Raw genomic sequence first — 57,671 nt, forward strand, 5'->3', positions numbered from 1 at the left:
GCGTACCAATACCGAGCGAGTCTTGGCCGAGATTTGGCAAGAGGTTTTGGGTGTCGAGCAGGTAGGCATCGAAGACGATTTCTTCGAATTGGGCGGACATTCCTTGTTGGCCACGCAACTGTACTTCCTTGTGCAAAAACGGATCGTGGCTACGATCGCGCTCAACGCGTTTTTGACCGAGCCGACGGTAGCCGCTCAAGCACGTTTGATTGATATGGGTGTTGGACAAACAATCGATTTTGATGCGGAATCCATATTGGACCCCACTATTGAACCGTTAGGATTCAATGTAATCGATTCCGCAACTGCTCGAACAATATTCTTGACCGGTGCGACCGGTTTTCTAGGCGTATTTTTATTGGCTGATCTACTGGAGCAGAGCCAAGCCAATATTTATTGTTTGGTCAGAGCGCAAGACGAACATCAAGCCTTGGTTCGCCTGCAACAGCAAGTTGGACTTTATGAATTGACTGATCGTATCGATTTTAACCGGATCATCGCGGTCTGTGGCGATTTGGCCAAACCAAATTTTGGTCTGTCGGAGAGTCGCTACAAGGAAATTTCCGAGCGCGGCGAGGTGATTTACCACAACGGTGCGCTCGTGAATTTTGTTCAGCCTTACCGAACATTGAAAGCTGCTAATGTGAAAGGAACCGAAGAAGTGTTGCGTTTGGCTTGCCAGGGCAGACCCAAGGCCATTCATTACGTGTCGACGGTCTCGGTATTTAGCGAGATACCTCGTCAAGTAACGGGTCACAAGGAAACTGACGAACCTGAACAGCGAGGGAATTTACCGAACGGTTACGCAGAAAGCAAATGGGTTGCTGAAAAATTGGTGGTTGCCGCAGCAGAGAGAGGTTTTCAAGTCAGAATTTACAGGCCTGCAATTGTAGCCGGAGACAGTCGCACTGGAGCATGGAATACAGGTGATTATTGGTGTCGCCTGATTAAAGGCTGTGTACAAATGGGTTATGCACCACGTGAGCGCATTCGCATAAACATGGCGCCGGTCGATTATATGAGTCGGTCAATAGTGGCGTTATCCCAGAAAGTCGATACCGTCGGCAATATTTTTCATTTGAATCTCCCCGAGTCGCCTTATTCCGATGAATGGCTGGATTTTTATACAAGCCTGGGTTACCGATTGCAGCGTATTCCATATCGCGATTGGTTGGAAAAAGTATTGGAGTTTGGGAGTTATAACCCTGAAGGTTTTGCGTTAGCGCCGCTATTGCCAATGTTTGCCGAGCAAATCCATGATGGACATACGCAATTGCCGGAGGATGGTATGCCTCAATATGACAGCCGAGCAACTCATAAGGTGTTGTCGGCATTGAACGTGGAGTATGAGTTGTTGGATCGTAAGATTATGGCTCGTTATCAAGACTACTTTGTCAGAAGAGGTTTTATGGTTGATCACTAATAGTGAAGAGTTGGCCCGACTAAAAATTATTTGAATGTACTGGGGAGATTGGCGAAAGAAATCGTCTACCAGATGGAGATATTGAAATGTTTGTTTTTTAACGATAAAACGGGTAGAACCATGAGAAAAAAAAGGAATATTGCAAAGGCTGTGACAACAGCCAGTTTTGATTTGGAGCGAGCGATAAAAAACTGTTTGGCTAGAAGTATTTGTGTGGGAACGGTAGCGCTAGCTATGCCGGCACTATCGGCAGATAAAGACAAGCAAATGCATTTTAATATTCAGGCCAACGATTTAGCCTCAGCATTGTTTGTGTATTCCGAAACTACAGGCGTTCAACTGAGTTACCCTCAAAAAATGGTATCCGGTATTAAGTCGTCGTCGGTTTCAGGCGACTACACTCCGGATCAGGCATTACAGAAGCTATTGGCGGGCTCCAATTTCACTTATCAATACACGGATAACGATACGGTAAAGCTAATTGAGGCACCGAAAGAGTTAAATACCGGCGAGATCACATTAAAACCTATAACTGTCGTTGGCACTGCTTCGGGAGAAAGCCCCAGCCTGACCACGCCTTCCATCGCCGAATCAAAGGCCAAGCTAAATCGTGTTCCAGGTGGAACAACGGTGCTTGATGGTGAACGAATAAAAGAAGGTTCGGCATTGTCGGTGAACGACGTATTTGCCAACGCACCCGGTGTGTATGTCGGTGACTACAGCACCGGATCGGCTGGCGGCTCGCGTATCTCCATTCGAGGTTCCGACGCCAATTCAATTATTTCTCCTATCCGCGGATTGAAAATACTTCGCAACGGCATGCCTTTTACCAGTGCAAATGGTGCTTCCGATACTGAAACGTTCAACTTGTACGCCATTGATCATGTCGACGTGTATCGGGGCGCCAATGCGCTTGAATATGGCGGCAGCAATCTTGGTGGGGCCATCAATCTGATAACCCCAACCGGCTATACAGCCGAAGGTGTGCGAGTCGGTATGAAATGGGGTACTTACGATTACGTCAATCCAACGTTTAGCGTTGGCAAAGTGTTCGACAACGGTTTCGATGTTTACGGTTCGTTCTCCTATCTAAGTACCGACACCACCCGAGATAACAACAAACAGGAGCAGTTCTATGGGCACGGCAATGTCGGTTACCGCTGGAACGAAAATCAAGAAACCCGTTTGTACTTCGATATTCAGAATCATAATTTTACAGGGCTGGATCCACTGACCAAACAGCAAATCGAGGACAACCCACAACAAAATGCCCAGAGTTTGTATGGGCCTAACTGGGCTTTGCCGAATGGCTTTCCGTTTTACCGGGTGGATTTGAAACATTCGATTCAGTTCGACAATGGCGACCACTTTGACGTTGGCGCTTATTACGGAAGCAGGCAGTTTAACTATCAATGGACAGGCGCTAGTCCTGTAGACCTTTGGCAAGACACCGGTTTTAACTGGCGGCACGAAATCAACGGCGAGCTATTGGACATGAAAAACCGGGTGGTTTGGGGCGGGTTGATGCAGTGGATGTTTGTCAACGACTGGAACTATTCTACGGTTAATCGCCAGCGCGGTCGGTTGTTAAATGCGGAGCGTGACAAATGGCTCAATGTGGAAGGTTATTTGGAAGATCAACTTAGCCTGACCGATACGTTCACCTTGGTTGCTGGCCTCCAGCTGAATTATCGTAAAGTCGATTATGAACGCTATGAAGGTTATGTGGTCAGCGCAGCCAGACCCAGCAATCAAGCTGATAAAGACTTTTTCGTCCCCAATCCAAAATTGGGATTCACTTGGCAAGCCACCAAGGAAGCCCAACTTTACGGCAACTTGAGCCGCAGTTCTGAACCACCACCATTGGCAGACTTGGCCAATTTGTTTTTAAAGCCTTCCAGGGACATCCAGACCGCCAGTACGGTGGAAATCGGCACAAGGGGCGTAACGGATCGGCTGAAATGGGATTTGGCCTTTTACCACTCCTGGGTTAACAACGAATATTTGATCGTTAGCAGCCCAACCGATCGCTCCGCGTTTACCGCGACCAATGCGGATAGCACGACGTTACATACAGGTATCGAGCTTGGGTTAGAGTCTAGTTTGCCTTTGAACGTGGTGACCAATGGCGACGAACTGCGTTTGACCGGTAATTACACTTGGAATAATTTCCGTTTTGACAACGACCGTGATTTGGGCAATAACAAAATACCCGGAATACCCGAGCATAACGCTAGACTGGAAGCAGTCTATAAACACCCCAGCGGTTTTTATATCGGCCCTAATGCACAAATTGTCAGCTCCAATTGGGCGGATTTTTCCAATACTTTGGCGGCTAAACCCTATGCATTACTTGGCGTTCGAGCCGGTTGGGACGACGGAAAACATTGGAAGTTGTTCATCGATGGCCGTAACTTGACTGATGAGCATTATGCTTCTTCGATTTGGGTGTTAGGCGACGCAGGTGGAGCAGATATGGCGCAGTTTAATCCGGGTGGTACTCGCTCCGTGATGGGTGGCGTTGAGTATCGGTTTTAACTTCGCTCACCGCGTACGTTGGGTTGGGGTGTACCCATCCGGGCATAACCCCAACGTTTTGGCCGGTACGATTTTTCAATATCAATCGCCGTTTTGTGGGTTTGTGTCCCGCTGTCGAAATTTGGTGGGTAATGGAAAAGCTGTCGTGTTGGGGGGGCGTGCCTCACCACCCAACCGTCTAAAACGCATTTTTCCGATAACCAAACCGTATATTCACGAATCTATGAGCTTTGACATCTCGCCATTCAAGCAGCTTGCAAGCGTGCAGAATTTATCCGCGTTGAAACGCCGTCGCCACTATTGGCTGACCGTCCATCTTTGGCTGGGGTTGACGTTGGGCCTGCTGCTGTCGATTTACGGTATCACCGGCAGCATCCTGGTGTTTTACGCCGAAATTGACGAATGGCTGCGCCCAGAGCTACTGCAAGTTACTCCGCCGGAAGAAGGTCAATATCGGCCTTTGTCTGAGATTTTCGAAGCTGGCAGAAATGCCATGCCACCGCAAGCTAGACACACTTTTGCAGTTTATCCGCGCAATGCTAACGCTGCATTTCTATTAAGATTCAGCTTAGCGCAGGAGGACGGTAACGAAGACCGCTGGTTAGTAGGCGTAGATCCGTACACCGCCAAGGTGACAAATAAGCATCTGCAATGGCGCGCGGGAGACTGGATGCCTAACGATTGCATCGAGTTTATTTTCGAACTGCATTACGCGCTGTTATTGCCCTGGCATATCAGCAGCCCGATTGTCGGATTATCGGCAGCCCTACTTATTGTGTCCATCTTGACCGGCCTGATCGTTTGGTGGCCATTGACCGGGCATTGGCGCAATGCTCTGACCTTCAAAGCCAAAGCCGGCAAGGTACGTTTCAATTACGACCTGCACAAGACCAGCGGTTTTTACACCGCGCTGATCATGATTCCGGTGTTGTTTTCCGGTATCTACATGGTATTGCCGCATAACGTGGCGCCGGTAATCGAGTTATTTTCGCCGGTGACCTACCGCTACTGGTTTCAATCCAAGCCACCGTCTCCCAATGCACCGGCCATCGGCATGGATGAGGCGGTCAGCATTGCGCTAAAACAATACCCGCATGGCAGGCCGCACTCGATCTATGGCGCGCCTAATCTGACTCAAACCTACACAGTTTGTCAAAATGGCGTCGATGCGGCGGGCAGTATGCTGCAACGTCGTTGCACGGTGATCGACCGCTATTCCGGAAAAATTCTGGATTTGGACGACCCCAGCCTGCCGACTGCAACCGCGGGTGAAATCTTCACCCACTGGCAATGGTCGCTGCATTCCGGTCAAGCATTTGGAATGACCGGGCGACTATTGGTATTCCTGTCGGGATTGCTTTGCCCATTTTTGTTTGTAACGGGGGTGGTGCGCTGGAGACATAAATGTAGAGCAAATCGTAAAACTATTTAAATTGCATTGAAAAAAAGATAATTCAATAAATTTTTTTAAAAAAAGAGGTTTTAAATAGATGAATGAGAGTTATTTTTCTAAAAAAGGAAAATATTGTATCGGGATTATCTGTTAGCAACCGAATACATTGGCTTACATAATAAATATGTTTATGGTGATAAAAAATGGTATATAAAATTGAATTTCATTAAAGTTGGCTGAATATAAATTATTTTCACATTATTTTGACTATATCCCTACATGGCGTAGATTCGTTCAAAATTTATGGCAAGTGAACTTCACCGGATTTCTGTGTTATTGCCCCCAAAAAAACGGCACCAGCGATTTCGCCATTAGTATCAAGTCGCATCCGAATGTGATGTTTCTGTTAGCTAAATAGACATTGTCTACTGATATTGAAAAATGGCGTTTGAATTACCGAATAGAACGACAAAAAATGCATTTTCTTCTCGAAATTATGTTGATCGTATTTTTAACGTTTCGAATTTAACATTTAACTATTGGAGATATATGTATCGTTAGTTTTATAAAAAATAAATAAGGTGTAATATTGTGGCGCAACTGAATGGCGGGAGATTATACAATGTATTCGAGTGAAAAATTACCATTACAGGTGGAGAGGGCTCATAAACCATCGTTTGAAGAGTTTAATAAATTATATGCGGAACCGGGTAAGCCCGTGTTGATAACAGGGGTTGTTTCCCAATGGAAAGCCTGCTCACTTTGGAACCCACAATATTTCAATTCGCTTGCTGGTGAGCGGGTAGTTCCTGTCAAGCGTATGCGCAATGGCGCCTACTTAGAAGCTCGCTCCGAATCGATGAAATTGGCAGATTATTTAGATATCGTTAATAAAGAACCAGTTGGTAATGAGCGAGTTTATTTAAGCGAGCAAAGTTTCGAGAGTACTTTGCCAGAAGTTGTTGGCGATTTCACGATTCCTGCTTACATTGATTCAAAAGAAATTGACATAGTTAGTTATATCGGTAGTAGTGTACATTCGCAAATTCACTTTCACCCTTTCGGAAAGGCGTTGCTGTGCCAAGTTACGGGACGCAAGCGGGTAAAGCTATTTGCTCCTGATCAAACCCCACTGCTTTACCAAAAATTGAATTTTAGCAAGATTGAAGGTGAGCCGGTAGATTTAGAAAAATATCCCTTGTATGAAAAGGCTGAATATTACGAATGCGAGGTCAATGCAGGAGAAATGCTATTTTTTCCAATTTACTGGTGGCATGGCGTTGAAACACCGGAATTCAGTACTGCGGTAGTTTTTTTTTGGGATGATCCTCGTAAGTTGAGATGGTTTCCGCCAGCTGGTATTCCATGGTTCTACGTACCGGTGTTTGAAATTCGCTCGTGGTTTTTCAAGGGAAATCGTATCTTAAAACGAATTTTAAAGTCAATTCGTGGATAGGCCCGACAGTTTATTGTGATGAAATAGAAATCAACCGTTATTACGGGCGATATCGGAATAATGACATTTTTTATACTTTCTATTCTTTAAATTTCGGTATTTGAATCCCCCTCAATCCTCTCGGCAATTGTTCCCGCATTGCTTTACTAGATACATCCCTTATCCAACAGGAGAGGAAATTAAAGGGCCAAAATTTGAAGTGCTATGGGTTATATAATTAACAGAGGATCTACCATGTATCAGTGTATTGCCTGCCGGGGAAATTTGATTGACGAATCGCCATCCATAAAAATTTGTTCTCATTGTGGAACCAGTTATCCCATTATTAATGGGATTAGTTTTTTTCTGTTGCCGGACCCTTTTTCATCGTTGCAAGGCTTTGTTATGGAAATGGAAGAAGCCAAGGCCGCACTTACAAAAATTAATCAAAGTCTGGAGGACTTTGAACGCTGTTCCGATACAGGTACATTTGAGCGCAGAATCCGCACGATTAAAGAAGGCATAGATGGAAACATACGCGTATTGGAAAAATCCTGCCAACCAATAATGGATTTTCTGCAAAATCGAACTCGTCAAGATAATGCGTTGGCGTGGAGTTCGGTAAAGTCCGGTTTTACGTTTCACGATATGTTGCCGTATTTTTACCAAGACTGGTTTGGAACGCCTGATTTTTCAGAAGTAAGAAAATTGTTTGCTAAAACCCTTGACGAGCACTGTAAAGATAGAGAGTCTGTTGCGGTATTGGGGGCGGGCGCCTGCGGCTTACTATATAATATTTCTGATAATTTTCAGGTATCTTATGGAGTGGACTTGTCTTTGCCAACTCTCTTAAGCGCTAAGATGCTTATTGAAGGGGAAGCCTTAACTTTCCATCTGCAAACGGCAGATTGGCATTATATTGAACTCGCTTCGCCGAAACCAACAGAAAACGACATTCGTTATATTGTTTCGGACGTAATGAACATGCCATTTGAGAGCGCTTCGTTATCTGTAGTAATTACCCAGTATATGCTGGATATCGCTAGCAATCCGAAACGCCTATCTGAGGAAATTTTTCGGGTGCTAAAACCTGATGGTATGTGGATTAATTTTTCAAACCCCTTTAGGGTTCTTGGGGATCCCGTTGAATTGGGTTGGCGAAAATTAAATGAATTACCTGATTTTTTTAAAAAGATGGGGTTTGAGCCAGTTAGCATGGAAATTGAACATTTTACCCTGCTCAATGTTGAAAAAATTTGCAATGAAACCGGAAATACTAAGCAATTGGTCCACTTTCTTACCTTAAGGAAAAGCCAAGATATTCCGGATTTTTCTAAAAATGAAAAATCGATTCAACGATTTTTCAAACAAAATGATAATATTTGGCATGAAATTCCTGAAATTGTTAAAGGGCGAGAGCTGGATTTTGTTAGGCGAAGGTCTTTCGATGAGCTAGGTCGTGTTAGAGAATCCTTAGAAATTAGTTTGGCAGGACATTTCTTCTCTATTCCATCCAATTTTGCTATGTTGTTGGAAACGATTTTTGAGTGCATCAATGGAAATAACAGTTTAAGAGAAATTTTTGCAGTTTTACAACAAAATAACATCGGTCTAAGTGAAGTAGAGTTTTTACAACTGATTTATACATTAAACATCCAGCATTATCTGATCAAGTTATAGATATGTCTTCACATTCAATAATTGGATGAAATTACAGAGTGCTATTAATATGAAATATCGTCTCTGTCTTTATGAATAATACGGTTTTATCCGCAATATGCGAATAATATTTAGTCCCAAAGACTTTTTGTAATTATCAAAGCAATAGTGACTTTAGGTGTTATGGGAATTGCCGCGATTGTGATTGGTGTTGTACACCTAATTCAAAGTACTGAATATTTTGTATGGTTATTGACTTATGGCTTGAAGAGTTATCAGTTACAGATGAGGAATACCAATATTATTGGTCGTTGCTAGGCAAAAATGAGCAAGAGAGAGCCTTGCGTTTTGTGCAAACAAAATATCGTAGGGACTATGTCGCAAGTCACGGGAAGCTCAGGTTGATTTTGGCGAAGTATCTGGGCACCCCTCCTGAAAAAATCCTTTTTACAATACAATCTCACGGAAAACCTTTTGTCGCCTGCGATAGGTCCAGCGGCATTAGATTTAATATGGCTCATTCCGGCGATCATATGGCGGTTGGTATAAGTTATGCCAATGATATTGGTGTCGATATTGAAGTATGGACGGATAGGGTCGATTATTGTGGGATTATAGCGGTATGTTTTTCTGAAGAAGAGATTCGCTTTTGGTTGAATTTACCAAATGAGCAGCAACAAGAATTTTTTTTCAGACTCTGGACAAGGAAAGAGAGCTTTGTAAAAGCTGTTGGCCTAGGACTCGAATTGGAAATTTCGCGCGTGGAAACTACATTAACAGGAGTTAGTGAGTTTCTATCGTTACCCGCTAACTGTGGTATGTCGGGAAGTTGGAGTCTGATCGATTTGGAATTAGCTCATGGCTTGAGTGGGTCTATTACTGTTCATTCTCGTATTGCACCTCGCATAAATTACAAATCCCTCTTGTAATTCAAAAGCCTGCATTCACAAATCGCGGCACATCCTTGTGTCGATTTTTTAAAAAAATTAATTTAATCCGGCTTGCTGCATGTGTTTTCGTAAGCTTAGCGGACGCATATCCGTCCAGACTTCTTTGATATAGTCCAAGCATTCTTGCTTGGGTCCTTTTGGGCCAACGGCTCGCCAACCGCCAGGAATATCTTTATAGTCTGGCCAGATGGAGTACTGCTCTTCGTCATTGACAACGACCTGATAAATCGAAGTGTCTTCCTCGTCCCAACTCATCTTTTTCTCCATAGTTCAGGTGTAAAAGAAGTAAAGCTGTTTGCTTTACACATTAAAGCCTTTAATTAAGAAGACGACCTAAACCTTCTTTGTCCTCAGTCGTTGCAAAAATCAGCCTGATGAATTTTGAATTGTTTTCGGCAATGCAATAGCGCCCTAGCTAAAAGTTTTTCGACTGCACTATCCGAAATATTCATTTCAATGGCTATTTCAGCATATGTCATGCCATAAACGCGATTTAAAATAAATGCTTCTCTGGCGCGATCAGGAAGTTCGTCAACGATATTGGAAAATATCGATAACTTTTCATTGACGATTGCCAAGTGCTCTGTTGAAGGTAGTTCGTCGCATATCGCCAGTGTTGGGTCTGTGTTGTTTAGATGTTTCTCAACGACTTTACGATGTTTGATATGGTCATAAGCTAAGTTTTTAGCTGTTTGAAACAAGAAGCCTCTTGGGTGTTCGATAATCTGCTTGCGAGCCTCTCTTGAAAAGATAATGAAACATTCTTGCACGAGTTCTGCTGCGATATCTGGACAATCAACAATACGTGATAGGTGGAGTTGTAGTTCCGATTGATGGTCGATATACACAGATTCAAAATTCATACTCAATTTCCTATTGATTGTTTTGCCAACTTAGTCAATTGCATTGACGTGGGCGGCAAAGTTTTATATGACTAGGTTTTTTTCGCTAAGGGCGCGTAATTCTCATGATTGTTAAAAGTTATCGTTCAAGCAGATACAGGCATTAAAACTAAATTGATAACCCATAGTTAAAGCAAAAAACGCGCCAAGCCAATGTTTTACATTAAAACAATAAGTTATAGCTCAATAGCGAGTGAATCTGGCCATCTAGTAAGTGAAATGACTCAGTTCGATACGTTAAATAACACAGTTAAGTAATTTATGTGGATGCCTCTCCCTGCTGATTTAAGTCAGTTAAGTCAATCGCTGCTTCTAACCTATTGACCATTTGCTTTCAAAAGTGAGCGAATCATGTCGATTTATTAAGCAGGGCTACTGTAGATAGCATTGATTACAGTCAACAGCGGACTTGTTTAGCCAAATATGGCTGGGGTTATTTTGCGATCTAAGCGTCTTCTTATATGACATGAGTCCAATCCTAATCACAAAAATACGTTCTGATTTATCTTCTTAGTGGCTGCGAGCATAACGTAATGAATAGAACCTTATCTCTACTGAACTAGGCTTTTGCATTGGACGATGCTCAAATGTCTGTTAGCAGTTTGTTGTAATCGATAGAAGATGCGTTCTTGATCGTAACGATTGCCACCTGTCAATTGGTTTAGCTATATAACGGAGTTATTATGCTGCTATTTTTATGGCGCTCATCATGGATCATTATTTCCGGTGTATTGCTGACAGGCGTTGCCAGTGGCCTGAGTAATGCTGCATTAATTGCATTTATCAACACCAGTTTAGTTGGCCAAATGAATATTGCACATGCCATTTGGTGGTTTGCTGGATTGGCATTTACTGTATTGATCAGTCAAACACTATCGCATTATTTGTTAAATCAACTCAGTACGCAGTTGGTACGAGATCTCCGGTTGCGTATTAGCCGGTTAATTTTGAATGCGCCGTATCCAAATTTGCAAAAGATGGGTAAATCGGCGTTACTTAGTCATCTTACTGAAGATGTTACCGCTATAGCAGGCGCCAGCCAGCTTTTTCCTGTGCTCTGTATCAATTTTGCGATCCTGATTGGTTGCATGGCTTATTTAAGTTGGTTGTCCTGGCAATTGGCTCTGGTTCTTGCCGGTATCATTTTATTTGGTGTGACGACCTTTAATTTTTTCAATGACATTCCGATGCGGTCTGTCCGAAACGCACGCGACGAATATGATGTGCTTAGCAGAGGTTTCACGGCGTTGACCGAGGGCGTTCGAGAATTAAAACTTCACCGGCGTAGAAGCGAAGCGTTTGTTTCCCAATCACTTTCCAATAGTGCTGAAGCCTACAGACAGCATTCTTTCCGCGCGGCTGTCGCTTACTTATGGATAAATCAATGGGTTCAATTTCTTTATTATTTGACTATCGGCGCGATTTTGTATGCGTTTCCACTTTGGCAAACACTCACTCAAGAAATCGTCAGTGGCTATGTCTTAGTGTTTTTATTCATGATGTCACCTCTAACCATCGTGACGAATAGCTTGCCTGTTTTCAGTCGAGCGAAAGTTTCGCTGGATAGTATCCTGAAATTAGATGAAAAACTTGTAGAACAAAGCCTTGCCGAACGTCTGGCTAAATTGGCGGTACAGAAAAGCTTTACGTCATTGACTCTGACAGGCATAACCCATAGCTTTCATCGGGAAAAGGAAAACCGGAATTTCACATTAGGACCAATAGATCTTGAATTTCGTCCGGGTGAATTAGTCTTTCTCGTGGGGGGTAATGGCAGCGGCAAGACGACATTGGCGATGCTGTTGATCGGACTTTATCATCCAGCACGAGGCATGATTTCCTGGAACGGATGTCCCGTTGATGCGGGCAATCGTGATGCTTATATGCAGAATTTTTCAGTGATTTTCTCGGACTTTTATCTATTTGACGAGTTGTATGGCGTTAATGCGGAGCAACATCGCGGTGCCATGGACGACTACTTGCAGCGTTTGCACCTCAATCATAAGGTAGAGATTGTCAATGGGCAGTTTTCATCAGTGAGCCTGTCCCAAGGACAGCGTAAACGTCTGGCATTGTTGGTTGCTTATTTGGAGGATCGGCCTTTCTATGTGTTTGATGAATGGGCTGCCGATCAGGATCCGGAATTTAAACATTTGTTCTATACCGAGCTATTACCTGCTCTAAAAGCGCAAGGCAAAACGGTTTTGGCGATTACGCACGATGAAAAGTATTTCTATTTAGCAGATCGATGCATCAAGCTTGATGAAGGTCATGTTGCTGCGATTGAATATCCTCAGGGACACCCCGAACACGCAACGGCAAACGCTGACTGGCTGCGTTCGACTCATACTGAAACATCGATTTCATGATGCAGGAAGGGACTATGGCTAAACCTAAAAAATGGCTGAGTATTGGGCTGGGCTCAATTGGATTATTGGTTGTTGCTGGCGGATTGGGTTATCGCTGGTGGTTGCAATCACTGCCTACCCTGGACGGTGAATTCAAATTGGCTAAATTATCTTCGCCCGTAAGTGTCGACACCGATTCTCACGGTATTCCGCTCATAACTGCGAGTAACCGAATCGATGCTACGCGCACGTTAGGTTATGTGGCCGCCCGTGATCGTTTGTTTCAAATGGATTTGATGCGGCGCAAAAGCGCTGGGCGATTGGCTGAGATATTTGGCGAAATGGCTATCAAAAGTGACTTGCAATCCAGAACCTATGGTTTCAGTGTCAGAGCCCGGCAAATTTTATTCAAGCAGCCTGCAATTCATCGCCAATATTTAGAGGCTTATGCGGATGGCATCAACAGTTATCTGCAGCAAAATCCTACGCTACCCTTCGAGTTTAAAGTGCTGGGTTACCAGCCTGAGCCGTGGCAAGCTGAAGATTGCTTGCTGGTTGTGTTGGGGATGTTTGAAAACTTGACGGCCTGGACTGAGAGTAGCGAACGGATGCTCAGTATTATGGATCAAACGTTACCACCTGAGGTCTTGGCATTCTTGACGCCGGACAGTGATCGGTTTACCGACGATTTGATGAAATTCACTCAGTCCCGTAGACCACCACAAGGCATTCCCTACTCTGCTATGCAATCACTGTTAGCTGGTAATTCGGCTGATTTAAGAAGCTTGGCCAAGGCGCCGGAGGAAACGTTAGCAGGTTCCAACGCTTGGGTAGTCAGTGGCAGCAAATCGAGGGATGGCCGAGCGATATTGGCCAATGATATGCACTTGGGGATCAGTGTTCCGAATATTTGGTATCGCGTTGAACTTCAATATCCTGAGGTGCGGGCAGTCGGTTTAAATTTACCAGGTACTCCTTTTCTTATTTCTGGCAGTAACCAGCATGTTGCCTGGGGGGTGACCAACCTGGTTGGAGATTTTCTGGATTTGGTCAAACTTGAAATGAATCCTGATAATGCTGGGCAATATCGGGTGGGCGATCAATGGCAAGACTTTGTCGAACGACACGAAACGATACACATCAAAGGCGCAGAACCTAAAGCCTTAACGATTAGAGAAACGCAATGGGGGCCAGTCGCGGAGCAAGCGCTATTGGATGAACCTGTTGCCATACATTGGGTGGCTTTGGATACGGATGCGGTCAATGTCGGTATTGCGGATTTGGAAGGCAGCAAATCCTTGGACGAATCTTTGGCCATTGTGAAGCGCGCAGGCGGGCCGCAGTTGAACGTTTTATTGGCAGATGAGCATGGGCATATTGCCTGGACATTGACAGGCAAGATTCCTCGCCGTTTTGGTGGTGATGGGGCTATCAGTCATTCATGGGCAGATGGTAAAACGGGTTGGCAAGAGTATATTCGACCGGATGAAATGCCGCAGTCCATTGATCCAACGGAGGGTTTTTTAGTATCGGCCAATGACAGGCGGTTCTCCGCGGATTTTCCAGTCGTCATTGGTCATCAATTTGTTAATGGTTACCGGGCGTACCGTATTAATCAACGGCTCAAGCAAGCGACAACCCATAGCGAATGGTCATTGTTCAATCTCCAACAAGATACTGAGACTGAATTTTATGACTATTACCAGCAACTGGCATTGAAAGCATTGTCTCCGGAAGTTTTAGCGCAAAAGCCCGAGTTAATCGCGTTACGGGATTATTTGGTCAGCTGGAACGGTAGAGCTGATGTTGCAAGTTTGGGATTGCCGATATTGGTGGAATTCCGCAAACAACTGATTGATTCGGTTTTTACGCCATTTTTAAATGGTTGTAAGCAAGCCGACAAAAATTTTGTCTTTCAGTGGAATTACGTTGACACTCCTTTGCAAGTTTTGTTGAACGAAAGACCAGCTCAATTATTGCCGGAAGCCGCCCATCACAAGACTTGGGATCAATTTATTCTGACGCAATTAGAGAATAGTGCGTCCACAGTGATGTCCCGTCACCCCAATGTCGGTTTGGCTGATCTGACGTGGGGTAAGCAGAATATTGCCGGTCACGCTCACCCTTTCTCCAAAGCCTTGCCTTTGCTTTCCTCTGCATTAGATATGCCCCATCAAGCGCTAGCTGGGTGCGGTGGATTCTGCGTGCGGGTAACGGGCCCAGATTTTGGGGCTAGCGAGCGATTAGTGGTATCACCCAATCATTTATCTGAAGGCATTTTACATATGCCTGGCGGACAATCCGGACATCCGCTATCAAGCTTTTATAAGGATCAACAAGCTTATTGGGTAGAGGGGTTGCCAATGTCTTTGGTGACTGGAAAGTCCCAGCATAAAATGGTGCTAAAACCAGAATAGTCAGACTTGGCAAAGATTAAATGCACTACTGAACAGGCTGCGATAAAATGTCCAGTTGTTTTTTATGCAGGTCAAATAAAAGTAGAATATTTTGGAATCCGATCTGAATGACAATATAGACGAACAGGCTGTAGCGTGGTTTATTCGCTTACGGGCTGATAACGTCAGTAACGAGGATAGGACGTCTTTCAATCAGTGGCTTGAACAAGACACTGCTCACCGGCGTGCGTTCGATGAAATTTGCGTCATGTGGGGCGACACAGATCTGTTAAACAGTCTGAGAATCAATGCAAAATCACACGGCATTGCCCCAAAGCCGAAGAAAAAACGTTACTTCAACCCAAGAATCCCTTTGGCTCTTGCAGCTTGCTTGGCCCTCGCTCTGCCGCTTTCCAGTCAAATACAGGTTCTATTGAAGGCGGATTATTCGTCGGCTATTGGGGAACGTAAAACTGTTCTGTTGGAGGATGGCTCCACGGCCATGCTCAACACTGACAGCGCAATTGCTGTCAATATGGAAGACGGCAAACGTTCTGTGAAGCTATTCAAAGGCGAAGTTTTTTTTGATGTTAAACCTGATCCCAGTCGCCCGTTTTTGGTCCACGCGGATCATTCAACGACGCGCGTATTGGGTACCCGATTTTTTGTTAATCATCGACAAGAGAGTGACGAGATCAAAGTACTCTCGGGGCGTGTCGAAGTATCTGCTCATCAAGCTTGGAAAGATCCCGTCGTTTTAGGCGAGGATGAAATGGTAGCCGTTTTCGATACCAAGATTGGTCAACCCAAAAAATTGGATTCGAAACTGGCCACTTCCTGGATTAACGGATTTTTGGCGTACGAAAATGAAACGTTAGAGTCGGTCATTAATGCTATCAATCGGTATCGCCCAGGAATGGTTTTCTTTAAAGATGATTCATTACGGCAACTAAAAATCAATGGACGTCTCAGCATCAGGGATTCCCATGATATGCTGAAAGTGTTGCAACGAACCATGGATGTTAAGATGACTTATGTAACCGACTGGGTTGTTATTGTTGGATAGGATTGCGTTTGGCATCATTTTCAGAAATTACTTCTACCTGCTTGTGGGCAATTAAACAGCCAATCGCTGCCCTATAACTTTCAGCAGAGGCTGCAGAATTGTTGCAAGTCGTTGCAAATAGATCCCCAAAAGAAATATTGTTGGCCCAGTTGGATGTCCTGTTGATCTCGGAAATTGCCCGTTTACTGCCAGCTAAGGGGCGTATAAGGTTTCATACGGTGACTTCGTTTAAAGAGACTATGCAACCTGACTTTTGAGTCAGCCAGGTAGTAGCCCAATCGAGAGCCTCTTGCTCACTACTGGTTAAGTTTTGTTTGAAATCAAAATTTTTGATAATTCCAGAGGCAGAGTCGAATGTGCCAGTTAAGTTAACTTGATAAAGAATGCCAACGGAAAAGTGTTCTGTATAGCCTTCGCTCGGCGAAATGTAAACGATGCTGGGCGATAACGAGGTAGCAGAGGAAAAATATACTTCAAATTTTCTTGTCACTTTTGTAACCATTATTTGATGATACCTAAACGCAACGCTCCGCTGGAGTGTTGCGTTAGACCGATACGTTAAGTAAAACAGCTTATCAACAGTATTGCATAGTATTACGTTGCACTATGGCAGCACGGCTCGTTCGATTTGGGTCGACTCGCTCTTCTTTATGCAAAATTTATCCTTTTTCTCTTGGGCTGCTGGTTCTGGTACACCTAATAGAGAAAATGTTTTTGCCGCTCCTGCAACAGCAGATACTAATTTTCCTGTTGCATCGATATTCTCAGCAATTTTCGGATCGGAGTTAAGCGTTACAGATTTTAGCAATCCAGAATCATTGAAGCTGACTGCAAATTCAGATTTACCAAATTCTGCTGAATCAAAGTTTACGAAATACAAGTCACCGAGTGGCAATGTCTTGTATGTTTCAGACTGCTCGTCAACGCAATATTGTTCATAGTCTTTATTTTTCGGATCGACTACATATTTTGTTGTCGTCGTGATTTTAACAAGAACCGGCGTTGCTATTGGAACGCCTTTCGCTTCTTTTTGCTGTGCATCAAAGACTTTTAAGTTCGATGCACAACCAGCGCAAAATAAAACTAAAGAACAACATGCAATTGCTTTAAACATCATTTTCTCCCGAGTTGCGTGGTCTAAGTTGTTAAGCTGTTCACGGCATATTTATCCGATAATGACCGGCTATGCTACTTATTGATTAGCCAAAAGTTTTTCATTCCGTATATCATAGGCGACAGTTAGCTATGGCTAGGTTTACATCGGAACAGGTGGCGGTTTTCAAGTTGATTTAGGGTGAAATATGCACTTCTTGGCCATTTTGTTTCAGACAAGCTAAATTTTAGATGGCGCAGGGAGGGAGGATGCCCATTATTTTCAGGTGATTAAGGATATGAGCCGAGCATTCCTCGATACTCATTTGATTCGTATCGATCACAATCTCTGGGGTTTCTGGTGACTCGTAAGGGGAGGAAATGCCGGTAAAATGGGCTATTTCGCCGAGTCTTGCCTTTTGATAAAGTCCTTTAACATCCCGTTGCTCACAGACTCTTAAATCACATTTGCAGTAAATTTCAATAAAATCGCCATCCGCCACGGCACGTCGGGCGAGCTCCCTTTCTAACCTGAAAGGCGATATGAACGCCGTTAGGGTTATGCTTCCCGCATCAAGCATTAATTTGGCGACTTCCGCAATCCGGCGAATATTTTCTTTTCTATCCGCATCTTCAAAGCCTAAATCTTTCGAAAGTCCATGGCGGATGTTATCACCATCCAATACATACGTACGGCAACCTTGCTGATGCAGTTGTGCCTCTACTGCGTGCGCGATGGTTGATTTTCCTGCGCCAGATAACCCTGTAAACCACAAAATGACCGAGCGATGTCCGTTCAGGGATTCCCGGTGCGATCATGCTATTTGAGAATGGTGCCAGACAATGTTTTTGCCATATTCCATGCGTATGAATCCAATCAATGATGAAGAGGGTAACCTCGAAAGCCACAAGTGTCTTTGCTTCATAATGAAGACGATTATTGTCGTTAAGTTACTCATCATTGAATTCTTGCATTCGGTAGGCGGTATTTTCACGACTAAATCGTCTTCTTTTTTAGGATTGCACCTTATTGAAAGATATAGAATTTGGAGTTTTTATGAAAATCCGCCCATTTTGGGTGCTTGCGCATCACTATACCGGTTTAGCGATGCTCATATCGGTGACAGGCGTCATCATCTGGTTAAAGACGCGCCGTTAATGTCGAGACCACGATTACCCAGACACAAATCGAGCTATCAGTCTTCGCTGTCAATCGTCGACTGGGAACAGTGCATGGCGAAAAATCACGCATCATGGTTGGTGATGTTTTCCATGTTGGCGTTTTTTGTGTTGCCTGCATGTAATTCGACGCCAAAGCGCGACCCGAGTGCTTTGGATATTGCATTGCCAGCACAATGGCAAAGTCCGGTACCGCCCGGTGATCAATCAGTCACCCATTGGCTAGCCACCTTTAATGATGGGCTATTAACCGCGCTGGTGGAAAATGGCTTGAGACAAAATTTTGATTTGCGTTCCGCCGCTGTCCGCATCGATGTCGCCAGGGAACAGGCTACAATTGCCGGTGCCGGACGATTGCCGCAACTGTTTTTTGCACCGGGCTATCAGCGTGGCAAGGATGGTTTGAATAGCGAGTCCGGTCAGTTTCTGGCCTTGTTCAACTTAAGCTGGGAGCTGGATGTGTGGGGCCGTATCAAAGCCTCTCAACAAGCCGCGGTTGAAGATGCGGTAGCGGTAAGTAAAGACTATCAAGCCGCACGTTTGTCGTTAGCGGCACGGATTGCCCAGGTGTACTTTCAATGGACTGAGGCCCGCTTGCAAGCCGAAGTGGCGACGCAATCGGTCAAAGATCGTGGCGTGATTGTGGAACTGGTACGCGGTCGTTTTAACAAGGGATTAACCCGTGGCCTGGATTTGCGGCTGGCTTTGACCGACCTGGCCAATGCTGAAGCTCAGTCCGCGCAGATGCACAATGATGTGCAGATTTTGCATAAGCAGTTACAGGTGTTGCTGGGACAATATCCGGGTTCCGATGCCATGGCGATTTGCGATCAGGCGCATGAATTCGCACCTACCAAGATACTGCATTTATCTGAACCGCCTGCAACGCTGACCGCCGGTTTGCCATCGGAATTGCTCAACCGCCGACCAGATGTGGTTTCGGCATTTAAACGCCTGCAAGCCGCCGATCAACGCCTGGCCAGCAGCGAGAAAGCCTTGCTGCCGCGCGTCACCTTGACTGCCGCCGGCGGCAGTGTGGGTCCGGCCTTGGCCGACATCGTCGATCCGCGCGCCGCCGCCTGGAATCTGGTCGCCGGTTTGGCGCAGCCTTTGTTTACCGGCGACCGCTTGCAAGCGGATATCCACCTCAAACAAGCCAATGTCGAAGAGGCCTATAACCAATATCAAAGCGTGGCCCTGAATGCTTTTCGTGAAGTCGAGCAAGCCTTGGCCGCCGAAAGCCGTTTGCGCGAACAGGAACAAGCCTTGCGCGAAGCCGTATCGCAAACCGAGGCCAGCCGTAAATTGGCGGTATATTCCTACCGGCAAGGACTGATCGAGATTTTGACCTTGCTGGACAGCTACCGCAGTACCTTGAATGCGCAAAGCGCCCATTTGGCGGTACAGCGGCAATTGCTGACCAATCGGATTGGTTTATATCTGGCGTTGGGCGGTGCAGTATGAACTGGTCGTCTGCATCCCTCAAAACCGTGTTGCCTGTCGCCGTATTGCTGGCAACAGGTGTGGCCAGTTGGGCCGTGTTTGCCTTGCGTACACAGCCTGAGCCGCAAGCCAGTGTTTCGGCCATTCCCGAAGTCAGCGTACTGCGCGTTGAACCGCAAACCCTACGCCTGAATGTGCAATCGCAAGGCGTGGTTACACCGCGCGAAGAAATCGACCTGGTCAGTGAAGTAGCCGGTAAAGTGGTGCAAACCCATCCAGCCTTGGTAGCTGGTGGCTTCTTCAAAGCCGGTGAGTTACTGCTGAGCATCGATCCCCGCGATTACGATTACGCCATCGTCTCCGCTCAAGCCCGCATCGCCGAAGCCAAGCGAGTATTGATTGCCGAACAGGCGCAAGTGGAACAAGCGCACAGCGAATGGCAGGCCTTAGGCGATGGTGAAGCCAGCGAACTGGCCTTGCGCAAACCACAACTAGCCGAAGCCCAGGCTAAATTATTGGCCGCTCAGGCCGATCTGGCTAAAGCTCAACTCAACCGCAGCCGCTGTGAGCTGCGCGCGCCGTTCGCCGGTCGGGTGCTGACCAAACAAGCCGGCATTGGCCAGTTTTTACCAGCGGGGGCTACGGTAGCGCGGATTTACGCCAGCGACAAGGCTGAAATCCGCTTGCCGGTCAGCAGCGAGCAATTGGCGTTTTTGAATTTGCCCTTAGCCTTGCCGCATAGTGATGCCAGCTTGTGGCCTAAGGTGACATTGAGCGCTGAACTGGGTGGCAGCCAGCACCACTGGCTGGGCCAGATTGTCCGCAGTGAAGCGGCGGTGTCCGAAGACAGCGGCCAGTGGTATTTGGTGGCGCAAGTGGCCGATCCTTTTCAAGCGATTGCCAATCGGCCACCGTTGGTCAAAGGCTTATTCGTCCATGTCGAGATTGAAGGTGAGGAACGCTCTGATCTGTATCGCCTGCCGCGTAGCGCGGTCAATCCGACTCAGACCGTAAAACTGGTGAATGCCGAGCAAAAGCTGGAGATTCGATCAGTCGAAGTTTTACGTACCGACGCCGATTCTGCGGTGATCAAATCGGGTCTAAAAACCGGTGATCGCGTCATTGTCTCGGAACTGCCGATGGCGATTGCAGGCACAGCGGTGAAGGTCGTCAATGACTAAGCGCCTGCGCACTACTAATTTACCGTCCTGGTTTGCCGCCAATCCGGTCGCGGCCAATTTGTTAATGCTGCTGATCATGAGCGGCGGCCTGCTGGGTATCGCTGCGGTGGATAAGGAAGTGTTTCCCCGCTTTAGTCCGCAGCAAATTGAGATTAAGACCGAGTATCCCGGCGCCGGTACCGCGGAAGTCGAAGAGGCTGTTTGTATTCCCATTGAGGAAGCCATTTACAACCTTGCGGGCGTCAAACACTTGCATAGCGAAATTCGCGGCAACGAGTGCAGCGTTCAGGTTGAAATTTTCCCGGACGTGGCTCGCGAACAAATGATCGCCAGCGTTCAAAGCCGGTTGCAAAGCATCACCCAACTACCTAAACAGCTGGAAAAAATCCAGGTGCTACCGGCCGACCGTAAAGACGACGATGGCGTCATTTGGGTGGCATTACACGGTAATATCGATGCCTTCAAGCTGCAGAATTATGGTGAACAGATCCAGCAGCAATTGGCCGCCATTCCCGGCGTCAGTTTGGCAAAGAATTACGGTCAATTGCCGTATGAAATCAGTATTGAGGTGCAACCGGAACGCTTGCGGCAATATCAACTGACGCTGGATGAAGTCGCGCAGGCGGTGCGTCAGGCATCGGTCGATTTACCCGGTGGTGTCATCAAAAATCCGGACGGCGAGTTGGTGCTGCGGGTTAATCAGCGCGCCAAACAAGCCGACGCCGTCAGCCGCTTGATTGTTAAAACCCTGCCCGATGGCCAAAAACTCCGCCTGGATCAAATCGCCGTGATTAAAGACGCCTTACAGGAACGACTTTGGGCTTGGCATCACAATGGTGAAACGGCTCAGGGCTGGGAAGTACACACGGCACGAGACAGCGTGGCGGTCGCCCGCCAGGTCAAAGCCAAAGTCGAACAATTGCGTCAGCAATTACCGCTGGGTTTGAGCTTGATTACCTGGTGGGACGATTCGCAAGCTTACGATGAACGTATCGACACCTTGCTGGAAGACGGTTTGAGCGGGTTCTTGCTGGTGTGTCTTGTGTTGTCGCTGTTCCTGCGGGTACGGGTGGCGTTGTGGGCCGGTGTGGGCATTTTCACCTCAGTGCTGGGCGCATTCTGGTTGATGCCGGCGCTGTGTGTTTCCTTGAATATGTTGTCGTTGTTCGGTTTTTTGCTGGCGATGGGCATTCTGGTGGATGACGCCATCATCATTGGCGAGAGCGTGCATAGTCATCAAAGCAAAGGAGCGTTATCACCGTTGCAAGCCACCATTCAAGGTGTGCAAGACGTGGCCTTGCCCGTCATTCTGTCGGTATTGATTGTGCTGGTTGCCTTTCTGCCGGGACTGTTTCTGCCCGGTTGGGGCGGACAGATGATGAAACCGATTTGTCTGGTGATGATTTTGACTTTGGTGTTTTCGTTGGTCGAGGCCTTGCTGATTCTGCCATCGCATCTGGTCAGCGTTATCGAATCAACCGCCCAACAGAATTGGCTGCAACACATTCGGCAAGACATGAATAACCGGCTGGATCGTTTTGTCGAGCGGGTCTACCGGCCGTTTCTGGAAACCGCCATTGCCTGGCAATATCTCACCGCTTCGGTATTTTTTGGCTTGATTGTGTTTTGTGCGGCGCTGGTTGCCAGCAATGCGGTGCGCCACTCCATCAATCCCGATGTCACCAAAGACAGTTTCTGGGTGTCGATGCAGTTACCGCAGAGTGCGCCGTATAGCGAAGCCAAGGCGTTGGCAACCAAGGTGGAACAGGCTCTATTCAGTTTGCGCGATGAATTGGATCAAGGCAAAACCGAGAGCGTGATTGTCGGGGTGGAAACCATCATCTGGGAACACGGTGGCGGTATATGGCTGGAGTTTTCGCCAGAGGGTCGGCAACACGTCAAAGTGGAAGATTTTATCAGCCAGTGGCGTGAGCGTATCGGCGACATCGGCCGCGGCAAAGTGGATTTCATCTACAAAGAAGGCGATGAGCCTTATGACATCGAGTTGTTGCTGGGTGGTAACGATAGTCAGGCCCTGACGGGTGCGGTCGAGCAACTGAAACAGCAGCTCAATACACAACCCGGTGTCTATGACGTCATCGATTCCAGCGAACCCGGCAAACCGGAAATCAAACTCAGCCTCAAAGCCAATGCCGAACGTTTGGGATTGAAACTGGAGCAACTGGCCGAACAAGTCCATCACGGCTATTACGGCGACGAAGTGCATCGCTTTCTGCGGGGTCGTAGCGAGGTCAAGGTGATCGTGCGCTATCCGCTGTCGGAACGGCAATCATTGGATACCCTGAAGCAACTGCCGATCCGCTTGCCGAATGGTGTCCTGGCACCCTTGAGCGATTTGGCCGAGTTGACATTGACTCAAGGTTATTCCAGCTTGGTACGGGAAGACCGGCAACGGGTCATCAAAGTGCAGGCCCGCGTGAATCCGACGCAGGCCGACGCCAATACCTTGTATGCACAACTGGAACAAACGCAGATACCGGCCTTGCAACAAGCCTTCCCTGGTTTAGGCGTCAAAATCGGTCAACAACGCCAGGAACAGGAAGCCATGCTGGCGGCTTTTGCCAAAAACACCGTGATGGCCTTGCTGGTGATTTATGCGCTGATTGCCGTGCCGTTTAAATCCTATTCAAAACCCTTGATCTTTTTGCTGGCAGCTCCCGTGGCTTGGTGCGGCGCAGTATTGGCACATTGGGCGTTTGGTTTGCCGCTGTCGATGGAATCCTTGGTGGGCATGATTGCCGCCAGCGGCGTGGTGGTCAACGACAGCCTGGTACTGCTGGATTATATCCGCCAGCACGGTGAGGATGACCAGCCAGTTGAGCGTTTGATCGTCGATGCCTGCAGCTCACGCTTTCGCGCCATCCTGTTGGCGTTTCTGACCAACTTTGCCGGTTTCCTGCCGACGCTACTGGAAACCAGCCCGCAAGCGCAGTTCCTGATTCCGATGACCTTGTCGCTGTCGGCCGGTTTGCTGATCGGCATGGCCGCCAGTTTGATTCTGACACCGGTGTGCTATGCGATTTTGGCACGGCCAGAGTCACATGCCGATTTACAACCTTTTACCACTATCCCTATTGATTCCAATCCGTCGCTTGCTCAGCCGGCGGATCGCCATGCCTATAACCATAACGAGCACTAAGGGAGGAGAAGTCGCATGTTAAGCAAACCCCGCAAGAAAGCAAGGCTCGAACCACCCATGGTGGTGCCTGCCGAACAAGCCGCCGATGTGTTTCCGGCCGTGCGTTACTTTCAGATTCATTTTGAGTTTCTGCAGGAGCAGATTCAGTTGATCCTGAGCAATCAGGAGTCGCTCCAGCAGCAACTGAAACAGCTGGAAAGTCGCTTGCCGCGCACCGCCAACGGCCTGCGCCTGAATGCACCAGGCAAAAGCCCGCTTGAGCGTCTGACTACGGGACATACCGTGCCAGACAAAGACGCGCCGGGTCTTAATCTGACCGGTGGGCGATGAACTTGGGTATGTGGCAATCGATGACGCAAACAGGGAGGCTGTCGATGACCCAGCATTCGTTTATCCAAACGGCACAAGGCTTGCCGGATCCACATCAATTTTTGGTGTCGGCACCGATGCCCAGCAATCGCTATCGACGTTCCGCTGCGGTGACATCAGCCGTGCTGGTTGCCGCCTTGCTGCACGGCGGCTTGTTGTTCTGGTATGTATCGCGTCCCGAACCACTGCCGTTTTCGGCGGCAGCGCCGTTGCCGATGATTTCAATGGAGTTGTCGGCACCGCCGTCGCCAGTCGTCAACCAACCGATTGCGCCACCTGAGCCACCGAAACCCATAGCTCCGCCGAAGCCGGACAAGCCCAAGGTCAAACCGAAACCGAAGCCCAAACCGTCGGAACGGCTGATCAAGCAGGTGGAAGAGCGTAAAGCCGTGGAACCGGAACAGGTTGCACCGGCGATGCCCGCTACGGCTGCGCCACAAACCCTGAACCACAATGCCTTGGCGGCACCGCGCAATGATACCTATGTGCCGGCGGACAGCAATGCCGCGTATCTGAATAACCCCAAGCCGGCATACCCGATGATCGCCCGGCAACGCCATTGGCAAGGTACGGTGTTGCTGCGGGTCTATGTCGGCGCCGATGGCAAAGCTCTGCAAGTCAACCTGCAGCGTTCCAGCAATCACGACACGCTGGATGAATCGGCATTAGATGCGGTGAAGCAATGGCGCTTTGTACCTGCCAAACGCGGCGATACGCCGGAACCCTGCTGGGTGACGGTACCGATTGTCTTTGAACTGGATTGATGAACCTCCCCCAAGAGGTACGCAGCCCGACCCGCCTACCTGGGGCGGACAACACGGACGTTGATAGGCCTGGATTAAGGATGATCCAGGTGCTGCATGGATGTTTGGCCAAGCCAAGATTTTAAAAATAAAACAATAACGAGAACTTTATGGACCACATTTTTAGCTTTTCCGAAACCGCCATCGTCGATGGCACCCTGTGTATGCTGGGCTGCTTTTCCCTGGTCACCTGGAGCGTGATTTTATTGAAAGCCGGGGAAATCACTTGGCACCGCTACCGTAACCATAAACTGCTGCAAGGCTTGAGTGGTGCTGTATCCCTGGAAACCTTGGATGCCATCGACAAGCATCCGGAAAACCCCTTGGCGGTTCAAGCTGGACGGGTACTAAGCGTCGGTAGGCAAACCTATGCCCGCGCACAAAGCCTGCCGCATGACCGGCAAACCCAGCACGCCGCCTGGCACGAACTGATCGAACGCGCGTTGCGTCAGCAAATTCAAAAGGAAAAAGCCTTGCTGGATTCTGGCCTAGGCTGGTTAGCCAGTATTGGCAGTACGTCGCCGTTTATCGGCCTGTTCGGCACGGTCTGGGGCATCATGCACGCCCTGAAAGACATCGGTGCGCAAGGCAACGCCAGTCTGGAAGTGGTCGCAGGCCCGATTGGTGAAGCCCTGATTGCCACCGCGTTGGGCATTGCCGTCGCGATTCCGGCGGTAATTGCCTACAACTTCTTCCTGCGCCAAAACCGTCAGGTACTGGCCAGCCTGGAGCATATCGCGACCGACTTTTTGCGCAGCTGTATCGAAAACGACTTAAGCCAACCAGCATCACAACCTCAGGAGATCTAACATGGCCATGCAATTTCCCAGCGAAGATGAAGGCGGCGAAATGAGTGACATCAACGTCACGCCCTTGGTGGACGTGATGTTGGTGCTGCTGGTGGTGTTTATCGTCACCGCACCGCTACTGACCCAAGTCGTCAAAGTCAAACTGCCCAAAACCGAACAAACCGAGCCGACCCCGGATAAACACGTCGCCATTCTGGCCGTGACGGCCAGCGGTGAAGCCATGCTGGATGACAAACCCATTCCACTACCCAGCCTGGAAACCGAACTCAAATCCCTGCAACAACGCGATCCCGACATCAGCATCCAGCTGCAAGCCGACAAGGCGGCGGTGTTTGAGTCGGTGGCCAAGGTGATGGCTAGCGCCCAACGTTCGGGGGTCGGCAAGTTGTCGTTTGTGACGGTTGAGCAGTAACTTACTTGTTAAGGCATCCACTCTCCAGGTTCTAGTGAACCGTATTCCACTCCCTCCAAGCTCTTTCACAATCTGGACGTATACAGATTGGCGTGCCTCTGTGCGGCGCGCCTATTTTAATCATTCAAAATGACCTATCCAACTGGCTAGTCGTTTTCTAAGCAAATACGCGGTATTGGCATTTCTTAAAAGTTTGAATGCCACGATCGACAAGCCTTCCCGAGATAAGTGACCAATTTAGGTCATTTACCGGCCGGGACATTACTACTTAGTCCCCCTAGCATAGCGTTCACAGTCGTTAACCAACGCGGAGAACATTATGTCAACACTGGATCACGATCTTGCCAGGCTAAATTTCGAATATTTACTATTGGCGCGCGAATGCGCGCGTAGCAATCCGGTTGAGGCTGCCTGGCGCTTTGACATGGATCGTGGGCAAACTGAAATCCTTGCCACGCTGACAATAGAGAAAATCAGGGAACTTGCCGACAACTGCCGTGCTGCCGTCAAGTTGCTACCATTCAAAAGCCCTGAAAACGTATCTGTTGGGTTGTATTCCGCCATGTTGCCAACCGTTGCGGAGAGTGTGTAAATGATTCGATTGTCATTCGATAGTGCGGCGAACTTTGGCAACGACTTGATCACCGCTGAGCAATTGATTCGATTGGGTGCCCGCCCACCCATTGTCAGTACCTTATGCAATTTGAGCCGGAAACTGGCCATTCGCATTTATAAGAACATACATCAACACGCCCCCAAGCAAGGTATGTTGCCCTACGATACCTCATGGATTGTCCGTTCGACAGCGAATAACATCCATGCGTCAATTTTTCTGGGAATTCGACACGATCTATTACTCCTGTCGAGTCCAGCCGATTTGAGTACCTGTACTTTCATCACCGCTTATCAACTTTACGGACGAGTTATCGCTAAAACGCCGCCAGCCCATAACAAAACTTACCAGGATGGCAGTCAATCAATACCGTTAGATATTAATCGCGCTTGGTTCCTGAGCAGACAACTCGACACGAGCGATATCCAGTTCAAGACGTGCTATCGCTGCCAAGCACGTTATCTCGGTATTAAAAATCTTCCTACTCCGTTTTACCAATGCCCCATTTGCGATGTCTGGACTGATCGATCTGGGCGTCGGCGCTGGATAACCGTCAAATCACAAATGACGAATTTAAAAACAAACAAGACGTTCGGTTGAGAACGATTCAATAGCTGCTTAGGAGAAAAGCGCGTGTATATCGTTGTCAACACCATCACCGAACTGAATACCCCTAAATCGTGCCACGGTAAAAGTCTGGCCAGATTAGCCCGTGAATGCTTGGCTAATCATCAAACACTGACGCTTGATTTTGAAGGTATCAAAACGATTCCTGAGAGTTTTTGCCACGAATTATTTTTGCCGCTGGTCGCGGAATTCGGGGCGGATTATCTGAAAACCCGATTGATGGTCGCGAATATGACATCGCACATTGACGACCTCATGAAAGCCGCCTTTGGCAATTTGGATGCTTACTTCGAAAAACGCACGAATATCCACGATGAAAATTGCGACGAAGACATCTATTCCATGAACCTGGCCTGGCTAACGAAGTCGCGCGAAATTACCCGAGAAAATCCCATATTAGCGGGATTAATTCTAGGAATTGACGATGAAGACATGCTGAGCGCGTTAAGTCAGCTGTCATTTGACGATATTCAATACCTCGCACAGACTAACTGGTTGTGCTTCTCGCCTCGCTTCTCGACCCATTTTATCCAAACCATGGAAAGTCATCAGCGGCAACCGGTTGAGATCATGCTGGGTTTCAGCGGTTCTTCAAACTGAGATGAAGGAGAAACGATGCTGAAAAAATATAAACAACTCGCTCTGGCAATGGAACTGTTAAACCGGCAAGCACGAGCCACGATTGTGCAACAGGTAACCGGATTGCCGATCAAAGTGATCCGAAAAACCTATAAAGAACTCCATGGGCGTTCATCTGGCCGTGGTTCTTTGAAATTTTCCACCCGTGGCGTCACCAGTAGCAATCTGAAATTTAAAGAAGTAACGCTATTTGCCGTGTGCTTTCGGGCGTTTGACAATAAGCGCCTGGAAAGCCATGCGCATCGAGTAATTGCAGCTTTTGATATCTACAAACAATCCAATCCTGCCGGCCAATTGAATTTTTCTGACGCCTGGGTTATTGCCCAAGACTTAAGAGATAAAACCATTCAAATCACCAAATGTCCGCACTGCCAATCCTGGGTGTTGCTGAATGCTCGAGAAGATTTGTCCGAACGTTGCGGGGTTTGTAAAGCCAATATGGAATCTCGATAAATGTCTTGATTCCTTGGTACTGCAGCGTTGGGGCCAGATTAGAACATGTCGAAAGAGAAGTCGCCAAGCATTTTACCTAGATTCATTCGGCTAAGAGATGCGCCATTTTATTTGGGCATGGATCGGAACCGTTTTAATAGCCTTGTTCGTCCCAAACTTACAGAGGTCCCAATCGGTAAGCAGGGCATTGCATTTGACAGGCTTGACTTGGACGCCTGGGCGGACGACTATATCGCCCGCAACGGGCGTCTTGATCAACCTAATGGAGGTTCATCATGGGACGCAAAAAAACACCAGGGCTCGTCAAACGTGGCGATTGCTGGCACATCGACAAACAAGTCCGAGGCCGACGCCTTTGCGAAAGCACTGGCGAAAGCGACCTTGGCAAAGCGGAAGAGTATCTCGCCCGCAAAATCGAAGAAATCCGGCAAGCCTCTGTCTACGGAGTAAGGCCTGTCAGAACTTTTCGAATGGCGGCGACGAAATTCCTGAATGAATCAACCAAGCGCAGTTTGGATCGAGATGCAGATTGCCTAAAACAGTTGGATTCATTCATTGGCGATATGGATATCAGTAAAGTGCATATGGGTACGCTCCAACCGTACATCGAGACTAGAAAGATGCACGGGATAAAAAGCGGAACAGTTGCTCGAGATTTGGCTGTTGTTAGGCGAATTCTCACGCTATCAGCGCGAGTTTGGCGGGATGAAAATAATTTACCCTGGATTGATACGCCGCCTTTGTTACAACTGCCGGACTGGGAAGATTCTGCTGAACCTTATCCATTAACCTGGGAAGAACAGAGGCGGTTTTTCAAGCTAATGCCTGATTATCTTCACAAGATGGCGCTCTTTAAAGTAAACACAGGTCTGCGTGAACAAGGTGTTTGCTGGCTGAGATGGGATTGGGAAGTTAAGGTTCCTGCTCTAAATACATCGATTTTCATAACACCTGGCAAACCGGTTGCTTATGACGATGGTATTTGGCCGGGAGAAAAAAACAAGGAAGACCAAATCGTCGTTCTAAACCGGATTGCTCAATCGGTCGTGGATGGGCAGCGAGGACTTAATTCCAGGTATGTTTTTCCCTATAAAGAAAAGCGCTTGGAACGAATGCACACCACGGCATGGAAAAACGCCTGGAAAAATGCAAGTCTGCCTTGCAATGGTTCTTTCAATAAGGGGCCTCATAATTTGAAGCACACTTTTGGAAGACGATTGAGAGCCGCAGGAGTTTCATTTGAAACCCGTAAAGTGCTTTTGCATCATACGACGGGGGATGTTACCACGCATTATTCTTCGGCTGAGCTGAAAGAATTGATTGATGCGGTGAACAGTATTTGCGACATGGGAAGTGGTGTTTCGCTTACCGTGCTGAAAAGAGCAAAAGCTGGTTAGGATAAAAAATCCCAGGTCACGCAAAAATCACGCAAGGTAAATTTTGAGCATAAAAAAACCAGTTGCCCGCGAAAGTTAACTGGTTGATTTTACTATCGAATTGATGGTGGGTCGTGTGCGATTCGAACGCACGACCATCGCATTAAAAGTGCGGTGCTCTACCGGCTGAGCTAACGACCCCCTGAATGAGCCGCCCATTATACTCAGAAATATTAGCTTTGCAACGATTAATTGTAATAAATACAAAAATAATATCTTCCTTTCCTAAATGGTGCTGGTCACCTACTCTTTTACCGGCCTTTTTTCCAGCTTTCTTTGCAAGGTTCTTCTGTGCATATTCAAGGCTCTGGCGGCAGCTGAGATGTTACCGTCGTGTTGCATCAGCACCTTTTGCAAGTGTTCCCACTCCAAGCGCTTTACCGATAGCGGATTGTCACTGATGGCAACTGACGCATCGCCTTCGTTTTTATATAAGGCACTAACAATCTCATCGGCATTCGCCGGCTTGGTCAGATAATGAATCGCGCCCAATTTGATAGCCTCCACAGCGGTGGCGATACTGGCGAAACCGGTCAGCATGACGATTTGGGTATTGTCATCTAAAGAAATCAGTTTCTTGACCATTTCCAAACCGGAGTCAAAACCTATCCGCAAGTCGATTACCGCGTATTCAGGCTCGGTTTGCTCCGCCAGTTTCATCGCCGTATCAACATCATTGGCGACAGTCACTTGAAAATTGCGCTTTTCCAACGCCGGCTTCAACACCGAACAAAAGGTGACGTCATCATCGACAAGCAATAAATTGGGCTTATCCATAGGTAATTGGTTCATGCATACTCTCCTTAGCTAAAAGCGGCAAACTGATTTCAACGCAAGCACCGCCCGACTCTAAATTACTGAACTGTATTTTACCGCCGAGTCGCTTGATAGTGGTATAAGTCAAAAACAAGCCAACTCCCATACCTTGCTTATTGCTCTTGACCGGTTGGTGTCCGGCAAACTCGATAAATTCAGCCGGCAAGCCTGGACCGAAATCCCGGATTTTCAAGTTTAGCGTTGCTTCATCCCATTCCACATGAAACTCGATGCCCGCATCGACCGGCGATGCCTCGGCAGCGTTATTTAGGATATTAATGATGGAGTGAGTCACCGTACGTTCCGCAATCACGCGCGCTTCCATATCCACATTCGGCGAAATAAATAGCTTGAGCCTGGTAGCGGCTTTATGCGTGCGCCACTGGCCTAATACTTCATCGATATATTCGCTCACCAGCATCACCTTGCCGGATTCCGCCCGCATCTCGCCGGCGGAGGCCGACATCACCGACAAAGCTTGTTTGCAGCGATCAATCTGCTGCTGCACAATCATCAGTTTTTGATGCAGTTCCGGATAGCGATGTGCCGACAGCTCTTCCGCCATCTCATGCGTCAAAATGGCGATCGTGCCCAGCGGCGTACCCATATCATGCGCGGCGCTGGCCGCCAAGGTGCCCAGGGACACCACGCGCTCGTCGCGTAGCGCACTCTCGCGGGCATCCGCTAAATTACGCTCCCGCTCTTTCAAGGTCTTGGACAGTTCGACCACAAAAAAGGCGACTAAGCCGGCGCTAAACACAAAACCAAACCACATACCGAATACATGCAGATTGAAATAACGCCTGTCGTTCATCAAATGCATTTGCAGGCTCATTTCCGGCGTCATCTCCGTCATCGCCGGATGGGCCATGTGCGGCTCGACAGCCGGCAAGGGTACGTTGTAGGCAATCAGCACCGTATACACGCAGGAGGTAATGATCACCATATTCCAGGCATAAGCCTGCGGCAGCATGATGGCAGTTACAATCAAAGGCAGCAGAAACACCCAAATGATCGGGTTTGACGCGCCGCCGGTCAAATAAAGTAAATAGGCCAACGCCAGTACATCCATGCATATTTGCGAAAAAATCTCGTGCTCGGTAACTTCTTCCGGCGTCCTCAGCCGTAGCCAGGTGTAAAGATTAAGTATGGAAATCGCAAAAATCGCCAGCCACAGCTGGTTTTGCGGCAAATTAATACCCAGGCCGTTCACTGCAATAAACACCGCCACCGTAACGGCAAACAGCATCAAATTTCTAAGAATGTATAACCAACGCAGGTTTTCGCGAATGGATATTTCGGCTTTGGGCAGAATGTGTGAAAGCATAGAAACAACACTAAATTGAAGAAAGCATCGCAGCGATATACGACCGCCGCTTGCTTAAGAAGGTGGAAAGCCGACCAAACCTGGATGGCGGCCACCTAAGTATTCAATCGATTTTTGATAGCAACCTTCACTCCAACCGCTACATGCCATGGCAAATAAGGAATTAGGCTAGTCGCTTACAAGATCGAAAGATAATCTACGAGCTGATCTTTTAGGAACAAGCGTCACGATCTGACGAATCATGCCCTCCCAAAAAATAGTGCGGCATATCACGCACCAGCCAAACGCCAGCCGCCGTTTTTATCCACCCACCTCATGCTCAGCCAGTACCAAAACGTCATAGGCAGCATCATCGCAAACCATTCCCAATCGTCGATCAAAAATAATTTGGCAACCCAACCGTTGCCATCGAAATAGAGCGGCCAAGGCACACAGTAAAGAGTAAAAACAATACTACTCCAGATCAACAGTAACGCGCCTTTGCGGGTTTCTATACTCGACAGGGCCAGGAACACCCACAGCGGGGTTTTATCGGTTTTTTGCATACATCTCTCCACAGAAAAATCTCGTGCCAACCCAATTAGCGGCGCAACAACCTAACAATAAACGACTAGAAAATAAAGAAATTCCTGATCAAATCCACCAAAACAAACTTCACCACCAAGCGGGGATTATCTCCCAACAATTGAACTGTGTTATTTAAAATAAGCGCATGCGCTATTTCGCTGAATTTCGCCAGCCGCTCACTCATGCCATCCCAGGAAAAATAAGCAGCAATACAATGATATTTATATATTTTATTAAGTTGGCCCGCTATTCGCTGTAACTAGTGTACTTGCTTCGTGGTTTGCTTTCCGAAAAGCGGTTAGTAGGTCTCTATCCCTGCCATGTCTGCCGCTGGCGGAATGAGCAAATCTCTGAAAGCAAGCATTGCCACACCCGTCGTGAGGCGGGGCCGGAAAATCACGGTTCTTAAAAAACGATTTAAAGAAGGCCGGATTGCCCCCATGCGCGCCATGGGCGAGGGCAAAGTTTGGCTCGCTGCTGTTGGTCAAGTTTTGTCAGTTTCGCTGTTACCTTTAATTCCAATAACAAAAGAGGACGATCATGATCTTTCATAAAACGGCTATAGCAGCTATTTTGACAACTGGCCTGGCGGCTGTTTCCAGCCAAGCGTTCGCGCACTCTTACTACAACCTGACCGGCGCGGGCACAGTAGCCTCCGGTAACTCCGCCATCGGCTTCGGCATCGCCAACAGCATCAACGGTACAGACGGTGTATCTGCAAACTCCAACGGCACCAATAGAGTCGCCAACGGTACCAACGTTTATACAGTCGGCGACTTAAACGCGAACACCTTAATTCCGGGCACAGGTACCGCGGCTGAGACAGCCACAGAAGTAGCAGGCAACCTGCCCTATATGTGGTATTCAGGTCAGCATACAACAGCTACAGGTTTCACCAAACGCGAATTACATACCGGCTCCAGCGCTACAGACAACGATGGCGCACTGACAGCAAATCTTATTAACTCAAACCCTAGCTTCGGCACCAACACTATCGGTAGCTTGTGGAAAGCTTACTCGGACAAAAACGGCGGCACCAACGCCGCCACCTGGGGCACCATCATGGCCGACCTACCGGCTGATGGCGACCATCCTTACTTGGCGGTAGCAGGCAATTCAGCTTCAACCGGCCTGGGACTGGACTACGGCTTGATTCATATTAGCTGCGGCGCAAACACAGCAAGCGCTAACTGCGCCAGCGCGGGCAATATCAAAACCACCATTACGGTGAAAAACGACGCCGATTACAGCCAATTTAACGGCTTATTGGACGTGGCCCTGTATCGCAATGTGGACAGCAGTTCCACATCTGACCGTAACGCGGCTGCCACAATCGGCGAAACGGGCCTGCAAGGCTCAAGCTTGGGCGAAGCTATCTGGACAGCCAGCATGAGCAGCACTTCCGACACCTTGTTCTACTCGTTTGTGTTCGACCAAGCCGAGTGGAATGCCACAGGCACACCCGGGCTGCACACCAATGGCTTTTATACCTTGGTGGTCGGCGCGCACGGTGGCGGCGCGCTCGATGGCGTGACCTACGACGTACTGGTTACCACTTCGGCAGTGCCTGTTCCAGGCGCAGTCTGGCTGTTCGGCAGCGCGATGGCCGGCTTGATCGGTTTCGGCCGCCGCAAACAAGCACTAGCGGCTTAATTACCCAGCGGGATTGCCGCCAAACTACGGCAATCCCCTCACCAAGCGCTGTTTAACAACAGGCTTTAGCTCATATATTTGATTCAATAGAGATCCAAAATGACAGCAAACTTAACCTTTAAGAAACTAGCATTAGCCGGCGCCATGGGCGCGTTAATGTCGATCAGCGGCATGGCTAGCGCTCACGTAACCTACAATTTGGCTTCCGGAGATCCCTTACCGGACGGTTCTGCCGCAGGCCCATGGTCGGCCGGCGATCCAGGATATATTGGCAATTTGCCCGCCACCTGGGTAGCGATGATCCACAATGACGGCGGCGTTGCCAACTCGCAAACCGCCAGCGGCCACGGCATAGGCATGGGCGCCAAAGCTTATAAAGACGGCGCGACAAACTGGGGGCATACCGCCGATTACGGTTTGTTTGAATTGCATGCCGATGCGGAAGTGACCATCACCGTATCGTCGGACGGCTCCAATCTGCGCCCGGCTTTTGGTTTGTGGAGCGGCTGGGATACCGCGGGTAGCAGCAGTCGTCATCAAGAATACCTGAACAACGGTGCTCTGAATCCCATGGCTGCCAGCCCACTTGGCACAACGCTGGCTTTGGTTGACGCAAACGCCTGGGCCTTTGCAGCCACTCAAGGCACCACCGCCAGCGCGACGCTGACCCGTTTCCTGACTGCCGGTACTTACACACTGATTTTGGGTGGTTACGACGGCACGGTAGGCGGCGCCAATCTGGCCTATACCGCTACCATCTCCGCCGCCGCATCACCGGTACCCGTACCCGGTGCGGTTTGGCTGTTCGGTAGCGCGATGGCCGGCTTAGTCGGTTTCGGCAAACGCAAAACCACAGAAAACGTCTGAGACGTATCTATGTCACTTAAAGCTGATTTTTAACCCGGCGCCCTTAATTACCAGTGTGATCAAGGGCCAGGTTAATCAGCAAGAAATTGGATCGGTTTCGGTCAAGGATGACCGGGGGCACGGAAGCTCCATTTTTACAGCCGTTTGATCGTAGTCTACTTGATCAAAAAGCTTGAACAACCCTGCCCATTCGCTTCATTCGTAACTGAACGCATCGATATACGGCGCTAAAATCGGTAATACGGGTTCGTAAAACTTTTCATAGTGCTGCCAACGCGCCACCGAGCGCGAATAAATCGGCTGAGCGACAGCGGCAAAACTCGGCGTGGCAATGTAACGGCCCTTAGCCTTTTCATGAAACGCGCTAACTTCGGCCACCCATTCCAAATCCAATAAGGCAAACACCCGGCGAAAACTGTTTTCGAAATCGTTGACCGTGTCCTCGTAACGCAATTCCATATAACGCGGCTGCATCATCGGCTTTATGTAAAACCACAGATCCATTACGGCCGCATATTGCTTAGCCACACCTTCCCAGCTCAGTAGATTGACTGTCACGCTAGACGGCTTAAACGCCTGCTGGAAGCAACTCAAACACACATCGCGCGGATCGCGTAGCGCAAAGATAATCCTGGCCTCCGGAAATAGGCAGCTAATCAGGCCAATATCGATACTATTTAGCGCCACTTTGTCGATAAAGCATTTATTCAAGGCATGCGCGCCGTATTCTTCGCCAACCCGCCGCCAATAGTACGCACGTAACTTTCGGACATCATCCAGACCAAGCTGGCGGAGGGCGGCCGGAATGTCTTCTCGCACACCGCTCAACCTTTGCAGCTCTTGAATCAAACCATGAATCAGATCATTTTCATCGGAGGTAAACACCTCGGGATGCGCCGCCAGCACTTGCTCGGTCAACGTCGTGCCGGAACGCAAAAAGCCCAGCAGAAACGTCGGGGCCGGCAAGTTATCGGCAAAGTCGCTGAGAGCCCATCGATGCAGTAACGCCTGATCAAAGCCCTGCTTGTTACGTTGAATCGCACGAAATACCTGTCCGGCGTCAAGTGAGCTGAGTTCAGGTAATTGCTTATACAAAGCCTTAGCTTGCTGGCAAGCCGCAAACGATGCATCGTATTCTTCCAATTTATCCAACACCCCGACCAACTCCTGCCAGGCGCGTGCGGTCTGCTGCATATTGCGATTGGCGGCTATCACAGCCTGAAAGCGCTGCTTGGCTGCCGGCAAACGGTTTAAATGCGCTTCCAGCACCGCCAGCATATTATTGCAGGCCGGATCATCCGGACGTAACTCGCAAACCTTGCTGGCAAAAGGCAAAGCCTCTTCGAATCGATTAACCCGCGTCAAATACAGGGCGCGATTATTCAGCGCGGCAGGGTTCTCAGGTTCCAGTTTGACCGCCAACTCGGTCAGTTTCAGCGCCGTATCCAAGTCACCCCAGTGATGTAATTGCTCCGCCAACTCCAAAATAAAACGGATATTGCGGGTTTGCTGAGCGTCAATTTCCAGTTGCTGAGCAGCCTGCTGTAGATAGGCCAAGCCTTCCCGGCGCTGCTGCTGCCAACACAAAGCCTGTCCCAATCCGGCCAGTGCTTCTGCATGATTGGGTTGGATCGCTAACACTTGCCGAAACCCATGCAACGTACCCGCCATATCGCGCCGGGCCACGGCTTGCCAGGCTTGCTTTAAGGCCGCGTCCACACTGGGTTGAACCGGCCTCGCCGCCGCTTCGGCTTGCTTTAAACAACAGGCTTTGTATTTTTTACCGCTGCCACATGGGCACGGATCGTTACGGCCAAATTTAGCGTTGGCGGCTGCTGTATTTTTCATATCGTTCCCTGACGAAGTTTGGCATTGATTATGGGCAGCAATTATAAATCCGCCAGCACGGCCAGCGCTTCTTGAATATTGCTGACTGCATGGATTTGCAAGTTTTTCACCGGATCCTTGGGTTTGTTGCTCTTAGGAATAATCGCCTTTTTGAAACCGTGCTTGGCCGCCTCGTTGAGCCGAGCATGGCCGTTGGCGACCGGGCGAATTTCACCGTTTAAACCCACCTCGCCGAAGAACACCGTGTCGTAAGGAATAATCCGGTCGCGCAGACTGGAGACCACACCGACCATGATTGCCAGGTCGGTACTGGTTTCAGACACCTTGATGCCGCCGACTACGTTGGCGTAAATCTCGTCATTGCCGGTAAAAATCCCGCCGTGGCGCGACAACACCGCCAGCAACATGGCCAGCCGGTTTTGATCCAAACCCACCGCCAGCCTGCGCGGATTGCCGTACTGGCTTTCGGTAACCAAGGCCTGAATTTCCACCAGCAAGGGCCGGGTGCCTTCCCACAGCACCGTCACCACGCTGCCCGGCGAGGGCTTTTCGGCGCGGGATAAAAACATCGCCGACGGATTTTTCACTTCCTTCAAGCCGCTGCTTTCCATCGCAAAAAAACCCAATTCGCCGACGCTACCGAAGCGGTTCTTGTCGGCGCGCAATACTCGGAATCTTGAATCGTCCGTGGACGACAACACCACTTGCGCATCGACGATATGGCTCAAGGTCATCGGCCCAGCCAATGATTGGTCCTTGGTCACGTGGCCGACCATGAAAAACGACACGCCGCTACGCTTGGCATACTGGGTCAGATAGCTCGCGGACTCGCGCACCTGAGACACCGAACCCGGCGCCGAATCGGAATCGGCGGTATACATCACCTGAATCGAATCGATGATGACTACCTTGGGCTGTTCCTCGTCCAAGACTTGGCAAATCTGCTGTACCGAAGTTTCGGCCAACATTTTGATGCCGGCGGTATTCAATTGCAAACGGTGCGCGCGCTCCGCAATTTGTTGCAGCGATTCCTCGCCCGACACATACAACACCGGCAGTTGCTGGGCAATATGACCGATGGCTTGCAGCAGGATGGTACTCTTGCCGGCACCCGGTGCACCGCCGATCAACACCACGCTGCCGGTAACAATGCCGCCGCCCAACACCCTATCAAACTCCGCCAGACCGGTGGAAATCCGTTCGGCTTGGGCCAGGTTGACGTCCGACAATAATCGCACTTCGCTGCGGCTACCGGCATAGCCGGAGTTATCGCGGGCTGATTTACCGCTACCCAGCTTCACTTCCTTGATGCTGTTCCAGGCTCCACATTGATTGCATTGCCCGGACCAGCCGGGAAAATCGGCGCCGCATTCGGTGCAAACGTAAGCGGATTTTGATTTTTTAGCCATAGCGATAAAGGTTTAACGATTTAGCCACAAGCCAGCCAAATCATAGCCGAGTTGTTGGTGTTTGATGGCGAGCAGATACACGGCGTCAGTCGGCAAATACAACAGCAAATAATCCTCTAAAACATATTCGCGGACCGCCGGATAGCGGTCGGCGATTCGCCAGATCGCGGTCAGCGCTTCGACCGAGTCCGGGTTATGGCGAGCAAATAACCAACCCATTTCCGGATAACGCTCAAGATTTGGAATGACCGGGTCGCTCAAACGCTCCAGCAACCGGTCGTAAGCCTGCGGCAAATTGTTTGCCTGCCAATAGACGTCGATGTCTTGCAAATTGGCGAGAAAGTTATCAGTAAAACGGACCTGCATGGATCAGACGGATGCGGATTTAGCCCGGTCTTGTTTGAGTTGCTTTAACGCTTCACGGGCATCCTGGTGACGCCCCGCCTCGACATCGGCCAGTCCGCGTTCGATTTCATGGAGCAACAATAAGTGGATATGCGCGCGTTCCAGGCGATGGTAGTGATCCAAGCGTTCCGCGCCGATCAACGCGGCAACGCCTTCACCGTTTTTGGTAATGATTTTTTCCTTACCGGCTTGCACCTCGCTTACCAAAGCGGATAACTGGGTCCTGGCCTCGGAAAACGGCACTATATCGGCCACGGCAATACTCATAACGACTCCTGATTGGTTTGCTCAAAATTTCGCTCAATATTATGAGCTTTTGGCTGATTTGCATAGCGAAACCTCCCGGTTTATCTCATCTTCGGCTGCCTATCTTTGACGCGCCAGCTTGACCACACATTTGGCGCTTTAGCGATTGGCTATGTGCCGGAGCTTACGAGTGGTTAATTCTGCCTTGTCAGATTCTCGGCAGTGCTCGTCATTTCGGCAGGGATAGCCGAAATCCAGACACCACGGACGGATCGAAGCTTGCCATCCAGGCACTGGATACCCCCATCCCGGCGGGCAAATCTGACAAAGTAGAATTAATGGCCGGGCTTTTTAAATCTGTTTCTATCGAGCCGTTGCGGACTATGGCTCGATCTGATTCAATGGCAACAGTCTGGCCGTTACCGGTCATTATTTCTCCGCCGAATGATATACAGAAAGGAAGATCACATGCAGATCAATAAATTATCGTGCCAAAGATCATTTTTCGGTAGATATACCGAAACTATCTAATTCCTTGTTGGGCGTCAATCGAACGAGGATGCACATGACTTGCAGCGCTGATCAAAAGAGCTATTACGACTGGGCTTTAGTCCTTGTGCCAATATTTATATCTGGTGCGGTTGCACTAATTGGTTTCTTCCAATACAGAATTAACAATCACAAGTTCCGTCTAGATTTATACAATCGGCGGTTCTCTGTTTATGAAAAGGCGCTCGTATATTTTCAGTCTTACTACTCATCGGATACCAACGCGGAGTTCATCGATGCATGCGCGAGAGATTTTATTCGCGTCTATCGTGAGTCAATATTTTTGTTTGGTGCAGATTCAGCAGTGTATCGGGAGCTAACAGCTTTGAAAGACACATTGGGTTTCCTTGTTCAGTTCGACAGGAAATTCAAAACGGAACCACGAGACCAAGATGAATATAAAGAATGGTCAAAACGGAAGCAGTCGAAACCAGATTTGCACACGATTATGGCGGCTCTTGAAAATGCACTATTACCATGGCTAGATTTCAAGAAAATCGGGAAATAATGTTGCAACTGTGGCGAAGCCCAACCCCTCACTCCAGCGGATCGCCTTCGGCGACTGCTGAATTCAAACGCTAGGCAAAAAGAGACATCATGAGCCTTATATCTACTTTCTGGACATTAGATAAAATTAAGCTCGTTGAGCTTTTGTCAAAATCAAAACCTATAGAGAAAAAAGTTGGAAAGAATCCTCTAATACCCTTCATGAAGCAAAAAACAGAGGTTGTCTACCCGTGGCTCGATTTTCTAAACGAAAACGCTCATGAGGAAATTGCATATGAGCTATCGGGCATGGTTATGACTGATTATGACTTAATGCTATCTCAAGTCGCCGAATCAATATTTGACCTTGCCATGCCGGAATCAAACAAACTCTCAGAGTACTGTGGCGGCAGTGCCGCTATTATCGATTATCAAATTGCAAAAAATATTATTGAAAATATTGAAGAGGCCAATTTCGCTGAAAGTGACGTCACTAAGTTTTATGATGAAGACGAAAAGCCTGAGGACTGGAGGTTTGAACCAAAGGTTGTAATGAGCACAGGGGAACACATCAAACAATGGTGCAGCAAAGTAACTCCAGACAAATTGGGTATTTTGGTTATAGGGTAGGCAATGCATAACAATCACCTAACCAGAAAATCAACATTGACAAATTAAAGCGGCGCTCCTATCGTCACACCGCTTTAATTTGCCAGTTATTTTGGCGTTAATCGTTCATTCAAAAATCCACCACGATAGACAGCGTTTGACCGAAAACGTTATTCAGGAAGATATGAGTCGTCGTATACCTGTAATGTTTTTCAGTAAAACACCCTAAACAAACGCTGGATCTGGCCAAACTCGTACAAATACGGCTGCGCCACGTCGCGGTTGGCGGCGACGACGATCAAGTCGTGGGAGAACACCGAGGTGTTGTACCAGTTGAAACTACCGTCGATGACGATGTAATCGTCAATCACGCAATATTTGCTATGGATGGGTGAGTACGGCACCGGCAAGTCGTCTTGGCCATAGACCAATCCCACTCGAATCCCCGCATCGCGCAAGCGTTGCACGGCCGGCAACAGTGGTCGCGCCAATTCGTCGGCCATACTGCGTTCCACGCCGATTTTGCCTTGCCGGGCCAAGTGGCCGTTGAACAGCAGTTGCACGTCAACACCACGGTCGCGGGCCTGGATCAAGGCGTTAACGACGCTGTCGTGATGATCGCCCAGCAAATCGCCGATCAAAAACAAACACAACTTCAAGGAGCGGCGCGCTCTATGAATTTCCGCTAATATAGCGTGATGCGGCCGGTAAACCCTTCCATTAGCCATGGTGTGGCGGCCAAAGGTATATAACAAGTTGAACGGGCTGAGCGGGTCGACACCATACTTTTGAATCACTCCGCCGCGCTGGCTCTGGAAGATGTTGTCCAGTAAACGGCACACGCCCTTGGAATGAAAACTCATCCCGGATTCCCAATTCGCCCACCAACGATCAAAAGTGATGTTGAACGAGCCGATGATGCAATCCTCGTCGTTGAAGATCACGAACTTGGTGTGCATGTCCGGCTCGACTTCGATCAAGTGGTGTTTGGGCGTGCAAAACACCCCCACCAGTTCGATGCCGGAGCGTTTCAAGCGCGCATAATTCTGGCTATTGGTCAGCGTCATCTTCCGCCAATCGACGATGCATTGCACCCACACACCCTGCTGGCTGGCGTGAATCAAGTGGTTGATAAAGTCGCCGTCGTCTATGCAATCCACGCTGACTTTGATGGTGCATAAGCGGTCGGGCTGACTGTGTTTGGCCGCGATGACTTTATCGATATGATCGTGAATAAAACGCTTGGGATGATAGGGATGAAACTGCTGGCCCTTGGTAAATTTGGGTGTCAGTTGCAAGGAGTCGAAATGATGGTTGTACCAATCCACATCGCTTTGCAGTTGGCCCGGATCCAACTCGTAACTGCGAAAATGGTTAGGCGTGGCCCAATGCTCGTTAATATGGCGCTGCTGCGGGTGATTGTCCCGTAACTGGTCGCCGTCCATGAATATATAATCGTGGCGCGAGGCGATGGAATGCTCGCCCAAATGCACGATAAACGAAAACTTGATGCAGCTGATCTTGCCAAATTGCCCGGAGTGCGGCATCACGTAAAAATCCCGCGTCGAGCGTTTGTGCTTGTCCCATTCCACATCGTAAGCATCGGTGTCGACGATATAGGTCTCGCAAATCGACTCCCGATAGACCTTCAGCACCACCTTCAAATTAGCGGCTATGCCGTGCGACATATGAAAGTCTATCTTGCCCCAGCGAACGTCGAAGGTTTCCCGAAAATCGTTACCGCGTTGAAAACAACCGCCCAATTTGCCAAATACCGGTTTGGCGTAATGTTCTGCTACTTGCATATGGTGCTGCCTAATTAAACAAGCTTTATCTTAATTGTAAAATCGCCTGCGGGGGCCTCAAAACATTAAAAACCTCCTTCTCCCTCAGGGAGAAGGTTGGGATGAGGGGATTAAAATCAATTGTTTACATCCCTCACCCTAACCCTCTCCCTGAGGGAGAGGGGATTTTTAGAGGTTTCCCCTTTGCAATTCAGTTTATAACGGCTCAAAGGTTAACAGATAGCCGCAATGATCCGATACCGGCCCGTAATCCTGCTCGGTGAAAACGGTTCGCGCCGAGCTGGCCCGCAAGCCGCTATTCCTGTCCATGAAAATGTAATCGATTCGATAATCGTCGGCCAGATAATCCCGCCAATGCGCATCGTTAACCCGAAAAATTTGTTCGAACAACGCCGGGGCGTTGGCGGCGAGATATTGATCTTCGTACTGATGGCCGTCGACCACCAATTGATAACCCGTCGAACCGGCGGCGATGTTGAAATCACCGCATAGCAAGGTGGCATCCACATCGGCGCTACGTTTGTCGTTCGCCCACGCGGATAGCCGTTGAAATTGTTGCTGAAAGCCGTCTTCCCACCAGCTCAAATGCGCGGAAAACACATCCAGGGTACCGATATAAGGCACCTTGATCCGCGCCGACACCACTTTACGGGAATGAATGCTGTAGGCATCGTGGCTGTCCGATACGTAACGGGCCTCTTGCTCCATAAAGGGATAGCGGCTAAGAATGGCCACGCCTTCGCGGAATTTGTCGAACCCCAGGTGCGACCAATCCGTGTACAGATGAAACGGTTGCGGCAAGCGCTGGTTGATGATATTCGCAGAATTGGACGGCCAATCGCCGCGCCCGTCATTCCAATACTCGGCCACTTCCTGCAGGCAAACCACATCCGCGCCCAACTCGTCGATAGCGTTAGCAATTTGCCAAAATTTCCGGTCTTGGTCTTCCTCTTGGTAACAGTGCAGATTCAAAATCAACAGCCGCAGCGGCGTGCGGCTTAGCGCGTAATTTTGCCCGGCATTGTTATCCCACAGGCGTTGCTGCTTACTTTCACAGCAGATGCTGTATTGCAGACGAAACGCATCCCCTACCCTGATCCGCCCGTTCCACACTTGCGCAAGATGCAAGCCGGCATAGAGGGCTTTATGGGCGGACTTCCTTTGCGCCTGGCGGCGGCAGCTGGTGGTATGACTGTGTTGCCAATCGTCGATAGTCCAATGGATCGTGACATGATCTATTTCCAGCGCAGCGTCCACCGCCAGTTTGACCGGCACGGAATGTTGCCCGTCCTGCAGTTGTTCGGCGTGGCTTAATTGCAGCATGGCCGCGGCGTTGGTCAATCTAGCACCACTACCCGCGCCGCTAAAATAATCACCACCTTCGTTGTTGTCCCAATATTCGCTGCCGGCTGCTTGCAGACGCAAAGCAAAACGAATATCACCGGGTATGTCGGCATGCGGCTGCGGCGGAAATAGGATGTCGGCCTGCCAATACTCCTGCCCGTCTTCCGCCTTACGGTTGAATAAGGCCGGCAAAACATGCCAGACGCCATCTTCGCCGGCCCAGAGCACGTCTACTTGCTTGTGATAATCCAGGTCCGCGACGCGCATCAAAAATTGCAAGGATTGCTGACAGGCGGCGGCTTTGCCGGTGACGTTATTGGCTACATACAACAATTGGATGTTATCCATAGCTCCCCCTGGAGGTTGGGTTAAGCAGTGCCCAAAACGGGCCTTTGTCTAGGCGGCATAATGGCGAAAATCGATGTCCGGAAAAATATCGTCCATGATTTCCAGCGCGGTCAGATAGCGTTCATCGATACGGTTTTTGCGAATCGCATCGTGCAGATAATTAAAACGGGCCAAATGGTCGGTGATGCGTTTGCGCGCATAGTCGATCGTGGTGCCGGCCTTCATGATAAACGGCCAATCCGAAGACTGCGCCAGCAACAATGACCGGGCAGCCTGATTTAACGCCCGTTGCTGTAAATCACTCACAGTAAAACCGCGTAAATCGTTGGCCAGCTTTTCCATTTCGGCGGCGGCCTTGTGTAACAGGGGATAAATCCAGTCGTTGCTTTCGTTCAGCCAGTAACTGGAATATCCGTGTTCGCCCCAACTGGAAGCGGCCGGCCTGGCCTGCACATGCTGCAACGGCAATTGCAAATAATCGCCGCAACTGACGGTCTGCACACCGTTTTCGCTGCTCGCTGCCAAGCGTAACACTTGTTCAAGCCATAAAGGCCCTTCGAACCACCAATGTCCGAATAGTTCAGCATCGTAAGGCGCGACGATAAGCGGCGCTTGCGGCATTTCCGCAGTCAGCGCGTCAATTTGCTGCTGGCGGCGCAGGATAAAATCCTCGGCATGTTGGCGCGCCTTCAGCTTGGCCCGCTCCGGTTGGTACACCTGCTTGGTTTGCTTGGCGCCGGTAATCCGGTAGTACTTGATGCCGGTGTTGATCCGGGTTTCGCCGTCCAGAATATAAGGCGCGATATATTCCAAGGGCAAGTCAAAGCCGATGTCACGATAGTATTCGCGATAATCGCCATCCCCCGGATAGCCTTCCTCTGCGCTCCACACCTGCCGCGAGGATGCCGGATCGCGGCCGAACGCCTCCACGCCATTGCCGCAATCCAACGGCGCATACACACCATGGCGCGGCGGCTGGTCGGCATCCATGATCGCGTGACTATCGACGAAAAAATAAGTGATGCCTTCGGCTTTTAGCGCCTGTTCCAGGCCCGGATAGTAACCGCATTCCGGCAACCAAAATCCGCTGGGCGCAAAGCCGAATTGGCTCTTAAAACTGGCGATACCCACGCCGATTTGATTACGCACCGACACCGGACTGACATTTAACAAGGGTAAAAAGCCATGGGTGGCTGCGGTGGTAATCAACTCCAGGCAGCCCGCGCTGTGATGCCGTTGAAACGCCGTCAGCAAATCACATTGATAGCGGTGCTGGTAGCGATGCAAGGCATCCTGAAACCACTGCATATACATCTGCGCCAGCGGCTCAAACTGCGGTAGCCTGCGGGTGCGTTCCAACTCCCGCTCCGCCAGCTCCAGCCGGCCTTGCAGATAATGCAGATAGCGATTTTGCAGCAAGGGATCGCGCAGCATCGTCATCAGTGTCGGCGACAGAGATAAGGTCAGCCGGTACGGCACTTGATCGACATGCAAACGTTCCAGCATCGCCAACAAGGGCAAATAGCATTCGGTAATGGCTTCGAACAACCAGTTTTCTTCAAAAAAACTGGCATGTTCGGGATGATGCACATAGGGCAAATGGGCATGCAAAACGATGCTGAGATAGCCTTTGTTCATCGCGGAATTAGTTTTGTTGGCCGGACGCGGTTACGGCAAGCGCCGAAGACGCCTGGGAAGGCAGCATTATAAACTGCGCCATCGCCGGCGACAGCCTTTCCGTCATCGGCGGCACTTGCGGCGCGACTGCGGCAGCCTGCGAATACACCAACGGATTGAACTCCTGCTGAGCATTGAGCCGGCCAATCGCCACCTGGTAAATCCCGGCGATGCAGGTGTCACCGCTGGGCAGCGTAATCTGCTGTTGGCTGCGTTCGGCGGCAACCGGCACATCGAACCAGGTTTTGGCCGATTCGGCCGGCAACGAGACCGCTTCGGGCGGCGCAGGATGACTGTATACGCGCAAGGTCAAAGGTTGGACAGCTGCAGGCGGTTCGGCAAGCGGCACAGACGCCTGAGCCGCTTCATCAAGCTGCCAATAGACATGGATATGTTCCGGATCGACCGGCAACGCCACCAGCTTGGCGCTTTCAACTTTGGCGGCAGCGCGTTGCAGGGGTGGAGCAAATTCGCGATTAATCTGCTGACTAATGCTTAACAACTCTTGCGGCGAGAAGCCGGTACTCGTCAACCGCGCCGCGCCCGCTCTAAACCGGCGCGGTGCAAAACCCCGGCTAATCTCCAGACTGATAACCCGCATTTCCTCCGCAGAGAGCGGCATGCGGACTTGAGACGGTGAGGAGGAAAAGGCCATCGGCAATGTTAACGGGTCGGGTGACTAGGTTTTATCCTGTGGGTAGCGGACACTCCGCGACGTATCGCCGCAGCGACCAGGCTTTATAGACTCTAACCGTTGTCGATTATTTACGCAAGGCGTAGGCCCGCAGCCCTTATATGCAGTAAAATCAGGACTAATTCACAGTTTCTCGGTAAAGGGCATGCACAAACCATACAGTTTAAAGTCAGGGAGTCCCTATCCTCACGGCGCCCGGGTCAGCGAGGGCGGCGTCAACTTCTCCATCTCCAGCCGCCATGCGACGGACGTGGAACTGCTGTTATTTGCCGAATCCGACAGCATAAAACCTTTACAAGTCATACCCTTACAAAAAGAGAAAAACCATACGTTTTTCTCCTGGCACGTGTTTGTCGAAGAACTGCCGGTCGGCACCTGGTATGCGTGGCGCATCGACGGCCCCGCCAACACGCGCGAGTCGGGCTTGCGGTTTGATCGCGAAAAATTATTGCTGGACCCGTGGGCGCGGGCGATCAGCGACAAATTATGGAACCGCGCCGCCGCCTGCAAGCCCGGTGATAATAGCCAACATGCCATGCGCGCGGTGGTGGTAGATGACCGTTACGACTGGGAAGGCGACACACCGCTGGCCATTCGCAGCGAAAAAGCCATTATCTACGAATTGCATGTCGGCGGCTTTACCCGCCACACCTCCGCCAAGGTTAAACACCCCGGCACCTTTATCGGCCTGATCGAAAAAATCCCTTACCTGAAAAAGCTGGGCATTACCCATGTCGAACTGCTGCCTATCATGGCCTTCGACGAGCAAGACGTGCCGCCGCATACCGCCGATCTGGGCTTGAAAAACTATTGGGGCTACAGCACGCACAGCTTCTTTAGCCCGCATCCCGGATACTGCGTCACGCCGGAACAAGGCACGCATATCCGTGAGTTCCGCGATCTGGTGAAAGCGCTGCACAAGGCCGGCATCGGCGTGATCATGGACGTGGTGTTCAATCACACCTCCGAAGCCGGCGCCGACGGTCCGGTGATCAATTTCAAAGGCATTACCGGCAACAGCTTTTATTTGACCGACAAGCACGACAAACGCATCTTTCACGACTATACCGGCTGCGGCAACACCGTGAACGCCAACCACCCGCTGGTGACCAACTTCATCATCAGCTGCCTGGAATACTGGGTGCGGGAAATGCATGTCGACGGCTTTAGATTCGACCTGGCCAGCGCCTTGGCGCGCGGCGAAGACGGCAGCGTACTGCAGGATCCGCCGCTGGTCTGGGGCATAGAACTATCCGAACAACTGGCCAAAACCAAGCTGATTGCGGAGGCCTGGGATGCCTCGGGGCTATATCAAGTCGGCAACTTTCCCGGCTACCGTTGGGGCGAATGGAACGGCCGCTACCGCGACGTAATTCGCCGTTTCCTGCGCGGCGACACCGGCATCATTGCCGAAGTGGCCACCCGGATTTGCGGCAGTAGCGATCTCTATCAACATCAGCACCGCTTGCCGATCAGCGGCATTAACTTCGTTACCTGCCACGACGGTTTTACGTTAAAAGACCTGTTCAGCTACAACGAAAAACACAATACCGCCAACGGCGAAAACAACCGAGACGGTTGCAGCAATAATCTCAGCAGCAACTGCGGCGTGGAAGGCCCAACCCCCGACCCGGCCATAGTCAAACTGCGGCGGCAACAGGTGAAAAACGCCTTTACGGTTTTGCTGCTTAGCCATGGTGTACCGATGTTGCTGGCTGGCGACGAATTTCTGCACACTCAGCAAGGCAACAACAACTGCTATTGTCAGGATAACGAATTAAGCTGGCTGAATTGGGATAAAGCCAAGGAAAATGCCGACGTGCTGCATTTTGTGCAGCAGATGATCCGTTTGCGCAAACGCCATCCGGCCTTGATGCGCCGAAACTTCCTCACCGGCCGGAAAATGGAAGACAAGGATATGGCCGACATCAGCTGGCATGGCCTGGAAGTAGATCAACCGCCGCGTTGGGACGACCCGAACACGCGGATTCTAGCCTTTACGCTGGCGGCATTAGGCAAAGATGAACCCGACCTGCACGCAATAATGAACATGTCCGACAGCAAACACAATCTGCAGCTACCGGAGGTTGAGGGCAAGAGCTGGTGTCTGGCCGTGGATACCGCGCAAACATCGCCCAAAGACATTATCGAGCCGGCCGAGCAAAAAGCACTGAGCAGACCCTGGTATACCGTGGAGCCGCACTCCATTGTGGTGTTTGAAAACACCCATCAAACCGGTATCGAGGGTGGCGATAGCGTGGCGAAACGGTCCGCCAGTTTTTTCAGCAAATTGACCGGCATCAAATTGCTCGACCAGCCGGCGACGGAGATACCGACAAGTTAATGAAACAGCCTGTTGTCAGGGTATGCTATGGTGCGCCCTGACAACAAGCTGCCAAAATCATCAATCAAATACATCACCCCAATCCGGTGGTGGTGGGGCCTCTTCGGCTGGGGTCGCGTCAGAGTCAGCTGGTTTTTGCTGCTCGGAATCGGTGTCGGCATATTGTTCTTCGGTCTTGGCAGCCGGCTCGTCGGCAACCGGTTTTTCAGCCACTTTGGGTAAGCCGTCCAGATAACTATCCAGCAAAAGGCACAGGTTTTCGTAAAAACCGGCCACGGTCTGCTGCTGCATTTGCTGCTCAATAAACCCATACAAAAACTGCTTTTCCGCCGCAATCAAATTTTCGCTGACAGCCTCCGCGGTTGGTTCGTCTAAGTGATGCTTACCGGCCAAGGCCAAGGCCAACCTATCGCCGCGCCGCTCCTGCCGGTCCTTAATGTCTTCCAGCAACTCTTCGATGCCGGCCAGCCGCCGACGTTTATGCCGCCGATTAACGAATAACACCGCGATCAAACCGGTCAACAACACCAGCGATAGCTCTCCTAAGCCGATAAGCAGCAGAGATTGCATCATTTCCCCAGCTCCGTAATGCTTTCACGCACACCGCGTTCGGCATCATGAAAAATTTGCAGCATCTTTTTACTGCTGTTTTCCAACTCTAAGGCGGTCTGATTGCCGCTAAACACTCGGGTATATTCGGCGGACATTTCGTCTATGGTTTTCATCGCGTTATCCAGTTGCCGCACCAGTTGTTGGTTAATCCGCTCCAAGCCGGCCAATTGGTTCGCTTGCGGAGAATCCTGCGCCGCAACAACCGGCGCAAGCGTGCCCCGATTCGCCAGCAAATTCTGATATGGCTCGGTTAGCCGACCGATACGTTGCTCAATCTCACTCAACAACACCAATTCGCGTTTTAAAAACAAGCGAATAACCCCTTCAAACACAGCGCGTTCTGATGCATTGACTTCTTGCAACAATGGCTCAATCTCCGCTGTAGCCAACCCGCAGTTTTCTTCCAGAAATTGCTCCAACCAGCGAGTCTTCACGATGGACTGCTCTTCAAGCTCGGTAATGAAATGTTCAATTTCGGCCATCTCCTTCCCTCGCCGGTTTCTCGAGATAAAAAACAGCACGATAACCAACAGCGTCAAAACCCCCAACGCCTCCGCCGCTAATATCACTACCACGGAATCGAATGGATTCATGACAATCTCTCCAGTAACTGCTGATGTTTGTCTGCTTGGCTTTTTTTCAGGTATCGATAGGTAAAAAATCCACCCACACCCAATATCAGATTGATTACCAACATGATGCCGCCAACCAACAACCAATTGGTTTCCGGGACGTCCGGCGGCGGATGTGGCTCATGCTCAGCCTGCTCATGTTGCTCGGCATCGGTTTCGTGATCGGTGTTTTCATGATCGGCTGATTCGTGATGCGCATCAGGCTCTGCGGCCGGTACGGCAGCCTCGACTTTCTCGGCAGGAACAAACCAACTGTCATCGATACTCAGCGGTTTGATCGCCGGCGCCAGCGGCTTGCCGGCATGATCTTTAGCCATCACATTAAAATTGACATGCGTGGTGGTCTGCGGCGGCAAACCGGCCAAATCCAGCAGCCAAACCCCGTCTTTATTTGTCAATGCGCGGGTTTCCGGCTCATGCCCGGTTTGGTTAATCACCGCATTGACGACCAAGCCGGCGGGATCGATCAGTTTGGCATCCGGTAACAGTTTTAGGGTGACTTGGCGTTGTGCTGCATCGACGTGCTTCTCGACCGTAATCGGCGTGGCAACCACTTCGATCTCATGAATAATTTCCCGTTTGAAGGTCTTGCCGTCCGCCACGATTTTCAGCAAATGCTTACCCAAACTTAAATGCTCAGTCTTGTGCTGGTAAAAACCGGGTTCTGCAAGCACGACCGGCATTTTTGCCGGTGCTTGCTGATCCTGGATCACTTCCAGGGTTAGCATGCCCAGGAAATCGGCGCGGGTTATCAGCTTATCCTTGTCGGTGAAATGCGCTTTAATCGGCAAGGCTTCATTCTCTCCCAGAAAATTAGGGATGTCGCTAAGTTGCAGTTTCAAGTCGGTGACGATCATAACTTGGTTGTCCGGATCGACTTCCGCCACCAGACGCCATTCACCGATCAAGGGTTGCTTGACGGTGATCAGGTCGTAAGCCTGGCTTTCCAGCCAGGACACGTTGGCGACCATGCTTTGTTTACTGATACTTTTGCCGTCCGGCGCAACCAACTGCGTCGGCGCGGCATGCGGTTTTTTGAATACCAACACCGAAAACTCTTGGATGCCGCTATCCACCTGGAATTTATTATCGGTCAGCGGCAAAGTCTCTTTCGGCGCGGCTTTTTGGGCCATTTTCAGAAACACCCGTTGCAATTGCTCCGCCGATTGCGCGGTTTCCGCCCAGCCGCCGGTCTCGAAGGCCAGTTTTTCCAGCAATTCCTTATCGGCTTGCTCGGACAATGCCACGGTTTGTACGTTGATGTTTTGCTGCTGGAGCTTGGGGATCCACTCGCTGAGGATGCGCTCGCGGGAATCCGCGCTTTGCATGATGTCCTTGGAAATGTCCACAAAACCGTCGGTCAATAAAATCAGATGTTTCTTGCCGCCGCCCTTAAAGCCCTGGCTCAGAACGGTCTGAATCGCATCTTCGATATGGGTATACAAGCCGCGAGAATGAATATTGCCGATGGCTTTGCCGGCTTGCTGTTTCCAGGCTGCATTGACAGCATCGGTAGCGGACAGCGGCGCGGTTTTTTCGGCGAATAACCAAAACGCGGCCTTGGCGCCGTCCGGCAACAAGTTGACTAACAAACGGCTGGCCTCAATGCGCAGATTGTCCGGATCGTTCTGTTTCATGCTGCCCGATACGTCTATCAACACCTGAATTTCGTCGGCGCCGGCAGCGGCAGGCACGGGTTGGCAGCGCGCGGAATCAACAGTAACCACCAACACACAGAACACCGTAAAAATAAACGACTTGCACATAAGTCCGCCGGTAAAAGTTTAGGCAACGGATAGCAAATATAGTCCAAGCGCCTGACTATTCTGTTATTTTTTAATTCAGGCTGCGGCCGGCGTTACACTTTATAATGTTTTCACTATTTCAACCAAAGGAGAACTTATGTCTATCAAACGAATGGTCGACCTGGATTTGGCCGGCAAGCGCGTGTTAATCCGCCAAGATTTGAATGTGCCGGTCAAAGACGGCAAAGTCACCAGTGACTTACGCATCCAAGCCAGTGTGCCAACCGTGGAAGCCGCATTGGCCGGCGGCGCGGCAGTGATTTTGATGTCACATTTGGGCCGTCCCACCGAAGGCGAGTACGACGAAGCATCAAGCCTTAAACCCGTCGCCGAGCGTTTTTCACAGTTACTAGGTCAACCGGTACGTTTGGTGAAAGATTGGTTGGAAGGCGTGGAAGTTAGACGCGGCGAAGTCGTATTGTGCGAGAACGTGCGTTTCAATAAAGGCGAGAAGAAAAACAGTGCCGAACTAGGCCAGAAAATGGCCGCGCTGTGCGACATTTTTGTGATGGATGCCTTTGGTACCGCGCACCGCGCCGAAGCCTCGACCCATGCCGTAGCCGAACACGCCGCCGTCGCATGCGCCGGCCCACTACTGGCGGCCGAACTGGACGCTCTGGGCAAAGCCCTGGAAACTCCTGCCCGGCCGTTAGTTGCCATCGTCGGCGGTTCCAAAGTCTCTACCAAATTGACGGTGCTGGAATCCTTGTCGTCAAAAGTCGATCAATTGATCGTCGGCGGCGGCATTGCCAACACCTTTATCGCCGCTGCCGGTTACTCCGTTGGTAAATCCCTGTACGAAGCGGATTTAATCCCGGAAGCCAAACGTCTGATCGCTTCGGCAAAAGAACGCGGCGCGGATATTCCGGTACCGGTCGATGTGGTCTGCGCGAAAGAATTTTCCGAGAGCGCTGCGGCTACCGTGAAAAACGTCGCCGACGTGGAAGCCGACGACCTGATCCTGGACATTGGACCGGAAACCAGCAAGCAATACGCCGAGATTCTGAAAACCGCCGGCACCATCGTCTGGAACGGCCCGGTCGGCGTATTCGAAATCGACCAATTCGGCGAAGGCACCAAATCTCTGTCGTTAGCGATTGCCGAAAGCCCTGCCTTCTCCATCGCGGGCGGCGGCGACACCTTAGCGGCGATAGACAAATACGGCATCGCCGATAAGGTGTCTTACACCTCAACCGGTGGCGGCGCGTTCCTGGAGTTCCTGGAAGGTAAAGAATTGCCGGCGGTCGCTATTCTGCAGACTCGCGCTTAACGCGTTAGCTTTGCAGGTTTAATCGACCCTGCCAGTCTCTTATTATCTGAAATTGGGTACCAGTTGATCCGCATGAAAAATTGTTGATCGACTGGTTGCAACCCGTTGCCTTCTATCACCCACAGTGATTCCATGGCTGTAATTCGATCTTTACCAGACAAAATCTTTTCGTCATCGATGATATACAGAAGGGACAATTATATGCATATCAATAAATTACTTCTTCAAAGAGTATTTTTGGTAAATAGACGAAAACCATCTCATAACTAACCATGTGATGAACGAATGAAACTCCTAGCGGAACCGTCTCGATTCATCCCGTTCCTAGGCATTATTGCGCTGATAGCAGTCGGAATACATACTTCATTTGAATGTACTTCTCGAGATCCAGCTGGCTCAGCTATAAAATGGATGATTGTCTATGTGTCGCCACTGTTGCTCGTTGCCCTCGCGGTCGCTGTAGGAAAAATAAAATCAGCTGCTTTATTTTCTGCCTACTTTGCGATTTCAGTAGGTGGTTATATTGAGTACGGCTATTATTTGTCAGGCGGCCCCAGCCAAATATTGATCTTGGTAATTAGTCTTGTCGCATACTGGATAAGTGGATTTATAGCACTGTTTTCTTTCGATGAATCCAAGCCATGAATTTTGTTGGCTTAGGCTTTCCACATAACTGGACGCTTAAGGGGACGCTGCTCGCCCCATAGCTCCAAGCCGACGCCCTCGATTCCGCTATCGCTGCATCGAGGCTCCGAACGCCAACACCCTTCAATTGCCGGCATGAGCTTGATGGCCGGCAGGATAGCAAGTAGCCTCGATGTAATCGAGGTTTCGAAGACCAACCCCCTTCAATTTCCGATGTGGGCTTGATGACCGGCAGGCCAACGCCCTCGATTCCGCTATCGCTGCATCGAGGCTACAATGGCCTGACTTCAATCGACGTAAGGAATGGCGATGGTGGCGTATCGGCGTAATTTCGTGGCGGGTGGCACCTACTTTTTTACGGTGACTTTGCGTGATCGTCGGGCGCGTTTCCTGGTCGAACATATCGGCGATTTACGCCGAGCATTTGCGCAAACCCGCGCCCGAAAACCCTTCGTGATTGAGGCTATGGTGGTATTGCCCGATCATTTGCATGCCATCTGGCGTTTGCCGGAACACGATACCGATTATCCCGGACGTTGGAAATCGATCAAATCGCTGTTCACTCAAGCGCTGAACAGCCATGGTATCGATGTCGGCAAACGGCATGACGGCAGCGCATCCATCTGGCAACGCCGTTATTGGGAACATACCATTCGCGACGAACAGGATGGGTTGCATCACATCGATTACATTCACTTCAACCCGGTGAAGCACGGTTGGGCGCAATGCGTGCAAGATTGGCCGTTTTCATCGTTTCACCGTTATGTCCATCGCGGTTGGCTCCCTCTGAACTGGGCTGGCGAGAATGTTGCCGATCAGAGTTTCGGCGAACCGTAGCCTCGATGAAATCGATGCTCCGAACGCCAACACCCTTCAATTGCCGGCATAAGCTTGATGGCCGGCAGGATAGTTCGAACATCGCCTGACGCCCTACCCTAGCCCGACCGCTTCTGTTTCATCTTTCCGAATGCGCTATGGATGATGCCGTGTTTCGAAAATCACGATTCGACAGCGACTGCTTTGGGCCCCGTAAAGCGTTTCCAAACTGCCTTGCCCAGATTATTGAAATCGTCCAGATAGGTGTAAGCCACCGGAATCACCAATAAACTCAGCAAAGTCGACGTCACCAAACCGCCGATTACGGCGACGGCCATCGGGCTGCGAAAGGAGGAATCGGCGTTGCCCATGCCTATCGCAATCGGCAACATACCGGCACCCATCGCAATCGTGGTCATCACAATCGGCCTGGCCCGTTTGTGGCACGCATCCAATAGCGCATCCACCCGGCTCAAGCCCTGCTCGCGCCGAGCAATGATGGCGTAATCAACCAACAGGATGGAGTTTTTGGTGGCTATCCCCATCAACATCACCAAGCCGATCAACGACGGCATCGAAAACGCCTTGCCGGTCAACAGCAGTGCGACGAAACCACCGCCAAACGACAGCGGCAATGCCGCCAAAATGGTGATGGGTTGCAGGAAGTCTTTAAACAGCAACACCAGCACGATGAAGATGCACAACACACCGGTCAGCATCGCCAAGCCAAAACTGGCGAACAGTTCCCCCATCATTTCCGCGTCGCCGATATTGATGCGTTTGACGCCGGCCGGCAGGTTTTTAATGCTGTCCAGATTTTCCACCGCAGCGGCAACGTCACCCAGCGGCTGGCCGGACAATTCGATTTCGAAATTGATATTCCGCGAGCGGTCGTATCGATCAATCACGGCCGGTCCGCTGGACAGTTCCAGTTTCGCCACCTGGCCGACCATCACAGCGCCGATGCCGGGCTTGGCGGACGGCACGGCCAAGCGTTCCAATACGCTCAAATCTTGCCGGCCTTCATCGGCCAGTTTGACGACCATCGGCACCTGGCGTTGCGCCAGATTGAGCTTGGATAAAGACCAATCGTAATCGCCCAAAGTGGCGATGCGCAGGGTTTCCGCTAGTGCCGTGGTGGTCACGCCCAAATCGGCGGCGCGGGCGAAGTCCGGCCTTACCGCTATTTCCGGCCGCACCAGCGCGGCGCTGGAGGCGATGCTGCCCAGGCCGGGAATGGTTCTAAGGTCGCGTTCCAGATTGCGGGCGGCGGCGCTCAAGGCTTGCGGATCGTCGCCGCTCAATACCAACACGTATTTTTCGCCGGAAGCGCCCAATCCCACCTTGGTACGCACGCCGGGCAGTTTTTGCAGGGCCTGGCGGATATTTTGTTCAATGGCCTGTTTACGCACCGAGCGATCCTGGCGATTGGCCAAGGTAATCGTCAGCGTGGCCTTGCGAACCTCGCCGGCGCCCTGGTTGCCGGCCATCGGGTCGCTACCCGCTGAACCGCTGCCGATGGTGGTGTAAATCGTTTTCACATAGTCGATACCGGCAATCAATTGCCTGGCCGCTTCGGCGGAAGCGCGCGTTTGCGCCAGACTCGAACCGGGCGGCAGTTCCACGAACACCTGGGTCTGTGGGTTGTCGTCGGCCGGGATGAAGCCGGTTGGCAATAGCGGAATCAAAAACAGCGAGCCGATAAAAAACGCTGCCGCGCCGCCCATTGTGGCCAACCGATGATGCAGGCACCAGCCCGCCAACTTCATATACGTGCGCATGACCGCACCTTCCTTGGGCTCAGAATGGTCGATGTCTTTTAGAATATACGCCGCCATCATCGGCGTCAGCATCCTGGCGACCACCAACGACGCCATTATCGCCAGCGCCGCCGTCCAGCCGAATTGCTTGAAAAACCGCCCAGCCACACCGCTCATAAACGCAGTCGGCAGAAATACCGCGACCAGCGCAAACGTAGTCGCCACCACGGCCAAGCCGATTTCGTCCGCGGCCTGCATCGCGGCTTGGTAAGGCGTTTTGCCCATCCGCAGGTGGCGGACGATGTTTTCCACTTCGACGATGGCATCGTCGACCAAGATGCCGATTACTAACGATAAGGCCAACAAGGTGATCACGTTGAGCGAAAAGCCCAAATAATCCATGCCCAGGAAGGCCGGAATCACCGACAGCGGCAATGCGACAGCCGAAATAAAGGTAGCCCGCCAATCGCGCAAGAACAGCCAGACCACCAAAACCGCCAGCAACGCGCCTTCGTAAAGCATGGTCATCGAGCCTTGAAATTCTTCCTCGACCGGGGTGACAAAGTTAAACGCTTCGGTGAATTCGATATCCGGATTGGCGACACGCAATTCGGCCAAGGCCTTTTGTACGCCGGCGCCGACTTCGACTTCGCTGGCGCCCCGGCTGCGAGTCACTTCAAAGCCCACCACCGGTTTGCCGTTCAGCAGCGCCAACGCGCGCGGTTCCGCTACCGAGTCGTCGACCTTGGCGACTTGATCGAGCCGAATATGGCGGCCATCGGCCAGTGAAATCTGCAAGGGCCGTATTTCC

Annotated in this window: 50 protein-coding genes, 1 tRNA gene and 1 riboswitch (1 of these 52 running past the window's edge); of the genes, 29 read left to right on the plus strand and 22 right to left on the minus strand. The window is 50.0% G+C overall.

Annotation, left to right across the window (positions count from 1 at the left end; genetic code table 11):
* Positions 1 to 46 precede the first annotated feature (46 nt).
* The 6 genes from QLH52_RS14255 to QLH52_RS14280 all read left to right on the plus strand — a co-directional run bounded on the left by QLH52_RS14255 (position 47) and on the right by QLH52_RS14280 (position 9,377).
* Entirely contained in the window at positions 47 to 1,423 is a 1,377-nt protein-coding gene (locus QLH52_RS14255; protein ID WP_425257559.1) for an SDR family oxidoreductase, read from the plus strand.
* A gap of 234 nt (positions 1,424 to 1,657) precedes the next feature.
* Complete coding sequence (locus QLH52_RS14260; RefSeq protein WP_319962003.1) at positions 1,658 to 3,961, plus strand: TonB-dependent receptor; 2,304 nt, start codon at positions 1,658 to 1,660, stop codon at positions 3,959 to 3,961.
* Positions 3,962 to 4,184: 223 nt separating this feature from the next.
* Complete coding sequence (locus QLH52_RS14265) at positions 4,185 to 5,393, plus strand: PepSY-associated TM helix domain-containing protein (protein WP_319962004.1); 1,209 nt, start codon at positions 4,185 to 4,187, stop codon at positions 5,391 to 5,393.
* A 565-nt stretch (positions 5,394 to 5,958) separates the two neighbouring features.
* The gene (locus tag QLH52_RS14270) at positions 5,959 to 6,810 is read left to right on the plus strand and encodes a cupin-like domain-containing protein (protein ID WP_319962005.1); all 852 of its coding nucleotides are present in this window, start codon (positions 5,959 to 5,961) and stop codon (positions 6,808 to 6,810) included.
* A 234-nt stretch (positions 6,811 to 7,044) separates the two neighbouring features.
* Positions 7,045 to 8,469 carry a class I SAM-dependent methyltransferase gene (locus QLH52_RS14275; RefSeq protein WP_319962006.1) on the plus strand — a complete coding sequence of 475 codons (1,425 nt, stop codon included), beginning with the start codon at positions 7,045 to 7,047 and terminating at the stop codon, positions 8,467 to 8,469.
* A gap of 224 nt (positions 8,470 to 8,693) precedes the next feature.
* Positions 8,694 to 9,377 (plus strand): 4'-phosphopantetheinyl transferase family protein, encoded by a 684-nt coding sequence (locus QLH52_RS14280; protein WP_319962007.1) that lies wholly within the window; start codon positions 8,694 to 8,696, stop codon positions 9,375 to 9,377.
* 57 nt (positions 9,378 to 9,434) lie between these two features.
* On the opposite strand, the gene QLH52_RS14285 is transcribed toward QLH52_RS14280, so the two are convergent.
* On the minus strand, positions 9,435 to 9,653 hold the full coding sequence (locus QLH52_RS14285; protein WP_319962008.1) for an MbtH family protein: 219 nt from the start codon (positions 9,651 to 9,653) through the stop codon (positions 9,435 to 9,437).
* A gap of 95 nt (positions 9,654 to 9,748) precedes the next feature.
* Entirely contained in the window at positions 9,749 to 10,261 is a 513-nt protein-coding gene (locus QLH52_RS14290) for an RNA polymerase sigma factor (protein WP_319962009.1), read from the minus strand.
* Positions 10,262 to 10,983: 722 nt separating this feature from the next.
* Between QLH52_RS14290 and QLH52_RS14295 the strand changes: the two genes are divergently transcribed.
* The 3 genes from QLH52_RS14295 (at position 10,984) to QLH52_RS14305 (ending at position 16,110) form a co-directional block, all read left to right on the plus strand.
* Entirely contained in the window at positions 10,984 to 12,669 is a 1,686-nt protein-coding gene (locus QLH52_RS14295; protein ID WP_319962010.1) for a cyclic peptide export ABC transporter, read from the plus strand.
* 14 nt (positions 12,670 to 12,683) lie between these two features.
* Positions 12,684 to 15,065 (plus strand): penicillin acylase family protein, encoded by a 2,382-nt coding sequence (locus QLH52_RS14300; protein WP_319962011.1) that lies wholly within the window; start codon positions 12,684 to 12,686, stop codon positions 15,063 to 15,065.
* 91 nt (positions 15,066 to 15,156) lie between these two features.
* Positions 15,157 to 16,110: a FecR family protein gene (locus QLH52_RS14305; RefSeq protein ID WP_319962013.1), complete on the plus strand. Its 954-nt coding sequence runs from the start codon at positions 15,157 to 15,159 to the stop codon at positions 16,108 to 16,110.
* Between the two features lie 211 nt (positions 16,111 to 16,321).
* Here QLH52_RS14305 and QLH52_RS14310 read toward each other — a convergent pair whose 3' ends face one another.
* The 3 genes from QLH52_RS14310 to cysC all read right to left on the minus strand — a co-directional run bounded on the left by QLH52_RS14310 (position 16,322) and on the right by cysC (position 18,002).
* On the minus strand, positions 16,322 to 16,600 hold the full coding sequence (locus QLH52_RS14310) for a hypothetical protein (protein WP_319962014.1): 279 nt from the start codon (positions 16,598 to 16,600) through the stop codon (positions 16,322 to 16,324).
* Between the two features lie 114 nt (positions 16,601 to 16,714).
* Positions 16,715 to 17,227, minus strand: a complete 513-nt coding sequence (locus QLH52_RS14315; RefSeq protein WP_319962015.1) for a hypothetical protein — start codon at positions 17,225 to 17,227, stop codon at positions 16,715 to 16,717.
* A 223-nt stretch (positions 17,228 to 17,450) separates the two neighbouring features.
* Positions 17,451 to 18,002: an adenylyl-sulfate kinase gene (cysC, locus tag QLH52_RS14320; protein ID WP_319962106.1), complete on the minus strand. Its 552-nt coding sequence runs from the start codon at positions 18,000 to 18,002 to the stop codon at positions 17,451 to 17,453.
* Between the two features lie 433 nt (positions 18,003 to 18,435).
* Here cysC and QLH52_RS14325 point away from each other — a divergent pair, with 433 nt between their 5' ends.
* From QLH52_RS14325 to QLH52_RS14380, 12 genes are all read left to right on the plus strand, one after another.
* Positions 18,436 to 19,845 (plus strand): efflux transporter outer membrane subunit, encoded by a 1,410-nt coding sequence (locus QLH52_RS14325; protein ID WP_319962016.1) that lies wholly within the window; start codon positions 18,436 to 18,438, stop codon positions 19,843 to 19,845.
* Positions 19,842 to 21,005: an efflux RND transporter periplasmic adaptor subunit gene (locus QLH52_RS14330; protein WP_319962017.1), complete on the plus strand. Its 1,164-nt coding sequence runs from the start codon at positions 19,842 to 19,844 to the stop codon at positions 21,003 to 21,005. The genes QLH52_RS14325 and QLH52_RS14330 overlap by 4 nt, the downstream gene beginning before the upstream one ends.
* Positions 20,998 to 24,165, plus strand: a complete 3,168-nt coding sequence (locus QLH52_RS14335; protein WP_319962018.1) for an efflux RND transporter permease subunit — start codon at positions 20,998 to 21,000, stop codon at positions 24,163 to 24,165. Before QLH52_RS14330 ends, QLH52_RS14335 begins: the two co-directional genes overlap by 8 nt.
* Positions 24,166 to 24,180: 15 nt before the next feature.
* On the plus strand, positions 24,181 to 24,495 hold the full coding sequence (locus tag QLH52_RS14340; protein ID WP_319962019.1) for a hypothetical protein: 315 nt from the start codon (positions 24,181 to 24,183) through the stop codon (positions 24,493 to 24,495).
* 44 nt (positions 24,496 to 24,539) lie between these two features.
* Positions 24,540 to 25,298, plus strand: a complete 759-nt coding sequence (locus QLH52_RS14345) for an energy transducer TonB (protein WP_319962020.1) — start codon at positions 24,540 to 24,542, stop codon at positions 25,296 to 25,298.
* Between the two features lie 149 nt (positions 25,299 to 25,447).
* Positions 25,448 to 26,146: a MotA/TolQ/ExbB proton channel family protein gene (locus QLH52_RS14350; protein WP_319962021.1), complete on the plus strand. Its 699-nt coding sequence runs from the start codon at positions 25,448 to 25,450 to the stop codon at positions 26,144 to 26,146.
* Between the two features lies 1 nt (position 26,147).
* A complete protein-coding gene (locus QLH52_RS14355; protein ID WP_319962022.1) occupies positions 26,148 to 26,558 on the plus strand; it encodes an ExbD/TolR family protein in 411 nt (136 codons plus the stop codon).
* Between the two features lie 319 nt (positions 26,559 to 26,877).
* Positions 26,878 to 27,150, plus strand: a complete 273-nt coding sequence (locus tag QLH52_RS14360) for a flagellar transcriptional regulator FlhD (RefSeq protein ID WP_319962023.1) — start codon at positions 26,878 to 26,880, stop codon at positions 27,148 to 27,150.
* A complete protein-coding gene (locus QLH52_RS14365; protein ID WP_319962024.1) occupies positions 27,151 to 27,771 on the plus strand; it encodes a FlhC family transcriptional regulator in 621 nt (206 codons plus the stop codon).
* Positions 27,772 to 27,804: 33 nt separating this feature from the next.
* A complete protein-coding gene (locus QLH52_RS14370; protein WP_319962025.1) occupies positions 27,805 to 28,398 on the plus strand; it encodes an STAS-like domain-containing protein in 594 nt (197 codons plus the stop codon).
* Between the two features lie 15 nt (positions 28,399 to 28,413).
* Entirely contained in the window at positions 28,414 to 28,890 is a 477-nt protein-coding gene (locus QLH52_RS14375) for a FlhC family transcriptional regulator (protein WP_319962026.1), read from the plus strand.
* Positions 28,891 to 29,165: 275 nt separating this feature from the next.
* Positions 29,166 to 30,287 (plus strand): tyrosine-type recombinase/integrase, encoded by a 1,122-nt coding sequence (locus tag QLH52_RS14380; protein ID WP_319962027.1) that lies wholly within the window; start codon positions 29,166 to 29,168, stop codon positions 30,285 to 30,287.
* A gap of 104 nt (positions 30,288 to 30,391) precedes the next feature.
* Here QLH52_RS14380 and QLH52_RS14385 read toward each other — a convergent pair.
* From QLH52_RS14385 to QLH52_RS14400, 4 genes are all read right to left on the minus strand, one after another.
* Positions 30,392 to 30,467 (minus strand) — tRNA-Lys (locus tag QLH52_RS14385).
* A gap of 102 nt (positions 30,468 to 30,569) precedes the next feature.
* Positions 30,570 to 31,118: a response regulator transcription factor gene (locus QLH52_RS14390; RefSeq protein ID WP_026603562.1), complete on the minus strand. Its 549-nt coding sequence runs from the start codon at positions 31,116 to 31,118 to the stop codon at positions 30,570 to 30,572.
* Positions 31,096 to 32,469 (minus strand): ATP-binding protein, encoded by a 1,374-nt coding sequence (locus QLH52_RS14395; protein WP_319962028.1) that lies wholly within the window; start codon positions 32,467 to 32,469, stop codon positions 31,096 to 31,098. Before QLH52_RS14395 ends, QLH52_RS14390 begins: the two co-directional genes overlap by 23 nt.
* 269 nt (positions 32,470 to 32,738) lie before the next feature.
* The gene (locus QLH52_RS14400) at positions 32,739 to 33,014 is read right to left on the minus strand and encodes a hypothetical protein (protein ID WP_020483075.1); all 276 of its coding nucleotides are present in this window, start codon (positions 33,012 to 33,014) and stop codon (positions 32,739 to 32,741) included.
* A gap of 377 nt (positions 33,015 to 33,391) precedes the next feature.
* Positions 33,392 to 33,476, plus strand: a riboswitch (cyclic di-GMP riboswitch).
* A gap of 100 nt (positions 33,477 to 33,576) precedes the next feature.
* Here QLH52_RS14400 and QLH52_RS14405 point away from each other — a divergent pair.
* Both QLH52_RS14405 and QLH52_RS14410 read left to right on the plus strand, forming a co-directional pair.
* Complete coding sequence (locus QLH52_RS14405) at positions 33,577 to 34,689, plus strand: hypothetical protein (protein WP_033158424.1); 1,113 nt, start codon at positions 33,577 to 33,579, stop codon at positions 34,687 to 34,689.
* Between the two features lie 99 nt (positions 34,690 to 34,788).
* Positions 34,789 to 35,556: a hypothetical protein gene (locus QLH52_RS14410; protein ID WP_033158423.1), complete on the plus strand. Its 768-nt coding sequence runs from the start codon at positions 34,789 to 34,791 to the stop codon at positions 35,554 to 35,556.
* A 195-nt stretch (positions 35,557 to 35,751) separates the two neighbouring features.
* On the opposite strand, the gene QLH52_RS14415 is transcribed toward QLH52_RS14410, so the two are convergent.
* The 5 genes from QLH52_RS14415 to QLH52_RS14435 all read right to left on the minus strand — a co-directional run bounded on the left by QLH52_RS14415 (position 35,752) and on the right by QLH52_RS14435 (position 39,894).
* Entirely contained in the window at positions 35,752 to 37,404 is a 1,653-nt protein-coding gene (locus QLH52_RS14415; RefSeq protein ID WP_319962029.1) for a tetratricopeptide repeat-containing sulfotransferase family protein, read from the minus strand.
* A 41-nt stretch (positions 37,405 to 37,445) separates the two neighbouring features.
* Entirely contained in the window at positions 37,446 to 38,813 is a 1,368-nt protein-coding gene (gene radA / locus QLH52_RS14420; RefSeq protein WP_319962030.1) for a DNA repair protein RadA, read from the minus strand.
* A 12-nt stretch (positions 38,814 to 38,825) separates the two neighbouring features.
* Positions 38,826 to 39,179: a type II toxin-antitoxin system RelE/ParE family toxin gene (locus QLH52_RS14425; protein ID WP_319962031.1), complete on the minus strand. Its 354-nt coding sequence runs from the start codon at positions 39,177 to 39,179 to the stop codon at positions 38,826 to 38,828.
* Positions 39,180 to 39,182: 3 nt separating this feature from the next.
* Complete coding sequence (locus QLH52_RS14430) at positions 39,183 to 39,485, minus strand: type II toxin-antitoxin system Phd/YefM family antitoxin (protein WP_319962032.1); 303 nt, start codon at positions 39,483 to 39,485, stop codon at positions 39,183 to 39,185.
* Positions 39,486 to 39,693: 208 nt separating this feature from the next.
* Positions 39,694 to 39,894, minus strand: a complete 201-nt coding sequence (locus tag QLH52_RS14435; RefSeq protein WP_319962033.1) for a hypothetical protein — start codon at positions 39,892 to 39,894, stop codon at positions 39,694 to 39,696.
* Between the two features lie 135 nt (positions 39,895 to 40,029).
* Here QLH52_RS14435 and QLH52_RS14440 point away from each other — a divergent pair, with 135 nt between their 5' ends.
* Positions 40,030 to 40,521: a hypothetical protein gene (locus QLH52_RS14440; RefSeq protein WP_319962034.1), complete on the plus strand. Its 492-nt coding sequence runs from the start codon at positions 40,030 to 40,032 to the stop codon at positions 40,519 to 40,521.
* Positions 40,522 to 40,610: 89 nt separating this feature from the next.
* The gene (locus QLH52_RS14445) at positions 40,611 to 41,129 is read left to right on the plus strand and encodes a hypothetical protein (RefSeq protein ID WP_319962035.1); all 519 of its coding nucleotides are present in this window, start codon (positions 40,611 to 40,613) and stop codon (positions 41,127 to 41,129) included.
* Between the two features lie 191 nt (positions 41,130 to 41,320).
* On the opposite strand, the gene QLH52_RS14450 is transcribed toward QLH52_RS14445, so the two are convergent.
* The 4 genes from QLH52_RS14450 to QLH52_RS14465 form a co-directional block, all read right to left on the minus strand.
* The gene (locus QLH52_RS14450) at positions 41,321 to 42,913 is read right to left on the minus strand and encodes a phospholipase D-like domain-containing protein (protein WP_192394561.1); all 1,593 of its coding nucleotides are present in this window, start codon (positions 42,911 to 42,913) and stop codon (positions 41,321 to 41,323) included.
* A 195-nt stretch (positions 42,914 to 43,108) separates the two neighbouring features.
* Positions 43,109 to 44,605 (minus strand): endonuclease/exonuclease/phosphatase family protein, encoded by a 1,497-nt coding sequence (locus tag QLH52_RS14455; protein WP_319962036.1) that lies wholly within the window; start codon positions 44,603 to 44,605, stop codon positions 43,109 to 43,111.
* Positions 44,606 to 44,653: 48 nt separating this feature from the next.
* Positions 44,654 to 46,243 carry a glycoside hydrolase family 57 protein gene (locus QLH52_RS14460; RefSeq protein WP_319962037.1) on the minus strand — a complete coding sequence of 530 codons (1,590 nt, stop codon included), beginning with the start codon at positions 46,241 to 46,243 and terminating at the stop codon, positions 44,654 to 44,656.
* Between the two features lie 7 nt (positions 46,244 to 46,250).
* Positions 46,251 to 46,937 carry a DUF4912 domain-containing protein gene (locus QLH52_RS14465; RefSeq protein WP_319962038.1) on the minus strand — a complete coding sequence of 229 codons (687 nt, stop codon included), beginning with the start codon at positions 46,935 to 46,937 and terminating at the stop codon, positions 46,251 to 46,253.
* 184 nt (positions 46,938 to 47,121) lie between these two features.
* Here QLH52_RS14465 and glgX point away from each other — a divergent pair, with 184 nt between their 5' ends.
* Positions 47,122 to 49,320: a glycogen debranching protein GlgX gene (glgX, locus tag QLH52_RS14470; protein ID WP_319962039.1), complete on the plus strand. Its 2,199-nt coding sequence runs from the start codon at positions 47,122 to 47,124 to the stop codon at positions 49,318 to 49,320.
* 60 nt (positions 49,321 to 49,380) lie between these two features.
* Here glgX and QLH52_RS14475 read toward each other — a convergent pair whose 3' ends face one another.
* Genes QLH52_RS14475 through QLH52_RS14485 form a run of 3 tightly spaced genes read right to left on the minus strand, consistent with a single transcriptional unit; the run spans position 49,381 to position 52,330 of the window.
* A complete protein-coding gene (locus tag QLH52_RS14475) occupies positions 49,381 to 49,893 on the minus strand; it encodes a hypothetical protein (RefSeq protein ID WP_319962040.1) in 513 nt (170 codons plus the stop codon).
* A complete protein-coding gene (locus QLH52_RS14480; RefSeq protein ID WP_319962041.1) occupies positions 49,890 to 50,525 on the minus strand; it encodes a hypothetical protein in 636 nt (211 codons plus the stop codon). Before QLH52_RS14480 ends, QLH52_RS14475 begins: the two co-directional genes overlap by 4 nt.
* Positions 50,522 to 52,330, minus strand: coding sequence for a vWA domain-containing protein (locus QLH52_RS14485; RefSeq protein WP_319962042.1), 1,809 nt, complete (start codon positions 52,328 to 52,330; stop codon positions 50,522 to 50,524). Before QLH52_RS14485 ends, QLH52_RS14480 begins: the two co-directional genes overlap by 4 nt.
* A gap of 136 nt (positions 52,331 to 52,466) precedes the next feature.
* On the opposite strand from QLH52_RS14485, the gene QLH52_RS14490 reads away from it, so the two are divergent.
* The 3 genes from QLH52_RS14490 (at position 52,467) to QLH52_RS14500 (ending at position 55,121) form a co-directional block, all read left to right on the plus strand.
* Entirely contained in the window at positions 52,467 to 53,639 is a 1,173-nt protein-coding gene (locus QLH52_RS14490; protein WP_319962043.1) for a phosphoglycerate kinase, read from the plus strand.
* 285 nt (positions 53,640 to 53,924) lie between these two features.
* Positions 53,925 to 54,284 (plus strand): hypothetical protein, encoded by a 360-nt coding sequence (locus tag QLH52_RS14495; protein WP_171694377.1) that lies wholly within the window; start codon positions 53,925 to 53,927, stop codon positions 54,282 to 54,284.
* Between the two features lie 309 nt (positions 54,285 to 54,593).
* Entirely contained in the window at positions 54,594 to 55,121 is a 528-nt protein-coding gene (locus tag QLH52_RS14500; RefSeq protein ID WP_425257561.1) for an REP-associated tyrosine transposase, read from the plus strand.
* Between the two features lie 161 nt (positions 55,122 to 55,282).
* On the opposite strand, the gene QLH52_RS14505 is transcribed toward QLH52_RS14500, so the two are convergent.
* Positions 55,283 to 57,671: the 3' portion of an efflux RND transporter permease subunit gene (locus QLH52_RS14505; protein WP_319962045.1), read on the minus strand. It continues 713 nt past the right edge of the window; the window shows 2,389 of its 3,102 coding nt (coding positions 714-3,102); its start codon lies off the right edge, out of view — the gene reads right to left on this strand; its stop codon occupies positions 55,283 to 55,285.

This window comes from Methylomonas defluvii, assembly GCF_033949435.1.
GTDB lineage: Bacteria > Pseudomonadota > Gammaproteobacteria > Methylococcales > Methylomonadaceae > Methylomonas > Methylomonas defluvii.

Excerpts from the sequence above, each read along its gene's own strand:
- QLH52_RS14485 (WP_319962042.1), bottom strand. The coding sequence starts at position 52,330 with ATGTGCAAGTCGTTTATTTTTACGGTGTTCTGTGTGTTGGTGGTTACT.
- QLH52_RS14360 (WP_319962023.1), top strand. The coding sequence starts at position 26,878 with ATGTCAACACTGGATCACGATCTTGCCAGGCTAAATTTCGAATATTTA.
- QLH52_RS14280 (WP_319962007.1), top strand. The coding sequence starts at position 8,694 with ATGGTTATTGACTTATGGCTTGAAGAGTTATCAGTTACAGATGAGGAA.
- QLH52_RS14460 (WP_319962037.1), bottom strand. The coding sequence starts at position 46,243 with ATGAACAAAGGCTATCTCAGCATCGTTTTGCATGCCCATTTGCCCTAT.
- QLH52_RS14270 (WP_319962005.1), top strand. The coding sequence starts at position 5,959 with ATGGCGGGAGATTATACAATGTATTCGAGTGAAAAATTACCATTACAG.
- QLH52_RS14400 (WP_020483075.1), bottom strand. The coding sequence starts at position 33,014 with ATGCAAAAAACCGATAAAACCCCGCTGTGGGTGTTCCTGGCCCTGTCG.
- QLH52_RS14275 (WP_319962006.1), top strand. The coding sequence starts at position 7,045 with ATGTATCAGTGTATTGCCTGCCGGGGAAATTTGATTGACGAATCGCCA.
- radA (WP_319962030.1), bottom strand. The coding sequence starts at position 38,813 with ATGGCTAAAAAATCAAAATCCGCTTACGTTTGCACCGAATGCGGCGCC.
- QLH52_RS14475 (WP_319962040.1), bottom strand. The coding sequence starts at position 49,893 with ATGATGCAATCTCTGCTGCTTATCGGCTTAGGAGAGCTATCGCTGGTG.
- QLH52_RS14325 (WP_319962016.1), top strand. The coding sequence starts at position 18,436 with ATGGCGAAAAATCACGCATCATGGTTGGTGATGTTTTCCATGTTGGCG.
- QLH52_RS14295 (WP_319962010.1), top strand. The coding sequence starts at position 10,984 with ATGCTGCTATTTTTATGGCGCTCATCATGGATCATTATTTCCGGTGTA.
- QLH52_RS14365 (WP_319962024.1), top strand. The coding sequence starts at position 27,151 with ATGATTCGATTGTCATTCGATAGTGCGGCGAACTTTGGCAACGACTTG.
- QLH52_RS14350 (WP_319962021.1), top strand. The coding sequence starts at position 25,448 with ATGGACCACATTTTTAGCTTTTCCGAAACCGCCATCGTCGATGGCACC.
- QLH52_RS14450 (WP_192394561.1), bottom strand. The coding sequence starts at position 42,913 with ATGCAAGTAGCAGAACATTACGCCAAACCGGTATTTGGCAAATTGGGC.
- QLH52_RS14415 (WP_319962029.1), bottom strand. The coding sequence starts at position 37,404 with ATGAAAAATACAGCAGCCGCCAACGCTAAATTTGGCCGTAACGATCCG.
- QLH52_RS14455 (WP_319962036.1), bottom strand. The coding sequence starts at position 44,605 with ATGGATAACATCCAATTGTTGTATGTAGCCAATAACGTCACCGGCAAA.
- glgX (WP_319962039.1), top strand. The coding sequence starts at position 47,122 with ATGCACAAACCATACAGTTTAAAGTCAGGGAGTCCCTATCCTCACGGC.
- QLH52_RS14440 (WP_319962034.1), top strand. The coding sequence starts at position 40,030 with ATGACTTGCAGCGCTGATCAAAAGAGCTATTACGACTGGGCTTTAGTC.
- QLH52_RS14265 (WP_319962004.1), top strand. The coding sequence starts at position 4,185 with ATGAGCTTTGACATCTCGCCATTCAAGCAGCTTGCAAGCGTGCAGAAT.
- QLH52_RS14410 (WP_033158423.1), top strand. The coding sequence starts at position 34,789 with ATGACAGCAAACTTAACCTTTAAGAAACTAGCATTAGCCGGCGCCATG.
- QLH52_RS14490 (WP_319962043.1), top strand. The coding sequence starts at position 52,467 with ATGTCTATCAAACGAATGGTCGACCTGGATTTGGCCGGCAAGCGCGTG.
- QLH52_RS14330 (WP_319962017.1), top strand. The coding sequence starts at position 19,842 with ATGAACTGGTCGTCTGCATCCCTCAAAACCGTGTTGCCTGTCGCCGTA.
- QLH52_RS14315 (WP_319962015.1), bottom strand. The coding sequence starts at position 17,227 with ATGATGTTTAAAGCAATTGCATGTTGTTCTTTAGTTTTATTTTGCGCT.
- QLH52_RS14335 (WP_319962018.1), top strand. The coding sequence starts at position 20,998 with ATGACTAAGCGCCTGCGCACTACTAATTTACCGTCCTGGTTTGCCGCC.
- QLH52_RS14495 (WP_171694377.1), top strand. The coding sequence starts at position 53,925 with ATGAAACTCCTAGCGGAACCGTCTCGATTCATCCCGTTCCTAGGCATT.
- QLH52_RS14300 (WP_319962011.1), top strand. The coding sequence starts at position 12,684 with ATGGCTAAACCTAAAAAATGGCTGAGTATTGGGCTGGGCTCAATTGGA.
- QLH52_RS14395 (WP_319962028.1), bottom strand. The coding sequence starts at position 32,469 with ATGCTTTCACACATTCTGCCCAAAGCCGAAATATCCATTCGCGAAAAC.
- QLH52_RS14425 (WP_319962031.1), bottom strand. The coding sequence starts at position 39,179 with ATGCAGGTCCGTTTTACTGATAACTTTCTCGCCAATTTGCAAGACATC.
- QLH52_RS14430 (WP_319962032.1), bottom strand. The coding sequence starts at position 39,485 with ATGAGTATTGCCGTGGCCGATATAGTGCCGTTTTCCGAGGCCAGGACC.
- QLH52_RS14500 (WP_425257561.1), top strand. The coding sequence starts at position 54,594 with ATGGTGGCGTATCGGCGTAATTTCGTGGCGGGTGGCACCTACTTTTTT.
- QLH52_RS14465 (WP_319962038.1), bottom strand. The coding sequence starts at position 46,937 with ATGGCCTTTTCCTCCTCACCGTCTCAAGTCCGCATGCCGCTCTCTGCG.
- QLH52_RS14480 (WP_319962041.1), bottom strand. The coding sequence starts at position 50,525 with ATGAATCCATTCGATTCCGTGGTAGTGATATTAGCGGCGGAGGCGTTG.
- QLH52_RS14375 (WP_319962026.1), top strand. The coding sequence starts at position 28,414 with ATGCTGAAAAAATATAAACAACTCGCTCTGGCAATGGAACTGTTAAAC.
- QLH52_RS14355 (WP_319962022.1), top strand. The coding sequence starts at position 26,148 with ATGGCCATGCAATTTCCCAGCGAAGATGAAGGCGGCGAAATGAGTGAC.
- QLH52_RS14390 (WP_026603562.1), bottom strand. The coding sequence starts at position 31,118 with ATGAACCAATTACCTATGGATAAGCCCAATTTATTGCTTGTCGATGAT.
- QLH52_RS14285 (WP_319962008.1), bottom strand. The coding sequence starts at position 9,653 with ATGAGTTGGGACGAGGAAGACACTTCGATTTATCAGGTCGTTGTCAAT.
- QLH52_RS14345 (WP_319962020.1), top strand. The coding sequence starts at position 24,540 with ATGACCCAGCATTCGTTTATCCAAACGGCACAAGGCTTGCCGGATCCA.
- QLH52_RS14405 (WP_033158424.1), top strand. The coding sequence starts at position 33,577 with ATGATCTTTCATAAAACGGCTATAGCAGCTATTTTGACAACTGGCCTG.
- QLH52_RS14260 (WP_319962003.1), top strand. The coding sequence starts at position 1,658 with ATGCCGGCACTATCGGCAGATAAAGACAAGCAAATGCATTTTAATATT.
- QLH52_RS14290 (WP_319962009.1), bottom strand. The coding sequence starts at position 10,261 with ATGAATTTTGAATCTGTGTATATCGACCATCAATCGGAACTACAACTC.
- QLH52_RS14435 (WP_319962033.1), bottom strand. The coding sequence starts at position 39,894 with ATGACCGGTAACGGCCAGACTGTTGCCATTGAATCAGATCGAGCCATA.
- QLH52_RS14340 (WP_319962019.1), top strand. The coding sequence starts at position 24,181 with ATGTTAAGCAAACCCCGCAAGAAAGCAAGGCTCGAACCACCCATGGTG.
- QLH52_RS14380 (WP_319962027.1), top strand. The coding sequence starts at position 29,166 with ATGGGACGCAAAAAAACACCAGGGCTCGTCAAACGTGGCGATTGCTGG.
- QLH52_RS14445 (WP_319962035.1), top strand. The coding sequence starts at position 40,611 with ATGAGCCTTATATCTACTTTCTGGACATTAGATAAAATTAAGCTCGTT.